The 55,671-nt window shown below is 63.6% G+C and carries 57 protein-coding genes (2 of these 57 running past the window's edge); 32 read left to right on the top strand and 25 right to left on the bottom strand.

Annotation, left to right across the window (positions count from 1 at the left end; genetic code table 11):
• Positions 1-330: the 5' end (the start) of a hypothetical protein gene (locus CTEST_RS09850; protein ID WP_144413266.1), read on the bottom strand. It extends 708 nt beyond the left edge of the window; the window shows 330 of its 1,038 coding nt (coding positions 1-330); its start codon is at positions 328-330; its stop codon lies beyond the left edge, outside the window.
• A 55-nt stretch (positions 331-385) separates the two neighbouring features.
• On the opposite strand from CTEST_RS09850, the gene CTEST_RS09845 reads away from it, so the two are divergent.
• From CTEST_RS09845 to CTEST_RS09835, 3 genes are all read left to right on the top strand, one after another.
• The gene (locus CTEST_RS09845) at positions 386-3,088 is read left to right on the top strand and encodes a valine--tRNA ligase (protein ID WP_047253594.1); all 2,703 of its coding nucleotides are present in this window, start codon (positions 386-388) and stop codon (positions 3,086-3,088) included.
• A 125-nt stretch (positions 3,089-3,213) separates the two neighbouring features.
• The gene (gene folC / locus CTEST_RS09840; RefSeq protein ID WP_236686171.1) at positions 3,214-4,629 is read left to right on the top strand and encodes a bifunctional tetrahydrofolate synthase/dihydrofolate synthase; all 1,416 of its coding nucleotides are present in this window, start codon (positions 3,214-3,216) and stop codon (positions 4,627-4,629) included.
• Positions 4,626-5,048 (top strand): DUF4233 domain-containing protein, encoded by a 423-nt coding sequence (locus CTEST_RS09835; protein WP_047253593.1) that lies wholly within the window; start codon positions 4,626-4,628, stop codon positions 5,046-5,048. The genes folC and CTEST_RS09835 overlap by 4 nt, the downstream gene beginning before the upstream one ends.
• Here the strand turns inward: CTEST_RS09835 and CTEST_RS09830 are convergent.
• Genes CTEST_RS09830 through CTEST_RS09820 form a run of 3 tightly spaced genes read right to left on the bottom strand, consistent with a single transcriptional unit; the run spans position 5,045 to position 6,851 of the window.
• Positions 5,045-5,512, bottom strand: a complete 468-nt coding sequence (locus CTEST_RS09830) for a carboxymuconolactone decarboxylase family protein (protein WP_047253592.1) — start codon at positions 5,510-5,512, stop codon at positions 5,045-5,047. The two genes, CTEST_RS09835 and CTEST_RS09830, sit on opposite strands and share 4 nt — an antisense overlap.
• Positions 5,509-5,829 (bottom strand): GNAT family N-acetyltransferase, encoded by a 321-nt coding sequence (locus CTEST_RS09825; RefSeq protein ID WP_047253591.1) that lies wholly within the window; start codon positions 5,827-5,829, stop codon positions 5,509-5,511. The genes CTEST_RS09830 and CTEST_RS09825 overlap by 4 nt, the downstream gene beginning before the upstream one ends.
• Positions 5,829-6,851, bottom strand: coding sequence for a pirin family protein (locus CTEST_RS09820; protein WP_047253590.1), 1,023 nt, complete (start codon positions 6,849-6,851; stop codon positions 5,829-5,831). Before CTEST_RS09820 ends, CTEST_RS09825 begins: the two co-directional genes overlap by 1 nt.
• 65 nt (positions 6,852-6,916) lie before the next feature.
• Here CTEST_RS09820 and CTEST_RS09815 point away from each other — a divergent pair, with 65 nt between their 5' ends.
• Together CTEST_RS09815 and ndk are read left to right on the top strand one after the other, a co-directional pair.
• Entirely contained in the window at positions 6,917-7,273 is a 357-nt protein-coding gene (locus CTEST_RS09815; RefSeq protein ID WP_047253589.1) for a hypothetical protein, read from the top strand.
• A gap of 46 nt (positions 7,274-7,319) precedes the next feature.
• Complete coding sequence (gene ndk / locus CTEST_RS09810; RefSeq protein WP_047253588.1) at positions 7,320-7,730, top strand: nucleoside-diphosphate kinase; 411 nt, start codon at positions 7,320-7,322, stop codon at positions 7,728-7,730.
• Positions 7,731-8,199: 469 nt separating this feature from the next.
• Here ndk and CTEST_RS09805 read toward each other — a convergent pair whose 3' ends face one another.
• Positions 8,200-8,913, bottom strand: a complete 714-nt coding sequence (locus tag CTEST_RS09805; RefSeq protein ID WP_144413265.1) for a hypothetical protein — start codon at positions 8,911-8,913, stop codon at positions 8,200-8,202.
• A 322-nt stretch (positions 8,914-9,235) separates the two neighbouring features.
• On the opposite strand from CTEST_RS09805, the gene CTEST_RS09800 reads away from it, so the two are divergent.
• The 17 genes from CTEST_RS09800 to CTEST_RS09720 all read left to right on the top strand — a co-directional run bounded on the left by CTEST_RS09800 (position 9,236) and on the right by CTEST_RS09720 (position 26,165).
• Entirely contained in the window at positions 9,236-12,049 is a 2,814-nt protein-coding gene (locus tag CTEST_RS09800; RefSeq protein ID WP_047254384.1) for a translation initiation factor IF-2 N-terminal domain-containing protein, read from the top strand.
• A 196-nt stretch (positions 12,050-12,245) separates the two neighbouring features.
• Entirely contained in the window at positions 12,246-12,551 is a 306-nt protein-coding gene (gene rplU / locus CTEST_RS09795) for a 50S ribosomal protein L21 (protein WP_047253586.1), read from the top strand.
• Positions 12,552-12,593: 42 nt separating this feature from the next.
• Positions 12,594-12,860, top strand: coding sequence for a 50S ribosomal protein L27 (rpmA, locus tag CTEST_RS09790; protein WP_047253585.1), 267 nt, complete (start codon positions 12,594-12,596; stop codon positions 12,858-12,860).
• A gap of 126 nt (positions 12,861-12,986) precedes the next feature.
• On the top strand, positions 12,987-14,495 hold the full coding sequence (gene obgE, locus CTEST_RS09785) for a GTPase ObgE (RefSeq protein ID WP_047253584.1): 1,509 nt from the start codon (positions 12,987-12,989) through the stop codon (positions 14,493-14,495).
• 24 nt (positions 14,496-14,519) lie between these two features.
• The gene (gene proB / locus CTEST_RS09780; protein ID WP_047254383.1) at positions 14,520-15,737 is read left to right on the top strand and encodes a glutamate 5-kinase; all 1,218 of its coding nucleotides are present in this window, start codon (positions 14,520-14,522) and stop codon (positions 15,735-15,737) included.
• A 13-nt stretch (positions 15,738-15,750) separates the two neighbouring features.
• Positions 15,751-16,671: a D-isomer specific 2-hydroxyacid dehydrogenase family protein gene (locus tag CTEST_RS09775; protein WP_047253583.1), complete on the top strand. Its 921-nt coding sequence runs from the start codon at positions 15,751-15,753 to the stop codon at positions 16,669-16,671.
• Positions 16,672-16,690: 19 nt separating this feature from the next.
• Entirely contained in the window at positions 16,691-17,974 is a 1,284-nt protein-coding gene (locus CTEST_RS09770) for a glutamate-5-semialdehyde dehydrogenase (RefSeq protein ID WP_047253582.1), read from the top strand.
• A 138-nt stretch (positions 17,975-18,112) separates the two neighbouring features.
• Positions 18,113-19,048 carry a hypothetical protein gene (locus CTEST_RS09765; RefSeq protein WP_047253581.1) on the top strand — a complete coding sequence of 312 codons (936 nt, stop codon included), beginning with the start codon at positions 18,113-18,115 and terminating at the stop codon, positions 19,046-19,048.
• On the top strand, positions 19,045-19,638 hold the full coding sequence (gene nadD / locus CTEST_RS09760; protein ID WP_144413264.1) for a nicotinate-nucleotide adenylyltransferase: 594 nt from the start codon (positions 19,045-19,047) through the stop codon (positions 19,636-19,638). The genes CTEST_RS09765 and nadD overlap by 4 nt, the downstream gene beginning before the upstream one ends.
• A gap of 99 nt (positions 19,639-19,737) precedes the next feature.
• Positions 19,738-20,211: a ribosome silencing factor gene (gene rsfS, locus CTEST_RS09755; RefSeq protein ID WP_047253579.1), complete on the top strand. Its 474-nt coding sequence runs from the start codon at positions 19,738-19,740 to the stop codon at positions 20,209-20,211.
• 4 nt (positions 20,212-20,215) lie between these two features.
• Positions 20,216-20,935, top strand: coding sequence for a histidine phosphatase family protein (locus CTEST_RS09750; RefSeq protein ID WP_047253578.1), 720 nt, complete (start codon positions 20,216-20,218; stop codon positions 20,933-20,935).
• A complete protein-coding gene (locus CTEST_RS09745) occupies positions 20,936-21,757 on the top strand; it encodes a DegV family protein (protein WP_047253577.1) in 822 nt (273 codons plus the stop codon).
• Between the two features lie 74 nt (positions 21,758-21,831).
• Positions 21,832-22,482, top strand: coding sequence for a ComEA family DNA-binding protein (locus CTEST_RS09740; RefSeq protein ID WP_047253576.1), 651 nt, complete (start codon positions 21,832-21,834; stop codon positions 22,480-22,482).
• Entirely contained in the window at positions 22,479-24,119 is a 1,641-nt protein-coding gene (locus CTEST_RS09735) for a ComEC/Rec2 family competence protein (RefSeq protein ID WP_047253575.1), read from the top strand. Before CTEST_RS09740 ends, CTEST_RS09735 begins: the two co-directional genes overlap by 4 nt.
• A gap of 26 nt (positions 24,120-24,145) precedes the next feature.
• Complete coding sequence (holA, locus tag CTEST_RS09730; protein WP_376701786.1) at positions 24,146-25,099, top strand: DNA polymerase III subunit delta; 954 nt, start codon at positions 24,146-24,148, stop codon at positions 25,097-25,099.
• A gap of 11 nt (positions 25,100-25,110) precedes the next feature.
• The gene (locus CTEST_RS09725; RefSeq protein WP_047253573.1) at positions 25,111-25,500 is read left to right on the top strand and encodes an ankyrin repeat domain-containing protein; all 390 of its coding nucleotides are present in this window, start codon (positions 25,111-25,113) and stop codon (positions 25,498-25,500) included.
• Complete coding sequence (locus CTEST_RS09720) at positions 25,497-26,165, top strand: LysE family translocator (protein ID WP_047253572.1); 669 nt, start codon at positions 25,497-25,499, stop codon at positions 26,163-26,165. Before CTEST_RS09725 ends, CTEST_RS09720 begins: the two co-directional genes overlap by 4 nt.
• A 374-nt stretch (positions 26,166-26,539) precedes the next feature.
• Here the strand turns inward: CTEST_RS09720 and rpsT are convergent, their stop codons facing one another.
• Together rpsT and CTEST_RS09710 are read right to left on the bottom strand one after the other, a co-directional pair.
• Complete coding sequence (rpsT, locus tag CTEST_RS09715) at positions 26,540-26,806, bottom strand: 30S ribosomal protein S20 (RefSeq protein WP_047253571.1); 267 nt, start codon at positions 26,804-26,806, stop codon at positions 26,540-26,542.
• Positions 26,807-27,016: 210 nt separating this feature from the next.
• Positions 27,017-27,523: a type II toxin-antitoxin system PemK/MazF family toxin gene (locus CTEST_RS09710; RefSeq protein WP_047254382.1), complete on the bottom strand. Its 507-nt coding sequence runs from the start codon at positions 27,521-27,523 to the stop codon at positions 27,017-27,019.
• Positions 27,524-27,828: 305 nt separating this feature from the next.
• On the opposite strand from CTEST_RS09710, the gene lepA reads away from it, so the two are divergent.
• Positions 27,829-29,676 carry a translation elongation factor 4 gene (lepA, locus tag CTEST_RS09705; protein ID WP_047253570.1) on the top strand — a complete coding sequence of 616 codons (1,848 nt, stop codon included), beginning with the start codon at positions 27,829-27,831 and terminating at the stop codon, positions 29,674-29,676.
• A 24-nt stretch (positions 29,677-29,700) separates the two neighbouring features.
• Here the strand turns inward: lepA and CTEST_RS09700 are convergent, their stop codons facing one another.
• Positions 29,701-31,308 (bottom strand): 4-hydroxyphenylacetate 3-hydroxylase family protein, encoded by a 1,608-nt coding sequence (locus CTEST_RS09700; RefSeq protein WP_047253569.1) that lies wholly within the window; start codon positions 31,306-31,308, stop codon positions 29,701-29,703.
• A gap of 16 nt (positions 31,309-31,324) precedes the next feature.
• Positions 31,325-31,888, bottom strand: a complete 564-nt coding sequence (locus CTEST_RS09695) for a flavin reductase family protein (protein ID WP_047253568.1) — start codon at positions 31,886-31,888, stop codon at positions 31,325-31,327.
• Between the two features lie 157 nt (positions 31,889-32,045).
• Here CTEST_RS09695 and CTEST_RS09690 point away from each other — a divergent pair, with 157 nt between their 5' ends.
• Positions 32,046-32,987: a helix-turn-helix transcriptional regulator gene (locus CTEST_RS09690; RefSeq protein WP_052844363.1), complete on the top strand. Its 942-nt coding sequence runs from the start codon at positions 32,046-32,048 to the stop codon at positions 32,985-32,987.
• On the opposite strand, the gene CTEST_RS09685 is transcribed toward CTEST_RS09690, so the two are convergent.
• The 3 genes from CTEST_RS09685 to CTEST_RS09675 are packed head-to-tail and all read right to left on the bottom strand — an operon-like array spanning position 32,968 to position 35,830.
• The gene (locus CTEST_RS09685; RefSeq protein WP_047253567.1) at positions 32,968-34,125 is read right to left on the bottom strand and encodes an alpha/beta hydrolase; all 1,158 of its coding nucleotides are present in this window, start codon (positions 34,123-34,125) and stop codon (positions 32,968-32,970) included. The genes CTEST_RS09690 and CTEST_RS09685 overlap by 20 nt on opposite strands.
• 27 nt (positions 34,126-34,152) lie before the next feature.
• The gene (locus CTEST_RS09680) at positions 34,153-34,851 is read right to left on the bottom strand and encodes a YoaK family protein (protein ID WP_047253566.1); all 699 of its coding nucleotides are present in this window, start codon (positions 34,849-34,851) and stop codon (positions 34,153-34,155) included.
• A 46-nt stretch (positions 34,852-34,897) separates the two neighbouring features.
• Entirely contained in the window at positions 34,898-35,830 is a 933-nt protein-coding gene (locus CTEST_RS09675) for a hypothetical protein (RefSeq protein WP_047253565.1), read from the bottom strand.
• Positions 35,831-35,974: 144 nt separating this feature from the next.
• On the opposite strand from CTEST_RS09675, the gene CTEST_RS09670 reads away from it, so the two are divergent.
• Positions 35,975-37,315, top strand: coding sequence for a DUF2252 domain-containing protein (locus CTEST_RS09670; protein ID WP_047253564.1), 1,341 nt, complete (start codon positions 35,975-35,977; stop codon positions 37,313-37,315).
• Positions 37,316-37,319: 4 nt separating this feature from the next.
• On the opposite strand, the gene CTEST_RS09665 is transcribed toward CTEST_RS09670, so the two are convergent.
• Complete coding sequence (locus CTEST_RS09665) at positions 37,320-37,955, bottom strand: GAP family protein (protein ID WP_047253563.1); 636 nt, start codon at positions 37,953-37,955, stop codon at positions 37,320-37,322.
• Between the two features lie 115 nt (positions 37,956-38,070).
• Between CTEST_RS09665 and CTEST_RS13585 the strand changes: the two genes are divergently transcribed.
• The 3 genes from CTEST_RS13585 (at position 38,071) to CTEST_RS09650 (ending at position 40,804) form a co-directional block, all read left to right on the top strand.
• Positions 38,071-38,742 (top strand): DsbA family oxidoreductase, encoded by a 672-nt coding sequence (locus CTEST_RS13585; RefSeq protein WP_236686077.1) that lies wholly within the window; start codon positions 38,071-38,073, stop codon positions 38,740-38,742.
• A gap of 9 nt (positions 38,743-38,751) precedes the next feature.
• Positions 38,752-39,318: a metallophosphoesterase family protein gene (locus CTEST_RS13580; RefSeq protein WP_047253561.1), complete on the top strand. Its 567-nt coding sequence runs from the start codon at positions 38,752-38,754 to the stop codon at positions 39,316-39,318.
• A 103-nt stretch (positions 39,319-39,421) separates the two neighbouring features.
• Positions 39,422-40,804: a YeeE/YedE thiosulfate transporter family protein gene (locus tag CTEST_RS09650; RefSeq protein WP_047253560.1), complete on the top strand. Its 1,383-nt coding sequence runs from the start codon at positions 39,422-39,424 to the stop codon at positions 40,802-40,804.
• Here the strand turns inward: CTEST_RS09650 and CTEST_RS09645 are convergent.
• Positions 40,801-41,574 (bottom strand): aldose epimerase family protein, encoded by a 774-nt coding sequence (locus CTEST_RS09645; protein WP_047253559.1) that lies wholly within the window; start codon positions 41,572-41,574, stop codon positions 40,801-40,803. The genes CTEST_RS09650 and CTEST_RS09645 overlap by 4 nt on opposite strands.
• A 74-nt stretch (positions 41,575-41,648) precedes the next feature.
• Here CTEST_RS09645 and CTEST_RS09640 point away from each other — a divergent pair, with 74 nt between their 5' ends.
• Together CTEST_RS09640 and CTEST_RS13695 are read left to right on the top strand one after the other, a co-directional pair.
• Positions 41,649-42,917 (top strand): alpha/beta fold hydrolase, encoded by a 1,269-nt coding sequence (locus CTEST_RS09640; protein WP_407919239.1) that lies wholly within the window; start codon positions 41,649-41,651, stop codon positions 42,915-42,917.
• Positions 42,918-42,927: 10 nt separating this feature from the next.
• On the top strand, positions 42,928-43,068 hold the full coding sequence (locus CTEST_RS13695) for a hypothetical protein (RefSeq protein WP_158408161.1): 141 nt from the start codon (positions 42,928-42,930) through the stop codon (positions 43,066-43,068).
• 58 nt (positions 43,069-43,126) lie between these two features.
• On the opposite strand, the gene rbsD is transcribed toward CTEST_RS13695, so the two are convergent.
• Genes rbsD through CTEST_RS09610 form a run of 6 tightly spaced genes read right to left on the bottom strand, consistent with a single transcriptional unit; the run spans position 43,127 to position 48,941 of the window.
• Positions 43,127-43,501 carry a D-ribose pyranase gene (gene rbsD / locus CTEST_RS09635; RefSeq protein WP_047253558.1) on the bottom strand — a complete coding sequence of 125 codons (375 nt, stop codon included), beginning with the start codon at positions 43,499-43,501 and terminating at the stop codon, positions 43,127-43,129.
• A gap of 4 nt (positions 43,502-43,505) precedes the next feature.
• Positions 43,506-44,408, bottom strand: a complete 903-nt coding sequence (rbsK2, locus tag CTEST_RS09630; RefSeq protein ID WP_047253557.1) for a ribokinase RbsK2 — start codon at positions 44,406-44,408, stop codon at positions 43,506-43,508.
• Positions 44,405-45,337 (bottom strand): D-ribose ABC transporter substrate-binding protein, encoded by a 933-nt coding sequence (locus CTEST_RS09625; RefSeq protein ID WP_047253556.1) that lies wholly within the window; start codon positions 45,335-45,337, stop codon positions 44,405-44,407. Before CTEST_RS09625 ends, rbsK2 begins: the two co-directional genes overlap by 4 nt.
• 39 nt (positions 45,338-45,376) lie before the next feature.
• Complete coding sequence (locus tag CTEST_RS09620) at positions 45,377-46,345, bottom strand: ABC transporter permease (RefSeq protein ID WP_047253555.1); 969 nt, start codon at positions 46,343-46,345, stop codon at positions 45,377-45,379.
• Positions 46,342-47,901, bottom strand: a complete 1,560-nt coding sequence (locus tag CTEST_RS09615; protein ID WP_047253554.1) for a sugar ABC transporter ATP-binding protein — start codon at positions 47,899-47,901, stop codon at positions 46,342-46,344. Before CTEST_RS09615 ends, CTEST_RS09620 begins: the two co-directional genes overlap by 4 nt.
• Entirely contained in the window at positions 47,898-48,941 is a 1,044-nt protein-coding gene (locus tag CTEST_RS09610; protein WP_047253553.1) for a LacI family DNA-binding transcriptional regulator, read from the bottom strand. The genes CTEST_RS09615 and CTEST_RS09610 overlap by 4 nt, the downstream gene beginning before the upstream one ends.
• Positions 48,942-49,045: 104 nt before the next feature.
• Here CTEST_RS09610 and thpR point away from each other — a divergent pair, with 104 nt between their 5' ends.
• Complete coding sequence (gene thpR / locus CTEST_RS09605; RefSeq protein ID WP_330217649.1) at positions 49,046-49,645, top strand: RNA 2',3'-cyclic phosphodiesterase; 600 nt, start codon at positions 49,046-49,048, stop codon at positions 49,643-49,645.
• 112 nt (positions 49,646-49,757) lie between these two features.
• On the opposite strand, the gene CTEST_RS09600 is transcribed toward thpR, so the two are convergent.
• The 5 genes from CTEST_RS09600 to CTEST_RS09580 are packed head-to-tail and all read right to left on the bottom strand — an operon-like array spanning position 49,758 to position 55,245.
• Positions 49,758-51,191: an ATP-binding cassette domain-containing protein gene (locus CTEST_RS09600; RefSeq protein ID WP_047253552.1), complete on the bottom strand. Its 1,434-nt coding sequence runs from the start codon at positions 51,189-51,191 to the stop codon at positions 49,758-49,760.
• Positions 51,188-52,003 (bottom strand): ABC transporter permease, encoded by an 816-nt coding sequence (locus tag CTEST_RS09595; protein WP_047253551.1) that lies wholly within the window; start codon positions 52,001-52,003, stop codon positions 51,188-51,190. The genes CTEST_RS09600 and CTEST_RS09595 overlap by 4 nt, the downstream gene beginning before the upstream one ends.
• Positions 52,000-52,938 (bottom strand): ABC transporter permease, encoded by a 939-nt coding sequence (locus CTEST_RS09590; RefSeq protein ID WP_047253550.1) that lies wholly within the window; start codon positions 52,936-52,938, stop codon positions 52,000-52,002. Before CTEST_RS09590 ends, CTEST_RS09595 begins: the two co-directional genes overlap by 4 nt.
• Positions 52,935-54,440: an ABC transporter substrate-binding protein gene (locus tag CTEST_RS09585; RefSeq protein WP_047253549.1), complete on the bottom strand. Its 1,506-nt coding sequence runs from the start codon at positions 54,438-54,440 to the stop codon at positions 52,935-52,937. Before CTEST_RS09585 ends, CTEST_RS09590 begins: the two co-directional genes overlap by 4 nt.
• A gap of 37 nt (positions 54,441-54,477) precedes the next feature.
• The gene (locus tag CTEST_RS09580; protein ID WP_047253548.1) at positions 54,478-55,245 is read right to left on the bottom strand and encodes a GntR family transcriptional regulator; all 768 of its coding nucleotides are present in this window, start codon (positions 55,243-55,245) and stop codon (positions 54,478-54,480) included.
• A gap of 326 nt (positions 55,246-55,571) precedes the next feature.
• Between CTEST_RS09580 and CTEST_RS09575 the strand changes: the two genes are divergently transcribed.
• Positions 55,572-55,671, top strand: the 5' portion of a protein-coding gene (locus CTEST_RS09575) for a hypothetical protein (RefSeq protein WP_047253547.1). Its footprint extends 428 nt past the window's final position; the window shows 100 of its 528 coding nt (coding positions 1-100); the start codon lies at positions 55,572-55,574; its stop codon lies beyond the right edge, outside the window.

Raw genomic sequence — 55,671 nt, 5'->3', positions numbered from 1 at the left:
GAGCAGCGCCAGCGCGGTGATGAAGCTCGCCCTCTCGGGCAGGTATCGCAAGACTACCCAGACGATCACCGGTGCAACGGCGACGGCGAGAAAACTGATGAGCAGGGGAAAGAGGAGGTTATCCAACACCGCACCTTGGTCGGCGGCCCCATACAGTGCTTCCCAGTCTTCTTGGTTGAGCGAGTTGGACAACACTGTATCCACGGCCGTCCCTACTGCGAAGAGGCTGGCTCCGGGGGCGCTGCGTTGCGCCAGGTGGTGGGCGCGATCGCGGGCGGGCACGGCGGCAGGCAGTCCTGCATTCCACAGCAGGCGGGATGTCGAATTCACCTGCCCATTCTAAACCGGTTAGGCGTGGGTCGGGCGGTGTGGCCTGGACGCTAAGATGGGGCGGGTGACTGAGCAGATTATGGGCCAAGACCGCAGCGGCGCGCTTCCGAAGTCCTGGGATCCCCAGGCAGTGGAGTCCGATCTTTACCAGGGGTGGGTGGACGCAGGTTATTTCACTGCCGATCCTTCGTCGGAGAAGCCGGCGTATTCGATTGTGTTGCCGCCGCCTAACGTGACTGGTCAGCTGCACATGGGGCACGCGCTGGATCACACGCTCATGGATGGCCTCGTGCGCCGCAAGCGCATGCAGGGCTTTGAGGTGTTGTGGCTGCCGGGGATGGACCACGCGGGCATCGCAACGCAGACGAAGGTCGAGGCGATGCTCAAGGAGACTGAGGGCAAGGACCGCTACGACTACGGTCGCGAGGAGTTCATTGCCAAGGTCTGGGAGTGGAAGGAGCAGTTCGGCGGCACGATCACGGATCAGATGCGGGCGATCGGCGATTCCGTTGACTGGTCTCGCGAGCGTTTCACCCTGGATGAGGGCCTGTCGCGGGCTGTCCAGACCATCTTCAAGGAGCTGTTTGATCGCGGCCTCATTTACCGCGCTAATCGCCTGGTCAACTGGTCGCCGGTGCTGGAGACGGCTGTCTCCGACATCGAGGTCGTCTACCAGGACGTCGAGGGCGAGCTCGTCTCCTTCCGCTATGGCTCCATGAATGATGATGAGCCGCACATCGTCGTCGCCACGACCCGGTTGGAAACAATGCTTGGCGACGTCGCCGTGGCTGTGCACCCGGACGATGCCCGCTACGCGGACCTCGTCGGGCAGACGCTTCCGCACCCCTTCCGCTCCGACCTGTCGCTCATCGTCGTGGCCGATGATTACGTGGATCCGGAGTTCGGCTCCGGTGCCGTGAAGATCACCCCGGCCCATGACCCCAATGACCATGCCCTCGGCCAGCGCCACAACTTGGATATGCCGTCGATCATGGATAAGACGGGTCACATTGTTGGCACCGGCACCCAGTTCGATGGGCTGAGCCGCGAACAGGCGCGCGTCGCCGTGCGCGAAGCCCTCGCCGAACAGGGCCGAATTGTCAAAGAGATCCGCCCCTACGTTCACTCCGTCGGCCACTCCGAGCGTTCCGGCGAACCGATCGAGCCGCGCCTGTCCCTGCAGTGGTTTGTCAAGGTCGACGAGTTGGCCCGCATGGCGGGAGACGCCATCCGCGAGGGTGACACCGTCATCCATCCGCAGAGCATGGAGCCGCGGTATTTCGACTGGGTGGACAACATGCATGACTGGACGATTTCTCGCCAGCTGTGGTGGGGCCACCGCATCCCGATCTGGTACGGCCCCAATGGCGAGGTCGTCTGTGTCGGACCGGATGAGCAGGCCCCGGCGGGGTATGAGCAAGACCCGGATGTCCTTGATACCTGGTTCTCTTCCGCCCTGTGGCCATTTTCCACGATGGGCTGGCCGGAGAAGACTCCGGAGCTGGAGAAGTTCTACCCCACGACTGTCCTCGTCACTGCCTACGACATCCTGTTCTTCTGGGTTGCTCGCATGATGATGTTTGGCACCTTCGCGTCCACCATCACCCCGGACATCTTGGGGGAGGGGAGCGATGGCCGCCCGGAGGTTCCCTTCGACAACCTCTTCCTCCACGGCCTCGTGCGTGATGAGTTCGGCCGGAAGATGTCCAAGTCCCTGGGCAACGGCATTGACCCGATGGACTGGGTCGAGCGTTTCGGCGCCGATGCGCTCCGTTTCACCCTGGCCCGCGGCGCCAACCCCGGCGTGGATCTGCCGGTCGGCGAGGATGCTGCCCAGTCCTCCCGCAATTTCGCCACGAAGCTGTTCAACGCCACGAAGTTCGCCCTCATGAACGGCGCCGAACTCGGTGAGCTGCCCCCGCGCGAGGAACTCACCGACGCCGACCGGTGGATCCTCGATCGCCTGGAGCAGGTCCGTGGCCAGGTAGATACCTACTTTGACAATTACCAGTTCGCTAAGGCGAATGAGGAGTTGTACCACTTCACGTGGGATGAGTTCTGTGACTGGTATCTGGAGATCGCCAAGACCCAGATTCCGCGCGAGGGTTTCAGCCAGGAGGGCCGAAACACCCAACTGGTGCTCGGCCGCGTCCTCGATGTTGTCTTGCGCCTGCTCCACCCGGCGATGCCGTTTGTCACCGAGGTGTTGTGGAAGGCACTGACCGAGCAGGAGTCCATCGTCTTGGCCTCGTGGCCCACGGTTGAGGAAACCAACAACGGCGCCCCCACTGATGAAGTGGCTGCCCGTCGCATCGCGGACGCAGAGAAGCTCATCACCGAGATCCGCCGATTCCGCTCTGACCAGGGAGTAAAGCCGTCGCAGAAGGTTCCGGCTGCCCTTGATTTCGCGGCCGCTGACCTCGAGCCCCTCGAAACAGCCGTGCGAGCGCTGGCCAAGGTGGAGGCCCCCGCCGCCGACTTCGCCGAGTCGGCTTCCCTGGAGCTGCGCCTGTCCCAGGCCACCATCACCGTCGCGTTGGATACTTCCGGCACCGTCGATGTTGTCGCCGAGCGCAAGCGACTGGAGAAGGATCTGGCAGCGGCACACAAGGAGCTGGACGGCACCGCCAAGAAGCTCGGCAACGAGGCCTTTTTGTCCAAGGCGCCGGACGCGGTCGTGGATAAGATCCGCACACGTCAACAAGTCGCCCAGGAAGAAGTTGACCGCATTACCGCCCGATTGGAGGCCCTGAAGTGACCAACGAAGAAGAGCGCGGGGAGTTCGAAGAGATCCTGGCCAATGCTGCCGACGATGAGGACTTGGAAGACTTAGACGTCCTCAACGACGCCGTCGAAGTGACGGACCAGGGGCTCAAGCTCAACATTGAGCTCGGGGACGTCGAAAAGCCTGCGACCGTGGAGGTCACCCCGCAGGACCTCGCGGAGCTGATGCTGGCGGACGCCGAGCTGGATACCCGCTGGCCAGAGACGAAGATTGACCCGTCGCTCGAACGCATTGAGATGCTCATGGACCTGCTCGGGTCCCCGCAGAATTCCTACCCCGCGATCCACATTGCCGGCACCAATGGCAAGACGTCGACGGCGCGAATGATCGAGTCGTTGCTGCGCGCCTTCCATCGGCGCACCGGCCGCACCACCAGCCCCCACCTGCAGCTGGTGACCGAGCGCATTGCCATCGACGGCGCTCCGATCCACCCGCGCGATTTCGTTCGCACGTGGAACGAGATCAAGCCCTTCGTCGAGATGGTCGATGAGCGCCTGGGCCGGATGTCCAAATTCGAGGTCCTTATCGCCCTGGCGTACACCGCTTTCGCCGATACCCCCATCGATGTCGCGGTCGTGGAGGTCGGCATGGGCGGGCGTTGGGATGCCACCAACGTCATCCAATCCGACGTCGCCGTCATCATGCCCGTCGGCCTCGACCACACCGACTACCTCGGCGAGACCATCGAGGAGATCGCCGCGGAGAAGGCCGGCATCATCAAGGCCCGGTGGGACCTCGATGATCTGCTCACCCCGCCCGACAACGTCGCCATCGTCGCCGAGCAGGACCCCGCCGCGATGCAGGTCATCCTCGAACAAGCAGTGCTTGCCGACGCCTCCGTGGCCCGCGCAGGCAGCGAGTTCGGCGTCGTCTCCTCGACGGTTGCCGTCGGTGGCCAGCAACTCACCCTCCGCGGGTTGGCCGGCGAGTACGAGGACATTTTCCTCCCGCTGTCCGGGGAACACCAGGCCCGCAATGCGGCCATCGCGCTCGCCGCAGTCGAGGCTTTCTTCGGCGCCGGGGCAGGCCGCACCCTCGACATCGCCTCCGTGCGCAACGGCTTCGCGCAGGTCACCTCCCCGGGACGCCTGGAGCGAGTGCGCACCTCACCGTCGACGTTTATCGACGCCGCGCACAACCCCCACGGCGCCCGCGCCCTCGGGCAGGCGCTGGAGCGCGACTTCAACTTCAACCGACTCGTCGGCGTCGTCGGCGTACTAGGGGACAAGGACGCCCGCGGCATCCTGGAGGCCCTCGAGCCCTACTTCTCCGAGGTAGTGATCACACAAAACACCAGCCCACGCGCGCTGGATGCCTACGAACTCGCCGAAACCGCCCGCGAGATCTTCGGCGAGGAACGCGTTCACGTCGACGACACCCTCCCCGGTGCCTACGCCCTCGCCGTCGAACTCGCCGAAGACGCCGACATCCAATCCGGGGCGGGCGTGGTTATCACCGGCTCCGTCGTCACGGCTGGCGAGGCTCGCACCTTGTTTGGAAAGGACCCTGCATGAGCACCCCTGACGTCCCAGAGGTGGGCCCCCTCGGGCCCGGCCACGATCCCGCCAAGGACCCGATGAAGGGAATCCGTGGCGTCATGGCGGGCACGCTCGTCCTCGAAGCGATCACTATCTGGCTGGCCCTCACCGTCATCCTGCGTGTCGATGACGGCGCCTACTGGACCACCTTCAACTGGGTCGCCATCACCGCCCTCGGCGCCGCGCACCTCATCATGGCCTTCTTCCAGCGGATGCCGTGGGCCTTGCCGGTGAACTTGGCGCTGCAGGTACTACTGCTGGCCGGGGTGTTCATTCACCCCTCGGTGGGCATCATCGCCATCATCTTCATCATCGTGTGGTGGTACCTCATGCACCTGCGCTCCACGCTTATCGAAAGAATGAAGCGCGGGTTGCTGACCACCCAGCACCTCTAGCGTTTTCGCGGCCTGATGACCGGGTGCCCAGACGCAATGGACACCCGGTTGAAGGCATTGATCATGATGATCGTCCACTCGAGCGCAGCAACCTGCTCCTCGGCGAAGACCTCGCACGCTTCAACGGCGGCCAGGCTGATCTCTCGATCCTGAGGCAGCAGCGTCAGCGTCTCCGCCAACTCCAAGGCCGCGCGCTCCTGCGGAGTGAACTCCTTGACCATCCGCCACGCACTGAGGGTGTCGAGCTTGAACTCCTCCACGCCAGCCCTGCGAGCCGCCGGGACATGGATGGACAAACAGGTCGCGCATCCATTGATCTGGCTGACCCGGGTGTTCACCAGCTCAATGAGGCTGATGGGCAGGTCTACCTCGGGGAACAGCTCGCGAAGTTTCCGGGTGACATCGCCCAACCCGCGATAGATCTCCGGGTAGAACTTGTCCAAATACGGAGCCGAATGGCTCATCGCAGGTTGTCCTGCAACCACGTCAGGTCTGCGGGGGTGGGCTTGCGCCAATCGATATCATTGTCATGGGTCTGCAGCCACTTGAGCACATACGGGCACACCGCGACGATGGAGAATCCCTCGGCGACGGACGTGGCCAGTGCCTCAGACGTGAGAGTTCCGGCCAGGCCACGCCCGCCGAAAGCCTCATCGATCTCGGTGTGGAAGAAGATGCGCTCGGCATCATGGTCCCGGTAGTGCGAGGACCCGGCAGTCTCCCCGTCATCGGTGATGACGAAGCGGCGGCGGTCAGTGTCTTGACTAACGGTCGTGCTCATCAGATTCTCTCCTCTGGTCGGGCAATTGACTCTGGATTGATGCGGGGCTTGATCTCGGAATGCGGCAACTCCGGCGCCGGCAACCACGACAACCCATCAGCGTGGTGGCCGATGTAACCGTAAGTATGCCCAAAACGCTCGTCCTGAGCCTGCCACTGCTCGCGGAACTGCTCGATCTCCTCGTACTCCCGGCCGATGAAGTTCCACCACATGAGGATGTTCTCGGTGAAGGGCTCCCCACCGATGAACACCATCCGCGCCGGGCTATCCCCGGTATTGCGGATACGCAACTGCGTCTCCCCGGTACCGGTGTACGCCAACTCGCCACGGGCGACGGGAACGCCTTCGAGATCGACCTCGCCAGCGTCGACAAGCAAACCATGCTCGAAGCTGGCATCGACGTCGAAGCTGACCGTCGCGCCCGCAGCGAGACGGATTTCGGCGCCGACCAGCGGCGTGAAAGTAGTGACCGGCGAGGCATCGCCGAAGAGCGTGCCCAAGAACACCAGCGCCTGCCCGCCGTCAAACTCGACAGCCTCAGGCGCGTGATGATCAAAGCGACGCGGCCCATGCCGATGAGCATCCGGCAACGCGGTCCACAGCTGCACCCCATGCAACGTCGTCGTCTCCTGCGTCGACACCTCCGAGTGGCAAATGCCCGCCCCCGCAGTCATCAGATTGACCTCCCCGGGGAAAACCACCGCATGATGACCACCCGAATCGTGGTGCGTAATCGTCCCCTCGAACAACCACGACACCGTCTGCAAACCCGTATGCGGGTGCGGAGCGACATCCATACCACCCGACGCAGACACATCATCAGGACCATAATGATCCATAAAGCACCACGCGCCGATCAAACTGCGCTGCTTCTGCGGCAGCGTACGACGCACCGTCATCGCGCGCGGACCACCCAGCGGCACCTCGCGAGCAGTAATGATCTCAACCTTCGCGCCATCAGGACAACGCGGGGGAGAAGGAGCAATACTCAGCTCCTGTGGATTCGGATTCGCATCTGACATGTTGCCATTTTACGTGGAAAATGTTGGCACGTCCGCGACATCACCCCTGAGTTAAGATGAGGCCCATGCGCGCCGTTTACCTCGCCCTTGCCGCCGCCTTCTGCCTCCTAGCCATAGTTCTACAACTCATCGACGGCTCCCCCATGATGGCTGGATCTGGCTTCCTCGCCTACGCCAACGCCATAGCAATCCTGGCCCTCCTCGCCGCCGGAATCTTCCTCGTCCTCGGACTCAAATCAACAGGCTCGGGAAAGCAACCAACCACCGTCGAACTAGACGAAGAGAAAACAGCCACCCTCCAAGCAATGCTCGACCGCGGCGACGAAGGCGCAGCCGTCAGACAAGTCACCATGTGGTTCCGCCACGCCACCCCAGAAACCGCACGCGAAGCCGTACAAGCACTCAAAAGAACCCATAGCTAAGCCAGTACATCGCGGCCCGCACACCCCTCCGGTAGAGTGACCAACCATGACTGAACGCACCCTCATCCTCATCAAGCCGGACGGCGTCAACAACGGCCACGTCGGCGAGATCATCGCCCGCATCGAGCGCAAGGGCCTCAAACTCGCCGCCATGGACCTGCGCGTCGCCGACCGCACCACCGCCGAGCAGCACTACGCCGAGCACGCAGACAAGCCCTTCTTCGGAGAGCTCGTCAACTTCATCACCTCCGCACCGCTGGTCGCCGGCATCGTCGAAGGCGAGCGCGCCATCGAGGCATGGCGTCAGCTGGCCGGCGGCACCGACCCGGTTTCCAAGGCCACCCCGGGCACTATCCGCGGCGACTTCGCCCTGACCGTCGGCGAGAACGTCGTCCACGGCTCCGACTCCCCGGAATCCGCCGAGCGCGAGATCGCTATCTGGTTCCCGAACCTCTGAGCCTGATTAACTCGCTTTCTTGCTTGTAGCCCCTCTTCGGAGGGGTTTTTGCATTTGTGCGCCGAGGGTGGGGCGGGTGATCGCGACGGGCTGGTCGCGACGTGAGCGCTTCGGTGTCTGCGTATCCCCAGGTCGCTTGTGGCCGGGTGGCGGGAATTCGGCTAAATGTCGCGAGGAGGGGTGATCGCGACGGGCTGGTCGCGACGTGAGGGCTTTGGCGGTTGCGTATCCCCTGGTCGCTTGTGGCTGGGTGGCGGAAATTGGGCTAAATGTCGCGAGGAGGGGTGATCGCGACGGGCTGGTCGCGACGTGAGCGCATCGGCGGTTGCGTATCCCCAGGTCGCGCCTGGCCGGGAGGCGAGAATTCGGCTAAAAGTCGCGAGGAGGGCGTCGCGATCACATCGGATCGCCCACAAAACCCGCACCAGAGGCGGAACCGAAACGCCAGCCCCGCGAGCCGCCCATCCAGTTAGACCTTAATCAGTCCAGCCTCTTCGGTCACTCGAACGCCGATCTTGGAGAGGTCAACGAGGTGACGGGTGATGTCGTCGCCGGAATCAAACGTGGATACGCCAACCAGCCCAGCGCGGTAGAGCTCGGTGGTTTCCTCTTTGACCTGCTCGGCGCTCAGACCGGTAATGTCGGCGAGCTTCCATACGCGGACTCGGATTCCATCCACGGCTCCGACGGCGAGCAGTGCTTCGAGGATGGTTCGGTGCTCGGCGGCAACGTCCAGCCGCTCGGCGGTTGCTTCGGTGGGGGAGGTGTCGGCGAGCGCTTGGCTGACAAGTGCTGTTGTTTCTTTGTGTGAGCGGCTATGGGCTGATCGCAAGGCGATGAACAGGGCTCCTGCGACTCCGAAGAAGGTCACAGCGATGGCGAGTGCGGCGGGAAGGGCCTGGTAAATGATTCCGGAGAAGGCGATGAAGGGAAATGGCAGGAGGAAGATGAGGTTGTCTTTCCATGACCCTTGGATGTCGAGCGGCAGTCGGCTGGATTCCAGGCCCGCATTCCAATCCTTGCGGGGGACTGCTAGATAGATCACTACCGCGAGGATCACGACGACTGCCAGTAGCCACCACCACATTCGCAGCTGGATGAGGACACAAATGGCGCCCAGGCCTGCACTCAGTATTAAAGAAGGTATGAGTCCGAACGGGTGAGAGGTATTTAACATCGCCATGGTCCCAGCCTAGGTGGTTCCCCATCTTTTTGACAGGGTGTGCCACAATGGTTTTTAGGCTGTGCGGTATGCGCGCCGGAGTGTTTCAACTGAATAGAACACACCACCACAGATTTTTTCGGTTTGCCCCTGTGCGGCGGCGGCGATGTTATTCGCCAGCGCCCGGGGGACAGATCGGCTGACAATTACAGGAGTATTCGTGGCTGATTCCACTGAACCCACCGTGTCCAACGATCCTGCGGAGCAGGAGCAGGCGCCGAAGAAGCGCCGGGCCCCGCGCAAGGCGGTGAAGAAGACCACTAAGAAGGCTGCCAAAAAGGCAGTGAAGAAGGCCCCCAAGAAGGTTGCTAAGAAGGCTCCCGACGTTGCGTTCCCGGATTTTGATCGGGAGCAGCTCGGGGAGAAGGTTCGTGTTCATGCGTTGGCTAAGCAGCTGGGTGTGACGTCGAAGGAGCTCATTGTTGCGCTGGAAGGCATGGGGTTGACCAAGGTGGCGCAGTCCACCATTTCGCGGGCTGAGGCCCTGTCGCTTCTCGACGTCTTGGTTGCTCCAGTCACCAAGGAGGTCCCGGAGGAGGCTCCGGCAGAGCCGGAGGAAAAGATCCGTCTGCGCGTTCGTAAGAATGTTGAGAATGAGATCCACCAGATCGAGGAGAAGGTGGAGGCGGATCTCGCGGCGGTCGTGGAGGACGATATTGAGCCCGCGATCACGCCCGCTCCGGAGAGCATTGAGGGTTCTGCGGTCGAGCAGTTCACCCCTATTTTCATGCCGCCGGGTGCAGCAACGGAGACCCCTGAGGATGAGGAAGGTTCCACTGCTGCTTCTCGACGTCGTCGTCGCGGCCGCCGCGGCGCCAGCCGCGGTCGGGGGGTTGAAGAGGTAGAGCAGGAGCCCGTGGAGGCAGAGCTGGTTGAGGAGCTTCCCGATGAGCCCACCGCGTTGCGTGGTTCCACTCGCCTGGAGGCGCAGCGTCGCCGCCGTACCGAGCTGCGGGAGGAGGGGCGGAAGAAGCGCCATATTGTTTCGCAGGCGGAGTTCTTGGCTCGTCGTGAGTCGGTGGAGCGCACCATGGTGGTGCGGGAGCGTCAGCGTCACGATAGCCCCGGTCTGGTTACCCAGGTGGGTGTGCTGGAGGATGAGCTGCTCGTTGAGCATTTCGTGACGTCGGAGGCTCAGGCGTCGATGATCGGCAATATCTACCTCGGCCGGGTGCAGAATGTGTTGCCCAGCATGGAGGCTGCCTTCATTGATATCGGGCAGGGGCGCAATGGCGTTCTTTATGCCGGTGAAGTCGATTGGAAGGCCGCTGGTCTGGGGGGCCGGAGCCGCCGAATTGAGCAGGCCTTAAAGTCGGGTGATCAGGTGCTCGTGCAGGTGAGCAAGGATCCGCTTGGCCATAAGGGTGCTCGTTTGACCACTCAGATTTCTTTGGCGGGGCGGTACCTGGTGTACGTGCCGGGTGGCCGCAGCGCTGGTATTTCCCGGAAGCTCCCCGGGCCGGAGCGGGCTCGTCTCAAGGAGATCTTGAGCAAGGTGGTGCCCGGCCAGGGCGGGGCGATCATCCGGACCGCGGCGGAAGGGGTGTCGGAAGAGGCTATCGCTGCCGACGTCAATCGCTTGCACTCGCTGTGGGAAGACATCCATCGTCGTGCGGAGAAGGAATCCCACTCCAAGGGGTCCAAGCCGATCACGATGTATGAAGAGCCGAATATGCTGGTCAAGGTTGTGCGTGACCTGTATAACGAGGATTTCTCGCAGCTCGTTGTCGATGGTGGACGCGCCTGGAACACGGTTCACGCTTATGTGCAGTCGGTGGCTCCGGATCTGCTGGACCGCGTGGTTAAGTACGATCGCGCAGCCCACGGTGGGGTTGATGCTTTCGAGCATTTCCGCATCGATGAGCAGATTCACAAGGCCCTGTCGGAGAAGGTGTGGCTGCCGTCTGGCGGCACGCTGATCATCGAGCGCACTGAGGCGATGACGGTCGTTGACGTCAACACCGGCAAGTTCACTGGTTCGGGCGGCAACCTCGAAGAGACGGTCACGCGAAACAACCTGGAGGCCGCCGAGGAGATCGTGCGGCAGATGCGCCTGCGGGACATGGGCGGCATGATCGTCGTGGACTTCATTGACATGGTCTTGCCCGAAAACCAGGAGTTGGTGCTGCGTCGCCTCAAGGAGGCGCTGGGTCGCGATCGCACTCGCCACCAGGTCTCCGAGGTTACGTCCCTCGGGTTGGTGCAGATGACCCGCAAGCGCCTGGGCACGGGCCTGTTGGAGACCTTCTCCACGGAATGTGAGCATTGCGCTGGCCGGGGAATCATCCTGCATGAGGATCCGGTGGAGGAACCGCACGATCATCATGAGGAGAAGCGGGCGGAGCGTCGGCGTAAGCCGGAGCAGGATCCGGCTCGTCACCCGGCCGCAGTCGCCATGCAGGATGAGGACGAGCATGCGTCCATCGAGGAGCTTGCTGCAGCCGTCGTTGTCGATGAGCCGAGCGAAGAGCTTGAGCAGAAGAAGCCGAAGCGTTCTCGACGGTCGCGCCGCAACGCCCAGAAGCCCGAGAAGACTGAGAAGGCTGGAAAGACAGAGGACAGCTTCGATCAGATCATTTCTGATGCCGTCGAGCGGGCGGACGCGGAAGATCCCGAAGAGCCCTCCGGCGCCTCCTATGTTCCCCTGGAGGAGACAGGCGAGAAGACGTTCCAGCAGGCAGTGGAGGAGTTCGAGACGTCGCCGCGTCGCCGGCGTAAGACTCGCGGAAACTCTCGCTCCGATCGTCGTCCGCAGCCGGAGGACTTCCCCGGCTCCGCGTCCAGCGCACCGGCCGCACAGCTCGAGGAAGAGGCAGCAGAGCTTTCCGACGCCCGCCGTTCCCGACGTCGCACCACCCGCTCCAACCGCACCAACCGGGCGGTAGCTGAGCAGGAGGCCCCCAAGCAGGAGGAGACAGCTGAGGCGACCACGGTCGTGCGCCGGAGCCGGGGACGGCGCCGGGTCGTGCGACGCACGACCAGTGACACCACTGCACAGGTTGCGGAGGTGCCACAGGAGGGCGTCGATAAGCAAGAGGCACCTAAGCGTGCCTCCCGTGGGCGTCGTCGAGTGACCCGGCGGGCTTCGGGTCGGTAGGAGGAACGGACGGCGGTTTGTCATTTGGCTGGCCCACGGGGTAGTCTTTGACAGTCGCTGTTTCGGGGATATTGCGCCGTCAGGATCTTTCCAGGTCCAGGCGTGCCCGCATATCCGAAACGCAAGTGAAATACACGTCCATTCAGGTGGCCCACACGGGAGCCTGAGCCGAGTTTAGATAAGGGGTAACCCTCCTATGTACGCGATCGTCAAGACCGGCGGCAAGCAGTACAAGGTTGCCGAAGGTGACCTCGTCAAGGTCGAGAAGATCGAGGGTGAGCCGGGTTCGTCCGTGGCTCTCACCCCGGTTCTGCTCGTCGACGGTGCCAATGTCACGTCCAAGTCCGATGATCTGGCCAAGGTCAGCATCGACGCAGAGATCGTCGAGCACGCTAAGGGCCCGAAGATCGATATCCTTAAGTACAAGAACAAGACCGGGTACAAGAAGCGCATGGGCCATCGCCAGCAGCTGACCGTGCTCAAGGTCACCGGTATCAAGTAAGCCTGCAGGCTTCCGAGTAAAAACCCCAAGGAGGGAAAACCAATGGCACACAAGAAGGGTGCTTCTAGCTCCAGCAACGGACGCGACTCCGAGTCCAAGCGTCTTGGCGTCAAGCGTTTCGGTGGCCAGCAGGTCAGCGCAGGCGAGATCCTGGTCCGCCAGCGCGGCACCAAGTTCCACCCGGGCGAGAACGTCGGCCGCGGTGGCGACGACACTCTGTTCGCCCTCAAGGCTGGCGCTGTCCAGTTCGGCATCAAGCGCAACCGTCGCATGGTCAACATCGTTGAAAACGAGACCGTCGACGCTTAAGTCTTTCGACGATCCGCCTTCCCAGCCTCGTGCCGGGGAGGCGGATTTTTCGATTCCGGGGTAGGCGCTGGTCAATGGTACGGTGGGAGGCTACTTGTTACACCTACTGGAGGGTTCCCCACAACTATGTCGCGCTTCGTAGATCGCGTGGTCTTGCACCTATCCGCCGGCGACGGCGGTAGCGGTTGCTCCTCGGTCCACCGTGAGAAGTTCAAACCCCTCGGCGGACCCGACGGCGGTAACGGCGGGCACGGCGGCGACGTCGTCTTGGAGGTTTCACCGCAGGTACACACCCTGTTGGACTTCCACTTCCGCCCCCACCTCAAAGCCGGGCGCGGCGCCAATGGTGCCGGCCGCCACCGCAACGGTGCTCGCGGCGAGGACCTCATTCTAGAGGTGCCGGTGGGCACCGTCGTCGTTGATTCGCAGGGCGAGACCCTCGCCGACCTCACCATCCCGGGCACCCGCTTCATCGCCGCGCAGGGCGGCTTCGGTGGCCTGGGCAACGCTGCGCTGGCTTCGGCCAAGCGCAAGGCGCCGGGCTTCGCCCTCAACGGCGAGCCCGGCGAGGAGCACGACATTGTCCTGGAGCTCAAGTCCATGGCCGACGTCGGCCTCGTGGGCTTCCCCTCGGCGGGTAAGTCCTCATTGATCTCCGTGCTGTCCTCGGCCAAGCCGAAGATCGCCGACTACCCCTTCACCACCTTGGCCCCCAACCTGGGTGTGGTCAACGTTGGGCACGAGTCCTTCACCATCGCTGACGTCCCAGGCCTGATCCCGGGAGCATCAGAAGGCAAGGGCCTCGGACTGGACTTCCTGCGCCACATCGAGCGCACGAGCGTGCTCGTCCACGTCGTCGACGCCGCCACCTTGGAGCCCGGCCGCGACCCCGCTAGCGACATCGAAGCGCTCGAAGCAGAACTAGCCGCGTACCAATCAGAATTGGATGAGGACACCGGGCTGGGCGACCTCCGCGATCGTCCCCGCCTCATCGTGCTCAACAAAGCCGACGTGCCCGAGGCACAAGAATTGGCCGAGTTCGTCAAAGAGGACCTGGAAAAGCAATTCGGCTGGCCCGTGTTCATCATCTCTGCGGTAGCCCGGAAGGGCCTTGACCCCCTGATGTACAAGATCCTCGAGATCGTGCAGCAGGCCCGCAAGCAGCGCCCCAAAGCCAAGGCTGACAGCGAGCACACCATCATCCGTCCGCGCGCAGTCGACGCCCCCCGCACCGACTTCGAAGTGCACCCGGACCCCAACATCCCCGGCGGCTTCATCGTCACCGGCCGAAAGATCCTCCGCTGGATCATCCAGACCGACTTCGAAAACGAAGAAGCCATCGGCTATCTGGCGGACCGCCTGGAAAAGGCAGGCGTGGAGAAGGCTCTGTTCAAGGCCGGTGCCCGCGAGGGCTGCACCGTCACCATCGGCGACATTTCCTTCGAATGGGAGCCGCTCACCGGCGCGGGCATGGATCCGACCGTGGCCGGACGAGGCCAAGACGCTCGTCTGCTGCGCAATGACCGCATCTCTGCCGCAGAACGAAAGCGCGCCTCCCAGGCCCGACGTGGGCTCATCGACGAGCTTGACTTTGGTGAGGGCCAGACCGCGGATCGGGAGCGCTGGCAGGGTTAATTTAGGTATGTAGGGTGGATGTACATGACGACACCTCACGGATTGCCCCTGTCCCCGTACCGGAACACCGCTGACGACGTCGCCTTCCCAGGCCCAGCCCCTGCAACGCAAGAGAGTCCGGCGTACGGGCATGAGTCGGAGATGCGCGAACGCATCTCCACCGCCAAGCGGATTGTGGTCAAGATCGGATCATCCTCCTTGACGGGGGAGGACTTCACCGTCGACCCGAACAAGATCAACCACATCGTGGATGCATTGCAGGCTCGCATGAGCCGCTCCGACATCATTGTTGTTTCTTCCGGTGCGGTCGCTGCCGGGATGGGTCCTTTGGGGCTGACGCAGCGCCCCACCGACTTGGCGACGAAGCAGGCGGCGGCGGCCGTCGGGCAGGTTCACTTGGCTCACCAGTGGGGCCAGTCCTTTGCCCGCTACGACCGGACCATTGGTCAGGTGCTGCTCACTGCGGCCGATGCCGGTCGGCGGGATCGCGCCCGCAACGCCCAGCGGACTATTGATCGCCTGCGCCAGATGCGGGCAATTCCGATTGTCAATGAAAACGACACGGTGGCGACGTCGGAAATGCACTTCGGCGACAATGACCGCCTGTCCGCCATCGTCTCTCACCTAACCACCGCCGATGCGTTGGTCTTGCTTTCCGACGTCGATGGGCTTTTTGATCGCAATCCCGCCGAGCCGGACGCCCGTTTCGTCTCTGAGGTGCGCACCGGACGAGACCTCAAGGGTGTCATCGCCGGCGACGGCGGCTTGGTGGGCACCGGGGGCATGGCCTCGAAGGTGTCGGCGGCCCGCCTCGCCTCCCGCGGCGGTGTCCCGGTGCTGCTCACCTCAGCTGCCAACATCGGACCCGCCCTTGAGGATGCCAGCGTGGGCACGGTGTTCCACCCCCGCGAGAATCGCCTGTCGGCGTGGAAGTTCTGGGCGCTCTACGCCGCCGATACCGGCGGAACGCTCCGCCTGGACAAGGGCGCTGTCAATGCCGTCACTTCTGGTGGCACCTCGCTTTTGGCCGTGGGAATCACGGCAGTCGAGGGCGAGTTCCAAGCCGGCGACATTCTCGACATTATTGGTCCCGATGGCCAGATCATCGGCCGCGGTGAGGTGGCGTATGACTCCGACACGTTGGTGGGCATGCTGGGCAAACACACCGAGGATCTGCCTGAGGGGCAGCGCCGCCCGGTCATCCACGCGGATTACCTCTCCAACTACGCGTCGCGGATCTAGGTAGCGTGGTGGCATGAAATTTACCGTCATGCCCCAAGCCTGGCCCGATACCGTCGCCGAATTGGAACGGGCCGGGCATGAATACACTGAGGACCTCGACCAGGCGCAGGCTGTGGTGTTCAATGGCCAGCCTGCGGACGTGCCGGACCCGTGGCCGGAGAGCGTGCAGGTGGTGCAGGCTGCTTTCGCGGGCGTGGAAACGCTCAATGATGCGGGAGTGTTCGCCCGCCAGGGCCCGCGGTGGGCGAATGCCGCGGGCTTGTACGCCGACACGGTCGCTGAGTCGACGATGGCGTTGTTGTTGGCCCAGCTGCACATGTTGAAGACGGCGGTGACCGGGGCATCGTTTAGCGTCATGGACACGATTGACCGGAATAAACAGTGGTTGTTTGAGGATAAGACGGTGGCGATCATTGGGGCGGGCGGCATCGGTAAGCGCCTCGTGGAGCTGCTGGTGCCCTTCCGGCCGCGCATTATCGCTGTGAACCGCAGCGGCGCTCCGATTGAGGGGGCTCATGAAACGCTGGCGATGTCCGATGCCGGCGATGTGTGGGAGCGCGCGGATTATTTTGTGCTGCTGACCCCAGTCACGGATGAGACGCGCGGCCTGGTGGACAAGGAGGTGCTCGCCCGGATGAAGCCCAACGCGGTGGTGGTCAACGTCGGCCGAGGCCCCCTCATCAAGACGGACGATCTCTACGAGGCTCTGCGGGATGGCGGCATCGCGGGCGCCGCGTTGGATGTCACCGACCCTGAGCCGCTGCCCGATGATCACCCCCTGTGGGCGTTGGACAATTGCCTCATCACCCCGCACGTGGCCAACACCCCGGCGATGGTCCGGGCACTGACTGCTTCCCAGGCTGTGCGCAATTTCGCCGCATTCGAGGCAGGGGAGCAGATGCCCACCGAAGTCAATCCTGAGGTCGGCTACTAGCTGCTCTTCGCTACACTCGATGGGCATGACTGATCAGCGAAGCATCGAACGAGAAGAAGTACTGTCCAAGGCCCGCGCGGCCAAGGCGGTTGCCCCCGTCGTGGCCCAGCTGCCTACCTCAACCAAGAATGAGCTGCTCATCGCGGCGGCGGATGCCCTCATCGCCAACACGGACGCCATCATCGCGGCCAATGCTCGAGACATCGAGGAGGGGCGTGCGGCAGGCTTGAGCGATTCCCTCATCGATCGGCTGTCGTTGAACGCCGCCCGCATCGAGGGCATAGCCGATGGTCTGCGTCAGGTCGCGGGCCTCAAGGACCCGGTCGGGGAGGTGCTCACTGGTGGGGTGATGCCCAATGGCATCCAGATGCGCCAGGTACGCGTCCCGCTCGGCGTCATGGGCATGGTCTATGAGGCACGGCCGAACGTCACCGTCGATGCTTTTGGGTTGGCGTTGAAATCGGGCAACGTCGCGCTGCTGCGTGGTTCGAAGACTGCGAAGCATTCGAATTCTCAGCTCGTGGAGATTCTCCAGGGTGTGCTCGCCGATGCAGATCTCCCGCGGGAGGCGGTGCAGCTGCTGCCCTGCGAGTCGCATGATTCGGTCCAGGATTTGATCACTGCCCGTGGGCTCGTCGATGTGGTCATTCCCCGCGGCGGCGCGCGCCTCATCGAGGCGGTGGTCACGGGCGCGACGGTCCCCGCGATCGAGACCGGCACCGGTAATTGCCACTTCTACATCGACGCCGATGCGGATGTTGACCAGGGCATTGAGCTGGCCCTCAACGGCAAAACTCGCCGCTGTTCGGTGTGTAATGCCACCGAAACGGTGCTTATCGACGCCGCCCTGCCGGACGTCGATAAGCTCCGCATTGTTACTGCGTTCCAGGAGGCAGGAGTCACCGTTCACGGTGACGTCGACGAGCTTGGCGCCTTCGGCGCCACGGACGTGGTGGAGGCCAACGAGGCGGACTGGGCCGAGGAGTATCTGTCCATGGACATTGCCGCCACGGTGGTCGACGGAGTGGACGGGGCGATTGCCCACATCGCGCGGTGGACCACCGGCCACACGGAGGCCATCGCCACGTCCAACATCGTGACCGCGCAGAAGTTCGCCGACCAGGTTGATGCCGCGGCCGTCATGATCAATGCCTCCACTGCCTTCACCGACGGCGAGCAGTACGGCATGGGCGCGGAGATCGGGATCTCTACCCAAAAGCTGCACGCCCGGGGACCGATGGCCTTGCCGGAGCTGACTTCGACGAAGTGGATCCTGCAGGGAACGGGGCAGACCCGCCCTTAGTCCTCCTCGCCCGAGACCCCCGAACAGGGGTCTCGGGCCTCGCTATGTCCAGGTGGTTGCGCCAAAAGGACTGCGGCTCCAGCGGAAATAGATTATCCTCCGAATGTTCACAGCTAACACTCACGAGGATGCCAGAATATGTTTGTCCAGCGACTAGTTTCCGCGGCCGTAGTTACTCTCGTCGCTGCGCCCATCGCGCTGCTGGCTCCCTCGGCCTCCGCGGGGCCCAGCACCATCGCCGACTGCCCGGCGGTGGCCATCGTGGCCGCACGCGGCAGCGAACAGTCCGAGTTCCTCGATCCCACGGTCTACGGCCAGGACTCGATCTACATCTCCAATGGCTACGAGTCGGAGAACATCCGCGGATTCCTCCACTACGCCGAGCAGCGCCACGTCGAACGCCATGGCACATCCTTGTTAGCTGGCGTCCCGGTTCTCGCCCTCGACGAGGGGGTCTACCCCGCGGCCCTGCCGATCCCGGCCCTCGCTGACGACGATGAAAAACTCAACGTCCTCGAAACAACCCGCCGCGCCGGGGCCCTCCTGTACGCCACCCCGCCACACGTCTTGGTCACAGATGCGACGAGGGGTCTTCGCCACAGCCTGCGCACCGGAGTGGATTCCGCCCTGCCTTTCCTCGCATCCTACGAAGCCGAGACCTCGTGCCGGCCGGACTACCTCCTCATCGGCTACTCCCAGGGCGCGATCGTCCTCACCGCGCAGGAACAGGCGCTCGCCTCCCAAGGGCGACTCGCTGGTTCCCTCTACCTGGGCAATCCGCTGCTCAAGCCGGGGGATACCCCCGTCGCGGGCAATCCCCGGCGCGGTGGCGGCATGTTGTCGCCGGTACCCACCACGTACCTGCCGGTGCCCGCGGCGGGCACTCCCCGTCTTAACTACTGCGTTGCCGGGGACTTCGCCTGCGACCTCACCATCGGAGCTGCCGTCGATTCCCTCGGTTCCCAAGGGGGCAAGCACGCGGACTATTTCCTCGGTGACCAGCGAAGCGAACACGACGCGTACGTTGCCGACGTCTTCGCAGAATGGATTGCCACGTACAATCGCGGTGCATGAGCGCACGCATTGGTGTCATGGGTGGCACCTTCGACCCCATTCACCACGGTCACCTCGTGGCCGCCAGTGAAGTAGCGGCCAAGTTCGCCCTGGACAAGGTGATCTTCGTTCCCACCGGCCAACCCTGGCAGAAGGCCGACCGGCAGGTGTCACCCGCGGAGGATCGCTACCTCATGACCGTCATCGCGACGGCCTCCAACCCACGATTCCAGGTCAGCCGGGTGGACATCGATCGGGGAGGGGACACCTACACGGTGGACACGCTGCAGGACCTCCGCGCGCTCTACCCCGAGGCGGAGCTGTACTTCATCACCGGCGCAGATGCGCTGCGCTCCATCATGTCCTGGCGCGACTGGGAGGACATGTTTGACCTCGCAGAATTCGTCGGAGTGACCCGGCCGGGCTATGAACTCACCGAGGAGATGCTGCCCGAGGAACACCAAGCGCGAGTGCACTTGGTCGACGTTCCAGCCATGGCGATTTCCTCTACTGACGTGCGCGAGCGAGCCTCCCATGACCGGCCAGTGTGGTACCTGGTACCCGATGGGGTGGTCCAATACATCACCAAGAACGACCTCTACCAGCCCTAGGAATGGTGGATCTGAGATCACTCGACTAGGACATATGGCCCACTTCGTGGGAAACTGGGGGATAATCTATAGCTACTGCATCAAATTTGAGGATACTGAGTGACTGCTTCTGACGAATCCCGCCGCCTGGCGACCATTGCTGCCCTCGCGGCCGATGAGAAAATGGCCCGCAACATCGCGGTCCTGGACGTCTCGGACGTGATGGCGATCAGCGATGTCTTCGTCGTGGCCTCGGCCGACAACGAGCGTCAGGTTGGCTCCATCGTGGAAGAGATCGAGGACAAGCTCACCGAAGCTGGCCGCGAGCCCATCCGCCGCGAAGGCAACCGCGAGAACCGCTGGGTGCTGCTGGACTACGGCCAGCTGATCGTCCACGTCCAGCGCGACGCTGAGCGCGAGTTCTACGGCCTCGACCGTCTCTACCGCGATTGCCCGCTCATCGAGGTCGAGGGGATCGACCCCCCGGAGCGTCCCGGCGAGTGGTCCGATGACGTTGACGTGCGCACCGTTTCCTCCATCGATGAGATCCCCTTGGCCGCTCAGGCCCCGGGCGATGAGGACGAGGAGAACTAACCCCATGACCCGCCGACTCGTCTTGATCCGCCATGGCCAGACCGATTACAACGCGACCCGGCGCATGCAGGGTCAGCTTGATACTGATCTGTCTGAACTCGGGCGAGAACAGGCGCGTCTGGCGGGTGAGCAGCTGGGTGATCTCGGCATTACCCGCATCCTCTCTTCCGATCTTTCTCGTGCGTTCGATACCGCAACGATCATTGGTGAGCAGTTGGGCGTGGACGTCGAAAAGGATTCCCGCCTGCGGGAGACGCACCTCGGCGGCTGGCAGGGAAAGTCGTCGGCGGAGGTCGACCAGGAATTGCCAGGAGCGCGCGCGAAGTGGCGTCATGACGCGACGTGGGCGCCGCCCGGCGGCGAGTCCCGCCTCGACGTGGCCGACCGCGCCCGTCCCGTCATCGATGAGTTGATGGATGACTATGACGAGTGGGACGGGAATGCCGTCCTCGTCGTTGCCCACGGCGGCACCATCTCGGCGCTGACCTCAAACCTGTTGGGCCTTGAGGCTTCCATGTACCCGATGCTGTCGGGCTTGAAGAACACCTTCCGTTCGCAGCTGACGGCCCGTCCGCGCTACACCCCGGGTAGCCGGGACGCGCTCGATGATTTCCAAATCCGTGCCAACAGCATCAACGGTGCGCAGAAGGCGCCCACTCCGGCTTTTACCCCGGACACGGTCGGCGATGCCCAGTGGTACCTTGACGGATGGAATATGGGATAAATGCCGGTACGAGTAGTCACTGATTCTTCCTCCGGATTACCCCCGGAGGTCGTTGACGAGCTCGGAATTACCGTCATTGACCTGCACGTCATGACCGACGAGGAAGGCAATGACGCCTCCACCTCGGGCCTGTCAGCGCTAGAACTCGTGGCCGCCTACGCCCGCCAATTGGAGCGCGGCGGCGACGAAGGCGTGCTCGCCCTGCACATCTCGAAGGAACTCTCCTCCACCTGGTCGGCGGCAGCTCAAGCCGCGGCAGTCTTCCCGGAAGGCGCCGTCCGCGTCATCGATACCGGCTCCGTCGGCATGGCGATCGGCGCGGCAGCCATGGCGGCCGCTAAGGTCGCCAGCGAAGGCGCTGACCTGGAAGAATGCTATGACATCGCGGTGGATACCCTCGAACGCTCTGCCACCTGGGTTTATCTGCGGGGAACGGAAGAAATCCGCAAGTCCGGCCGCATTTCCGCTGGTACCGCTGTGCTCTCCGCCGCGCTCCTGGCGACGAAGCCGATTATGCAGATCAATGGCGGTCGCCTCGAACTCGTCGGTAAAACCCGCACGCAATCCAAGGCGTTTACCAAGCTTGTGGAACTCGTGGTGGAGCATGCGCACGGCACTCCCGTCTTCGTAGCCATCCAGCACAACGACGCTGCCGACGACGCCCTGCACCTGCTCGACATGTTGGAGGCTGTCCTTCCCGAGGGGTCCAGCTTCATGTCGATGGAGATGGTGCCCACGCTCGCCGTGCACGCGGGAGCGGGAGCGATCGGGGTATCCGCGGTGTTCACGACGCGGCCTGAGGATAACTCTGCCGTTAGGTGACACATCAGCGTGGTTATCCACAGTGTCGTGGGCTAACGCTCGCCTGACGGGTGCGCTGGTTCTAGCTTGAGGGCATGAGCTCCACCGTGGACCGCCTCAAAGACCTCACCCGCCCGACCGGCGAAGAAGAGCTTCTCGACGTCGTCTATCCCCGCCCTCGTCTGTCATTGTCACTGCGGCAGGCAGCTATCGCTGCCGCCGTCGTCGTGGTCCTCGTCGGCGGATGGGTGCTGTTCCACACCCTGCGCGAACCCGAACCGGTCTCCGCCATCGACCTGCCGGCGATCGGACCATCAGCATCTACCAGTTCCGCTGACACAGAACTGGTGGTCTCCGTGGTGGGCGAAGTCACCGAACCCGGACTGGTGACGTTGCCACCGGGTGCGCGTATCGACGACGCCCTCCTCGCCGCCGTCCCCGGACCCGACGCCGACACCTTCTCACTCAACCGCGCGCAGCGGCTCACAGACGGCCAACAGATCGTCGTGCCCAAGGTCGGCGAGCCGGCCGCGGCCCTACCTGGTGAGGGTGGCGGTGGGGTATCACTGAACTCCGCCTCTGCCTCCGAACTCACCTCCCTCCCCGGAGTCGGGGCGGCGACTGCGGCGGCAATCATCTCCCACCGCGAATCGCGCGGAGGATTCGGTGCGGTGGAAGAGCTTCTCGAGGTCAAAGGCATCGGCCCCGCCAAGTTCGAAGCCCTCAAAGACCAGGTCACTTTGTGAGCGAACTCCGCCTCGTCCCCGCCGCCGTGGTCGTGTGGGCGGTCGTGCTCGCCTTACTCCTGGGGGTCCACCCTGGGTGGGTGACCGTGGGGCTCGGCGTGGTGGCCTTCGGAGCCGTGGCGCTGCGGCAAGCAGGTCAGGCGATTCTGGCGGGAGCTCTGGGCGTGCTCGCCGGAGGCATCACCTCACTTCGCCGGTGGCAGGCCCACCGCTGGGAACCTGGACAACACCTGGTGGGGACGGTCAGCTCTTCACCCGTAGAGGTGGACGGAGGTAGGTATCTCATTCGCCTCGATGTCCCGGGCTATCCGGCTGAGCTGCCCGTGTTCGTGGACGAACTTCCCCCAGGAGTAGTCACTGGTGCGCTGCTCGCGGGTGAGCTCACCCTCGGAGAGAGCCGACGACCCGGGGTCGGCGCGCATGTAGCCCGCGGAGAAGTTACGGTGATCGGATCCCCGGAAGGCATGTCGGCCATCGCGGGCAGAGTGCGTGAGACCTTCCACGCGGCTGTAATGAACGCAGTGGGGGAGTCCTCCCAGGGACTCATCCCCGGCATGGTGCTCGGCGATACCTCGGGGCAGGACGCGCAGGAGCGACAGCTCTACATCGAGACCGGGCTGAGCCACCTATCGGCGGTTTCGGGAGCCAACGTGGCCATCGTGACCACCGCCGCTGTCCTACTCTGCCGCGCGCTGACGTTGGGGCCCCGCGTTCAGGTAGCTGCGGCATTAGTGGCGCTGGCTGGCTTCGTTGGGCTGGTGGGTACCGAGCCCAGTGTGTTGCGAGCTTCGGTCACCGGGTTAGTGGGGCTCCTAGCCGTGCTTGGATCTTCCCGAATGGAACCGATCCACGGTCTCAGTGTGGCCATCATCGGCTTGCTGATGTGGAACCCCGACCTGGCGGTGACGTACGGCTTTGCGCTCTCCGTCGCGGCGACGGCGGGGATCGTCGCCCTCTTCCCCCTCATCTACCGGCCGCTCGCGCGGACCCGTGCCCCGGACATTCTCGTGCGGGCCGTGGCGGTGGCCGTGGCGGCCGACGTGGTGACCATGCCCATCATTGCCCTGATGGCTGGCGAGGTCTCGCTCGTCTCCGTTCTCGCCAATGTTTTAGTCGCCGCGGTCGTCCCACCCGTGACCATCATCGGGCTCATGGCCGTCGGGCTAGCTCAGCTCCCCGGGGGCCTTGAGTTCCCGGTTCTTCACCTCATCGAACCTTTGACGTGGTGGATTCACACCGTCGCGCAGTGGTGCGCGCAACTACCGAACGCGATTGTTCCGGCCTCCCCAGCGTGGGTGCTGCTTGGCTATGGGTGGGTGCTGGCCGGGGTTATTGCTGGTCATCCCCTCAAGACACTGGCAGCACTAATGGTGGTGTTTGGCTACTTCGCGCAGTCTCCGCAGCTCCCGCCGACAGTAGAGTGGGACCACTTGGAGGTCCACGTGGTGGACACCGTCGAGCAGATCGGCACCGCTCCGGCTGGTACCCAAGCGATCGTCGTGAAGGACGGCGAAGGGAAGCCAGCGACCCGGCCGACGGTTACTCGCGAAGGGATACCCGTGTTGTTCCCGCACCGTGACGGCCCGGTGAGCCTTCATGTGGATGGCTCCCAGCATGCAGCTGACGGCCGATTCTAGGCCGCGGTTGTGGCACCATGGACAGCATGTCCGTGGCTGATGTTTTCCTCATTCTCGGCGAGGATGACTTCCTCGCCGAACGCGCTCGTCGCACCATCATCGAGCAGATTCGTGCCAGCCTGCCGGAGGGGGCGGAGCTGGAGACAACGATGCTGCGCGCTTCAGAAGTGACAGTCCCGGAGATCATCGAGGTCACGAGCCCGTCCCTGTTTGGCGAGGACCGGGCAGTGGTGATCACGAAGACGGAGCTGGCGGGTAAGGAGCCGGCGGAGATTTTGCTCAGCGCGTGCAAGGACGTGGCGCCGGGCATCCACCTCGTCATCGAGCACTCTGGAGGTGGGCGGAATAAGTCGATGGTGGCCTCCTTTAAGAAGCTCGCCGAGGTGCATGAGGTCAATCCGCTGAAGCCTCGGGATCGGCAGGCGTGGGTAACCAACGAGTTCCGCAATCATGGCATCCGCCCCACCCCGGATGTGGTGCACGCGGTGCTGGAGGGCGTGGGCTCGGACCTGCGGGAGCTGGCGTCGGCGGTGTCGCAGCTAGTGTCGGATACCGATGGGGATGTCACCATCGCGGCGGTGCGGGCATACTACGAGGGCGTGGCCGAGGTCTCTGGTTTCGATATCGCTGATCTGGCGGTCAGTGGGCAGGAGGCGCGGGCGGTGGCCAGCACCCGGCGGGCATTGCAGCTGGGGTTGCACCCGGTGGCACTAGCGGCGGCGTTGAGCAGCAAGGTGGGCGCGATTGCTCGCCTGTACTCGACGAGGACGAATGACTATCGCTCATTGGCAGGCTCGTTGGGCATGCACCCGTTCGTCGTGGAGAAGACCGCCAAGGTTGCCAGGCGATGGTCGGGGGAGGCGGTCTCGGAAGCAGTCATCCTCATGGCGGAGCTTGATGCGGAGGTCAAAGGCCAAGGCGGCGACCCCAGTTTCGCTATCGAGAACGCGGTGCGGAGGGTCGCGGAACTAGGGCGATAGTATTGGAAACCATGACCAGCATTCCAGACGATGTCCGCGAGTTCGCCACTCGCCTATTCGATATGGCCCGCAACGGCGATATCACCCTCCTCGACTACGTTGATCAGGGCGTAGACGCGGATCTTTCTAACGAGGATGGCAACAGCCTGCTGATGTTTGCCGCCTACCACGGGCACGCGGACCTGGTAACTGGACTGGTGGGGAAGGGGGCGGACGTCGATAAGCTCAATGGCCGGGGACAGACTCCGCTGTCCGGTGCCGTGTTTAAGAAGTACGACGACGTCGTGGATGCTTTGGTGGCCGCGGGCGCCGACCCGCACGCCGGGCAGCCAACTGCCGTGCAGACGGCACAAATGTTTGAGATGACAGACACGCTCAAGCGCCTCGGCGTGGGGGAGTGACCCCGGCCCAACTGGGGGCGCTCGTAGCACTCAACCTCGTCGGTGCCGCCTCGCCGGGACCGGACATCCTGCTCATCACCCGCCTGGCCACGCGCTCGCGTCGACACGCATTGGCCGCCACCTTCGGCGTCCAAGTGGGTGTCATCTTCTGGTGCACCCTCACGGTGCTCGGAGCAGCTGCTTTGCTCAACGCTTTCCCAGCCATCCTCGGCGCAGTCCAAGTAGTGGGCGGTGCGTGGCTGATGTGGATGGGGCGCGGCATGCTCCTAGGCGGACTCGCGGACCGGAAGAACCCGCCGACAGATCTGCACGAAGCAGCAGCTCGTCTGGGAAGGCTGCGGCAGGCATTCTGGCTGGGTCTGAGCACGAACCTCTCCAACCCCAAGATCGTGCTGTTCCTGTCCGCGATGATCGCCCCGCTGTTGCCACCCTCTCCGACGCTGGGCGTGTCCATCATGGTGGTCGTCGCGCTGTCAGTGTCATCGTTCCTGCTGCAGCTGGCGATGGCGCTGCTGGTATCCACCAACGCTATGCGCCGCAAACTGCTGAGCTCGGGGCCGTGGATCGACATCCTCGCGGGCGTGTTTTTCCTCATTGCCGGCGCGGTGCTCATCATCAACGGTGCGCAGGATCTGTTCTCAGTGGCGGAACCGAGCGGGTTGTAGGCACACAGAAATCCCGGGTTAAGGGAAAACAGGGTTGGAGATCCATCCTTAAGTCTCCACTTGAGCGGAACCAATGGTAGACACCCAGGTGTCGGGCAGGACCTGGGGCAAGATCCAGCCCATCGTGTCCCTTGACCTCATGGGCGCTGTTCGCGCGGGGTGGGCGAGAGGAACCCAAAAACCGCACTTCCTAACAACTCCGGGGTCGATTCCCCTCTCAAGCATGGCAAGTTGTTAGGAAGTGCGGGTTTCGTCAGCTCAGCGGGCAGGAAGGGACACGTGGAACCAGCACCCCTCTGCCCCAGAACGGATAATCCCCCGGCCTCGATGTTAGAAACATCAAGGTCGGGGGTTACGGCCGTGAAGAGGGGAGATTACTCACCCATCTTGTTGAAGGCCAGAGCCATGCTGGACTTCTTGTTGGCGGCGTTGTTGCGGTGGAACACGCCCTTGGTCACAGCCTTGTCCAGGGTGCGGGAAGCAACGCGGAGCTGAGTCTCGGCAGCTGCCTTGTCGCCGGCCTCAACGGTCTCGCGGAACTTGCGGATCTCGGTGCGGACGGCGGAGCGGACAGCCTGGTTGCGGACGCGACGCTTCTCGTTGGTGAGGACGCGCTTCTGCTGGGACTTGATGTTTGCCATGATGTATACCTCTTGGGATCGAAGATTTCGGTGTCAGTAACCCACCAACCGGGGTGGAAGGTGATTGCGCCGATGCTGTGATGTGAACGGACCCAAGGTCCTGCCCGTCCCGACCGGAGCGCCCGGAAGTGAATAACAGAAGAAGACTAGCAGGGTGGGAGGAGCTAGGCCAAAAGATTGGCCAACTAGCCTGAGGCTGTATCTCCCGATCTATCCCCAGTGATAGTGCGTGCGCAGGCGATTGGCTATGCGCTCGAAACGGCGCGGCGGGAACAGCGCACCTTGGCGGCGGATGCCCAACTCGGAGACCTCCAGCACTCGGTCGAGGCGCACCCAACACTGTCGGCCTGAGGAGTCCCACTCACCGGCGCCGATGTCGATCCAGGATTCTTCGCGATCGTGCTCTGGGTTGGGGGAAATGAGCAGCCCGAGGATGACGTGTCGGTCGCGGCTGATCACTAGCATGGCGCGTTCGCGGGGCGGATTGTCCGGGCCGTCGGATGGTGCCCACACCCACACCACTTCGCCCGGCTCGGCCTGCCCGTCCATGTCGGGGGCGTAGTAAATATTGCGGGTGATGCGGTCGGTGGCTTCGACGCGGATGCGGGCCGCGGTGGCGCGCACGGCCTCGGATTGATTGTCGGTTTGCAGGCCGAGGCGATCATTGATGCGCGCGAGGCCTGCTTCGAGGGGGCTGGAGGTGGAACCGGTAAGCATGAGGCGGAGACGGTCACGCAGGCCAGAGAACCTCTTGGGGGTTTCATCCTGCGTGGCGGGGGTGCCGCTGACCGCGTCATTCATGAGGGGGGCCGTCCTGAAAAACTGGTGGATCATTAATGGTTATCCAGTTTAACGCGTCACAGTTGTTCCGGCCAGGGGCCTGGAGGGGCGCCGGGACTGGTAGCCGCGTGGATTCCACACCCGTGAGGCACTAGGCTGGTGAGGTTATGCCAGCCGGGCAGGTATAGTTCGAGGCCAGGGGCGCCCCGCGGACCGCAATGTGATCACGGATAAGGATTCAGTTGACCAGGAAATTTGCAGAGCAGACGTTCACCGATCCGGCACGGATTCGGAACTTCTGCATCATCGCGCACATCGACCACGGCAAGTCGACGCTCGCTGACCGTATCCTGCAGCTTTCTGATGTCGTTGATGCGCGTGACATGCGGGATCAGTATCTGGACAACATGGATATTGAGCGCGAGCGGGGCATCACCATCAAGGCTCAGAATGTGCGTTTGCCGTGGGTTCCGCGGTCTGGTCCGCTGGAGGGCCAGGAAATCGTCATGCAAATGATTGATACGCCTGGCCACGTGGACTTTACCTACGAGGTTTCTCGCGCGCTCGAGGCGTGTGAGGGTGCCATTTTGCTTGTTGACGCCGCGCAGGGCATCGAAGCACAAACCCTCGCCAACTTGTATATGGCGATGGACAAGGACTTGGAAATCATCCCGGTCCTCAACAAGATTGATCTGCCGGCCGCAGATCCGGATAAGTACGCCCTTGAGGTGGCGAACATTATTGGCTGCGAGCCGGAGGATGTTCTGCGTGTGTCGGGCAAGACCGGCCAGGGCGTGCCGGAGCTGTTGGACAAGGTGTGTGAGCTCATCCCTGCTCCCAGCAGTGAGTTCGGGCCGGAGGCTCCGGCCCGCGCGATGATTTTTGATTCTGTCTATGACACGTACCGGGGCGTGGTCACCTACATCCGCATGATGGACGGGACTCTCAAGCCGCGCCAACGCATCAAGATGATGTCGTCGAGCGCGGTGCATGAGCTGCTGGAGATCGGCATCGTCTCTCCCACCCCGAAGAAGTGTGATGGCGTGGGTCCGGGCGAGGTCGGCTACCTCATTACCGGTGTGAAGGATGTTCGTCAGTCCAAGGTCGGTGATACGGTGACCTGGGCGGAGAAGGGTGCGACGGTGGCCCTGCAGGGCTACGCCGAGCCAAAGCCGATGGTGTATTCAGGCCTGTTCCCGATCTCCCAGTCCGATTTCCCGGCTCTGCGCGAGGCTTTGGAAAAGCTCCAGCTCAATGATGCGTCGTTGACGTGGGAGCCGGAGACATCTGTGGCATTGGGCTTCGGTTTCCGTTGTGGCTTCCTCGGGCTGCTGCACATGGAGATCACCCGCGACCGTTTGGAGCGCGAGTTCGACCTCGACCTCATCTCTACTTCGCCGTCCGTGGACTACCGGGTCATCGCCGAGGACGGCACCGAGCACCGCGTGCACAACCCTTCGGATTGGCCGGGCGGCAAGTTGCAGGAGGTCTATGAGCCGACGGTGAATGTCACCATCATCGTGCCCAGCGAGTTCGTGGGCACCACGATGGAGCTGTGCCAGTCCAAGCGCGGCGAGATGAAGAACATGGATTATCTCTCCGAAGACCGGGTTGAGCTGCGCTATCACATGCCGCTGGGTGAGATCATCTTCGATTTCTTCGACATGCTCAAGTCCCGCACCAAGGGCTACGCCTCCCTCAACTATGAGGAGTCCGGTGAGCAGACCGCCGACCTGGTCAAGGTGGATATTCTCCTGCAGGGTGAGCCGGTGGATGCGTTCTCGGCGATCGTGCACCGCGATAATGCGCAGTGGTACGGCAATAAGATGACCGTCAAGCTCAAGGAGCTCATCCCGCGCCAGCAGTTTGAGGTTCCCGTGCAGGCGGCGATCGGTTCCAAGGTCATTGCTCGTGAGAATATCCGCGCGCTGCGCAAGGACGTCCTGGCCAAGTGCTACGGCGGCGATATTTCTCGCAAGCGCAAGCTCCTGGAGAAGCAGAAGGCCGGTAAGAAGCGCATGAAGAACATCGGCTCGGTCTCCGTTCCCCAGGAAGCCTTCGTTGCCGCCCTGTCGACGGACGGCAACTAGGCTGCTTGTTCGCGCCCGCGAGGCTTAGCGTTTGCCCTTTCCGTAGGCATAGACATCGGCCCCGGAAATCATGTCGGGTACGGTCCAGCCGTCGAGGTCGTATTCGGACATGAACTGCTCGGCCAGGCCTCGCATTTTCGCTGAGTCACCGCGCTGGTTCGCGGAGAGCAGCAGCTCGCGCTTCACGTTTTCGTGGTTGCCGGAGTAGTTGCGCTCGTAGAGTTCGTGGCGCCCACCGAACTCGGAGCCAATGGAATCCCACAGGGCCTTCATGACCTTGACTCGCTCTACGGCGCTGATGCCGTTGGAGCCGCGAACGTACTTGTCCAGGTAGGGGCGAATTTCGGGGTTCTGGAAGTCGACCGAGGAGCTGGGCAGGTAGATGAGGCCGGAGGCGACATCCTGCTCGATGATCTCCTTGATGCGGGGGTAGCCCTGCATCATGAACATGCGGTAGGTCAGTCCGTACTCGAGCTTGGGCAAGTACGTGCCGTCGACCCATTCTTCTGGGTCGCGGGCCATGGACTCGGTGAGTGACCAGAAGAGGTTGCGCCAGCCGATGACTTCGCCGACGCGGGCCTCGACTCCGCGGAAGCCGCCGGAGCCGGTGGCATCAAGTGCCTTCATGAGCAGGCCGGCGATGAAGTCGAGCTTGACCGCCAGGCGGGTGCACCCCTGGAAGGTGAAGCGGGGGAGGAAGCCGGACTGGGGGAAGAAGGAGTTGATCTTATCCACGTCGCCGTACATGAAGACGTTCTCCCAGGGCACGAGCACCTTGTCAAAGATGAAGATCGCGTCGTTTTCATCCATACGGGAGGACAGCGGGTAGTCGAAGGGCGTGCCCGTGACTGCCGCGTTTTGGGCGTAGGAGGCTCGGGAGATGAGCTTGATTCCGGGGGCGTCCATCGGAACTGTGCAGATGAGGGCGAATTGCTTCTTCTTGATCGGCAGGCCGTAGTGCGCGATGAAGTTGTAGTTGGTGATGGCGGAGCCGGTGGCCACGACCTTCGCGCCAGAGACGATGAGCCCGGCGTCGGTTTCCTTTTCTACCTTCATGTACACATCGCCGACCTCGTCCGGTGGGAGCTGGCGGTCAACGGGCGGGTTGATGATGGCGTGGTTCCAGTAGAGAACCTTCTCCTGGGACTCGCGGTACCAGCGCTCCGCGTTCGCGCCGAAGGGCTGGTAGAGCTCCTGGTTGGCGTGCAATGTGCCCAGGAAGGAGGCCTTGTAGTCGGGGCTGCGGCCCATCCAGCCGTAGGTCATCCGGGCCCAGGCGGCGATGGCATCGCGTTCTTTGAGCAGGTCTTCTGGTGAGGTGGGTGCCTTGAAGAAGGGCATGGTCACGCCGCCATTGCCGGTGTCGGTGGGGGTGGTGAGAACATCCACGTTGGGGCCGGTGTGCATGGCGTCGTAGAGGCGAGCGACCATGCGGATGGAGTTGCGGAACGCGGGGTGTTCCGTGACATCGTTGACGCGATCGCCGTGCAGCCAGACTTCGCGGCCGTCGCGAAGCGACTCGATGTACTCATCTCCCGTCATGGGACGGGTGGCAAAGTTTTTTTGATGGTTGGCCTCGGCGTCGGCGCCGGGATTGACGGTTCCGCCGTGGGTGCGGTCTTCGGTGGTCATGATCGTGAGTCCTTTGCTAGTAGATGGGGCGGAGGTCGGCGGTCGCGCCGAACCATCCAGTGAAGGGGTCGTCGCCGCTGAAGCTCCAGGTGGCCTCGTGGGAGGTGGGGCCGATGGAGTGGAACGTGGAGCGGAAGAACAGGAGCGGGTCGAGGTGTTCATTGATGTCGGCATCGATGATCTCGCCGATGATGATGACGTGGTCGCCGCCGTCGTACTGCGCCCACGGGGCACACCACAAGGTGGCGAGGTTGCCTTCGAGGGAGGGGGCGATGTTGTCGGCGGCCCAGCGAATGGGTTCGGATTGGGGGCGTCCGGCGAAGTGCATCGCGGTGTCGTTTTGGGTGCTGGCCAGGATGTTGACCGCGAAGCTGTTGTCGTTGAGGATGGTGCAGGCCTTGGAGGTGCGGGTCAAGGTCACTTGGCACAGGCGCGGTTCGAGTGAGATGGAGGTGAAGGCGGTGACGGTGGCGCCGTGTGGGGTGCCGTCGTCGCTGGCGGCGGTGACGACGGTGACGCCGCTGGCGAATTGTCCGAAGATGTTGCGGAGCTGGCGTCCGTCGGGTGCTTGGGCGGTCACGGTGGGGTACTCCTTTCGCTGTGTGATTGATGAGGGAGGGATCACGGGGCTATGATGGGGGTCACATTCAGCAGAATAGGTCTATGCACTACTGGTGGAAAGCCATTAAGCGCACACTTGTCCGCTTTGCGAATCGTCCCAGGATCGGCCCCACATCATGATGAGAATCAACCACTCAGCCGCCACCTTTCGAGAGATTTCCCAGGTCACCGAGCGCAACTATTTTCCGCACACCGTCCGGGCGGAGTCGCGGGTGTTGGCGTGCCGGGCCAATTTGGTCAGCCAGGACCTCGGCGATGCGCGTTTGGTACAGCTCAACTGGGGCGCGGCCGTGCACGTCGAAACCGAACACCCCGGCTCCTTCGCCATCAACGTCCCCCTGCGTGGCCGGATGTCCGTGCGTTCGGCCCACGGCCGCCAGGAGGCTGCCGCTCATACGGCCATCGTTTGCCCGCCGGACGTGCCCGTTGCCTTCCCCGCCTGGGGAGGTGAGGTGACCATGCTGGGGCTACGCCTCAACGGCGACTACCTGCGCCACAACCTGGAGGAAGCGGGGCTGCGCTCGCCGAAGGTGCCGGTGCTGCTCAACCTGCGGGAGGGTTATGGGATGGAGTGGCTGGCGATTGCGACGAGCCTGCTCTCGCAACGCCAAGATGGCGCGGGCCTCATGGATAACCCGCTGGTGGGCAGACATTTAGCTGCGGCCTTGGCCTCCGGGCTCACGCTCATGCTCGCTGACCTGCAGCCCGCGGGCCAGTCGCCGACTCCCGCCCGGGTGCGGCGCGCGGCAGAGGCCCTCGAAACCGATCCCGCCCGGGCGTGGACCGTCGCGGAAATCGCGGCGGTTGCTGGCTGCGGCATCCGCACCCTGCAGGCTGGCTTTCGCACTGAGTTCGGCGTCGGTCCAATGGAGTATCTGCGCGGCATCCGCCTTGACGTCATCCATGATGAGCTCCAGGCCTGCGATCCGAACGGCACGCACACCGTCACCGAGATCGCTACCCGGTGGGGTGTGACCCACCTGGGCCGTTTTTCCGCTGCGTATCGGCGTCGCTTCGGCGAGGCTCCCCGCCACACCCTCAGTACAGCGAGGCCTTAATCGTCTGCCACGCCGGGGTGAGTTGCTCGTTGAAATAGCGCCAGTTGTGCGCGCCGGCCGGGGAGTATTCCACGACCTGATGGGTCATCCCGCGCTCACGCATCGCCTCATCCAGATCGCGCGTGCAATCCAACACGCCGCGCTCCAGGGCGGTGCCGGCGATGATTTCCCGGGCCGGGTCTTCAGCATAAAACTGCAGGTCCTCCTGCCCAATCACACCGTTGGCAGCGGCCAGGTAGATAGCCATATCCCGCAGCCCTTCGGGCTTTTCGACGGTGTCGTGGCTTTCCCACTGCGGGGACCCAAACGGTCCCCACAGGTTGTCGAGGGTGCCACCCCGCGTGCTCACCAACGCGTTGATCGTCTGCCGGCCGAGTTCGCTCGTGGTGGAATAGCAGCCGGAAACACCGACGGCGGCGTCGTAGAGCTCGGGATTGCTGTTGGCGAGGTGGAGGGCGCCGATCGCGCCCATAGATAAGCCGCCAATCGCGCGGTGGCCATTGAAGTGCAGCAGCGGATCACTTTCCAGCGCGCTCGGAAGCTCCTGCGTGAGAAAGGTTTCCCACTGGTTTCGCCCCAGTTCTGGATCGTCGGCGACCCAGTTGGAATACAGCGATGCCCGCGCCTGCGTCGGCATCACCACCGTGACGTTCTCCCGCCCGAGCACGTCAGGGACACCGCCGTTGGCGACCCAACCTGAGTCATACTCCGCGTCGGCCCCGTCCAGCAGGTAGAACATCGGGGCTGGCACGAAGGGGTTCGCCGCGCGTTGAATTTGCACCGACACATTCCGCCCCATGGCGGGGGAGGCGATGGTCCAGCGTTCGATGCGCTGGGCGAGGTCGTCGATCCGCTTGCCGACGATCCGCACCTCCCGGATGTTCTCATCCACCGGCAGGGGGTACTCGGGGCTGATGTCTCGCAGTGGTCCGGGCACGGTGACCTGGGAAGAGCCGACGTCCGCGAGCGTATCGATGGACTGGTGCAGCTTCCTGCCCGACCAGTCCGGATCCTCGCTCGATTGCGTGGCCGCATCCCGTACCGGCTCGTCAGAGCTTTGGGCATAAGCAGCTGGGGGGAAGATGAGAGCAGTGGCGGTGGCTACAGTCAGCAAGGCGCGGGGCAGTCGGCGGGGCACAACCGCCAAATTACACGAAAACGAAAACTAATACGGGTCGACAGCGACCCGGACGAGTGACCCTTGCCGACGCCCCCGGATCCGCAAAACCACAGCTACCGCAGAAATTGCGATGCTCAACACCGTCGCGACGAGCAGCGCATCCATCCCCAGGTAGTGAAACCCTAACGCCCCGCAGAACGCTCCGGCGGACAGTCCCGCCCACATTTTCAAATGCTCGATCCACGCAGAGTGCGTGCCACCGAAAAAGGCGTCGACGAAACGCTGCCCCATCTTCACCAACGTGCCCGTCATATACGTCAACGGAATCGACACCTCCCCGGCCCGCTCAAAGATGCTGTTCATGGAGCCAATGGCGACGGAGGTGACCATGATGGCGAGTGCGTGGGCGTCGATAAGCACAAAAAGTGACGCAATGCTGAATAGGACGCAGGTGTTGGCGAGGACCGCCTCGCGGACACGATCGGTGGGGACGCGCCGCATCGCGATGCGGCGGACCAACGCCCCCTCCATCACACCCAACAAAAACAACACCACCGCGGAACCCGCCAACCAGGCCAAACCGGCATCGCCCTCGACCGCCGACGTCGCGATCCGCGTCGTATTGCCCGACATGAACGAGAGGAACACCCCACCGAGGAAAATGAAGCCGATGGAATCAACAAAACCGGCAATGAAGGCAAACGCGACTGCCAGATTTTTCTCCGCAGCGGTGTACTTGCGCAACTGGGGAACGCTCCTAGGTTTAAAGGGCTAGAGATAGCCCTTAAGTCTAGGCGGTGACCGGGTGGGTATCTCCACGCAGGAGGTCTTCGACCGCCTCAGCCGCGCGGAAAACCTCCTCCCATCGGAAACCCGCAGCCATCGGCTCGCGCGCGGTGTAACTGTGGAACCACTGCGTGCGGCGGCTCCGGGGCGGAACCCACAACCTCTCCAACGCGATGTACGCCGCGGCCTCGGACTCCGGCCCGCGCTGATGACCAGCCTCAACCGGAGTGCCAAAGACCTTGTCCACGTACCCGAGATAGATCTCCGCCACGCACCGAGCAATCTCCACCACCGCGTCGCGCCCAATCTCCGGATTGAGCTGGATGCGATACCACGCGTTCCACTCATTCATCCCCGGATCAGGGCGCTCCCCGGGCAGCGGCCGACGATCGAGATAACACCACGACGTCTCCTCGCCGCGATCTCGCTCCCACGCGACGACAGCGCCGATCTTCCACACATTGCCCAACATCTCGACCCGGCGCAGCGGGATCTTCCGGCCGACACCCTCCTGGGTGAACTCGGCGTAGTCGAGGTTTGCCGTGGTGGCGCTGCCGAGACGCTTACGCCACGTGCTCACCACCTCCGTGTGGGAGGGGAGGTGCTCCACCCCGGTGTGCGCCCGACGGGTGTGAATGGACAGGAAGTGATCCTCGAAGGTGATCTCACTGAGCTCGCTCTCGCGGGGTTGCTCCAGGCGAATCGGGACCGCATCCTCGGTGGGAACATAACCAAACAACTCCCACTCCGACGCCGGACGCAACTGCAGGTGGGCGACCAGGCCCTTCAACGCCTCAAAATCTCCGATGTTCTCCAGCTGGATGTTCTCCGCCAGCTGCAGCGCGGCTGAGGTGACCTGGGGAATAGTCAGGTGCGGCCATGCGCGGGCGAGCTCAACGCTGAATTGGACGGTGCGCGGATGGAGTGTGAGGTCCATGAGGTGGGTCTCCCTTCCGGGATGGGGCTGCTGGCTAACTCCTTGAAAGCGACTCAAATATGTAATGTAGGTCACATCCTAGCGAGGGGATGCGGGGAAGTAAAGGCTCTAGTCAACCTAAGAGCAGTGCGCAATACTTAAACCATGAACGCCCACCGCCCCGACCTCAGCCTCATGCCCACCGATCGCCGAGACCCCCTCGAGATCATCAAGGAGCAGAACCGCACCCGCCTCCAAGACCTCGTTCCCGTCCGCATCGGCCGCATGCTGGAATCCCCCTTCGCCTTCTACCGCGGCACGGCAGCACTGATGGCCTCCGACCTCTCGCGCGTGCCCACCACCGGCCAGCAGGTCCTATCGTGCGGTGACGCCCACATCTCCAACTTCGGGCTCTACGCCTCCCCGGAACGCCGGCTGCTCTTCGACCTCAACGACTTCGACGAGGCCGGCTTCGCCCCCTGGGAATGGGACCTCAAGCGCCTGGTCACCTCGGTGTACCTAGCCACCATCTACAACGACGGCACCGAAGACGAGGCCTTAGAAATCGCGCGGGAAACCTCCACGAGCTACCGCGACACACTGAACAGGCTCGCCGGGATGAGCGCCCTCGACCGCTTCTACGCAGCCGTGGACACCGACTTCATCACCGAGCGCCTGGACTACAAAAAAGCCCGCAAGCGCATGGAAAAGATCGAGAAGAAAGCCCGCAAACGGAACTCGCTCACCGCGCTGAAAAAGCTGACCTTCACCACCGAGAACGGCCAAGTCCGCATCCAAGACCAGCCACCACTCATGCGCCACACCGAGCACGCCACGCCCGAACAGATCGACAGCATCTGGGGCGGCTACCTCCGCAGCAGCGGCAGTGAAATCCGCTACCTGCTCAACAACTTCCGCTACGCCGATCACGCGCTGCGGGTCGTCGGCGTCGGCTCTGTGGGCACCCGATGCTACATCTTCCTGCTCACCGGCCCCACCGGGGAACCGCTCTTCCTCCAGGTCAAGGAGGCCGGTGCGTCCGTGTTGGAAACCTACGGCGGCATCGACCAATCAGCGATCATGGAATGGGCGCCGGAAGGTGCGATCGGGGACGGCTACCGCGTTGTCTCCTGTCAGCGCATCCTCCAATCCCACTCCGACCCCTTCTTAGGCTGGATCCGCGGTTTCGACGGTGTTCAAGGAGAAGAGGTTCCCATCGACTTCTACTGGCGCCAATTCCGCGACATGAAGGGTTCCGTCGATCTCTCCCTCCTCAGCGGCCGAGAATTGCTCATCACGTCTCGCGTGTGCGCCAGCCTCCTCGCCCGCGCGCACTCTCAGTCCAAGGGTGTGTACGAGATCGTTGATGCGTACGGCGATGACAAGAACCTCGATAAGGAACTCGCCGAATTTGCCCGCGGCTACTCGAAGATTGCTATTGCCGATGCCGCCGCTCTCCAGCAGGCTGCCGACGACGGCGACGTCCCCGTGGAGTACGGACTCTAAGCGGTTAAAACACCCCCAGCAGGCCCTTGGACAGGAAGATCGCCCCACCCAGCAGCAAGCCGGCCACCACCAGCGGCTTGCTGTACTTCTCGAACACGTGGGCAATCTTCTCCAGAGCCCGCTGGCCCTCCTTGGAGCGAGACAGCAACAGCGGCCCCCACCCCGGTAGGCAGGCCCCGGCCAGGAGGAATGCCAGCGCGAGGATCATCCACACCACCGAGACCCCGCTGGACGACACGTCTTTTGCCGCCGCGATGACCAGCGGCATGGTGGTGAAGTTCGTCGCCATGGCGAAGACGCCAAAACCGAACGCGTCTTTAGCGCTCAGGCCGTGCTTCTTGTGCTGCTTCGGCTTTGGCTTGTGCCGAAGGAAGTAGACGCCAAGCCCGAGCAACCCCGCTCCCAAGGCGATATCCATGCCCGCGCTAAGCTTCGGCGCCTTCGGTAGCTCCAGCGAAGCGCCGATTGTTTGCACGAGGGCGATGAGAACCACGAGGACTACGGCTGATCCCAGCGCATAGGCCTTCGCGTCTCGACGCCCGTTCTTCCCACTCAACAGCAGCAATTGTTCACTGAGCATCATCGGGCTGACAGCGGCTGCGAGCGTCATCGGGACGAGCACGGCGAAGAGATGAACCATGACTTTGAGCTTACTGTGGCTTCTTTTGGGGTTCGTGGTGACATAAGGGAGGGGATGGGGCAGCCGCGTAGGCCAGCGTCACCACGAACCCCAAAAAGGCCGGGCACTGCTCGGCGTGGGGAACAAGCGGGCGTCGATAAGCGTTGCTCCAGGCATGCGTATTGATATTTGGTCTGACTACATTTGCCCCTTCTGCACCGTCGGGGAGCGCCACCTCAACCTGGCACTGGAGAAGTTCGACGGCGACGTCGACATTGTGTGGCGCAGTTTCCAGCTCGACCCGGATGCCCCGACGGAGCGCCAGGGCAGCGTTGTTGATTATCTCGTGGAGAAGAAGGGCGCCACGCCGGAGCAGATTGAGCAGTTCAACGATGGTCTGGCGCAGCGCGCGGCGGCGGTGGGCCTGGAGTTCAACTGGCGAGAGTCGATGATGGCCAACACGATGACGGCGCACCGGCTGGGCCATTTCGCGCGGAGCCTGGGCAAGGGGGTGGAATGGGATGAGCTGGTGAAGCTGGGCTACTTCACGGAAGGCAAAAACGTAGCGGACCACGATCAGCTGCGAGCCTTCGCCGCCGAGGTGGGTCTGCCGGCCGAGGAGACCGAGCGCATCCTCCATGATCCGAGCGCCTACGCCGACGAGGTTGCCCAGGACATTGACCTGGCTCGCCAGATTGGGGTGCAGGGCGTCCCGTTCTTCGTTTTCGACGGCAAGCTGGCCGTTTCTGGTGCGCAGCCGGTCGAGGTGTTCAGCCAGGCACTCGAGCAAGCTGCTGCAGCCGAATAGGCTGGCTGCATGAATACGTGGTTCACTTCTGACCTTCACCTGGGGCATCGTTTTGTTGCCCGGCTGCGCGGCATGGATGTTATCCAGCATGACCGGCAGATTGTGGCCGGTATTCGGGCGCTGCCGCCCGGTGATCGGCTGTGGGTGTTGGGTGATCTATCGCGCGGCTCCGCCGAGGAAGAGGAGCGGGCGCTTGAGCTGCTGGGGGAGCATGGGGCGCACCTGGACATGCATTTGATTGCGGGAAACCACGATTCTTGCCACCCGATTCATAAATCCGCGTTCAAGATGCAGCGGCATTTCCTCGGGGTGTTTAGTTCGGTGGCGCCGTTTCAGAAGCTGCGCTGGGAGGGCCGGACGGTTTACCTGAGTCATTTTCCGCGGCCGGGCTATGACCATGAGGGGATGGAATCGCGTCACGACGATGTGCGTCTCGACGTCGATCATCTCGTCCACGGTCACTTGCATTCTTCGCAGGCGCTGGTCGCGCCGGGCATGGTGGACGTCGGCGTCGATGCGTGGGGGTTGCGGCCGGTCCGGCAGGAGGACGTGGCGGCGTTACTGTTCCGGCCGTGAATTTAATAAACCGATCCGTTCGTAAAAACTAGACAGATTAGTTTAGTGGGCTTTAAGGTCGGGACCTACCTTGGAATAAACCACGAGAAAGGTCCCCCTCCCCATGATCCTGACAGGTTTGGCCGTCGGCGCAGTCCTCGGCATTGTGATGCAACGCGGACGATTCTGCGTGACCGGAATGCTGCGCGACATCTTCCTCCAACGGACGTGGCGCACCTTCGTCGCCCTCCTCATCGTCATCTCCGTCCACGCCGTCGGCATCGCCGCGCTGAACTCGCTCGGCGTGATTAGCCCCTCGTACAACACCTTCGCCCCCGTGGCCGTGATCGTCGGTGGTTTCCTCTTCGGCCTGGGCATCATCCTCGCCGGGGGATGCGCCTCCGGAACGTGGTACCGCTCCGCCGAAGGGCTCGTGGGATCCTGGATTGCGCTGCTGTTTTACGCGATCAGCGCTGCAGCGATGAACACGGGGGCATTGTCGGGGTTTAACACTTTCATGAACTCCTTCGACACCTCCCTGACCACGCTGCCTGCTACGTTCGGCGTCTCCGTGTGGTTCTTTGCCATCCCGCTGGCACTGCTCACCATCGTTCTCGCCCGGCACTTCCTTGCCCGCGAGTCCACCATTCCCACGTTGGGTGACACGCCCTGGAAGCGGCCCCTGCACGTGTACACCGCGGGCCTGCTCATCGGAATCATCGGGGTCATCGCTTGGCCGCTGTCCGCCGCGGCGGGCCGTAACTCCGGCCTCGGAATCACCACCCCCAGCGCCAACTTGGCCAATTTCACCATCACCGGGGATACGGGCCGGATCGATTGGGGCGTCATGCTTGTCCTCGGCATCTTCGTGGGAGCATTCCTCGCGGCGAAGGCGACGGGAGAGTTCCGCGTCCGCGTGCCCGATGCGACGACTGCTACCCGCGCGATTTCTGGCGGCACGCTCATGGGCGTCGGCGCTGTCCTCGCCGGGGGCTGCACGGTTGGCAACGGTATGGTCCAGACCTCGTTGTTTAGCTACCAAGGCTGGATCGCGCTGTTGTTCATTGCGGTTGGCGTGGGAGTGGGGGCGAAGCTCTGGCTCAAGCCGGCCCGAGCACATGCGCCCGAGTCGACCTACTCCACGGAGGAATCGCTGTCCCAGACCGTCACTTCCGCCGAAGATTCTGTATTGAAAAGCGGCCTTGGTTTCGCCGTTGCGCCGAGCTCCGTGGCGTTGAAGTCCAAGCCCCGCCCGGTGGACAAGGCCCGCCCGCTCGGCGATGGCCGCTACGCTCTGGACACGCTCGGAGCCGTCTGCCCCTTCCCGCTCATCGAGGCCAAGGATATCTTCGAATCCCTGGAGGTGGGCGAGGAGTTGGTCATCGATTTTGACTGCACCCAGGGAACTGAGACCATCCCGCGGTGGGCGGCCGATAATGGCTACGAGGTCACCGACTTCCACCAGGCCGGGGATGCTGGCTGGCAGATCAGCATCCGGAAGACTTAAGCCAGGGGAGCGGCGACGACGTCCATGGCCAGGCGCACCTCAGCGCCGGGGGCGAGGGGGTACCCCTTGAGGTCCTCGCCGAGGAGGGCTGGTTCGACGCAGAGGAAATCGGACCATTCGCCGGGGCCGACATCGGGGATGGTGGCGCCGTCTTCGGGGCCAGGGTTCCAGACGACGGTGGAATCGGCGCCCTCGGAGGTAATGGTGATGGCGCGGCCAAGGCCGGGATCGACGATCGTGGCGGGAGCGGAGTGGGAGAAGATCCAGTCGTATTGGCCGTCGATGTGCACGTCGCCGTGCTGTTTGGCCGTCGCGTCAGTGACGCGATTGAGGCCCGTCGCGCCGGACAGCCCCTCGACGGTAACCTCGGCCACGTGGCTCACCCGGAAGTAGGGGTGGAACCCCAGCTGCACGGGAACGGTGTCGGAGCCGAGGTTCTTCGCGGTCAGCTCGAGGCGCACGCCTTCCGGCAGTTCGGCCACGTGGACGTCGAGTTCTAGGTCATCGAGTTCGAGGGTGGCGTTGATGCCAACGACGTCGGCGGTGACTCGCCAGTCACTGGTGCGCGCCCAGCCGTGGTTGGGGCGCTTGCCCCACAGGTTGCCAAACCAGGGAGCGATGAGGGGAACGCCGCCGCGGATGGCGTGTCCGTTGCCGTGGGAGGTTGTTGAGGACACGTAGAACAGTTCGCCGAGGGAGGTATCGGCGCTGGTCAGGTGCGCACCGGAGGGGCAGAGGGAGAGTCGGTTGGTGGTAAGCAGGTCGTCCATACCTTCCCAGAATAGACCCAGAATAGACCCAGATGGGGCCTCGGTGAGCCGGTAAGATCGTCTGCGTGACTGAGCTGAGGACAACCCACCGTGACACCAATGGACTCACTATCCGCGAGCACACCCTCACTGTGGAGTGGGATCGTGCCCGCCCCGGGGAGCAGCTGGAGGTGTTTTGCCGGGAGTTCAGCGCTGATGATTCGTTGCCGCCGCTGCTGTATTTGCAGGGTGGCCCGGGCTACGGTTCGCCGCGCCCGCTGGAGATCAGCGGTTGGATCGGCGAAGCACTCAAGCATTACCGGGTGTTCCTTCTCGATCAGCGGGGGACGGGGCGTTCCACCCGCCTGGACCGCCATAGCGATGAGGAGCTTCTCGACGCCGAGCATCTCGCCCTCCTGCGCGCCGATCACATCGTCGACGATGCGGAGGATCTCCGCGAGGCGCTTCGGTTTGAGCAGTGGGATATTCTCGGGCAGTCGTTCGGCGGTTTTTGCATCACCACCTATCTTTCGCGGCACCCCAATTCGGTGCGTCGCGCGTTGTTCACGGGCGGGCTGCCAGGCATCGAGGCTCATGCGGACGAGGTGTACCGGGCGACGTACGGGAAGCTTGCCCACCGCCACGACGCCTTTTACCAGGCCATTCCCTTCGCCGAGGAGCGGATTCGGGAGATCTGTCACCACCTCGATAACTCGGCGGAAATCCTCCCGACGGGTGAGCGCCTGAGCTCGCGGCGTTTCCGCACCATCGGAATCGAGCTGGGTCGCGGGACCGGCTTTGACAACCTCGGGTACCTCCTGGAGGCGCCCTTCCACACCGTTCGCGGTGTAAAGCGCCTGCGCGGCGATACCCTCGCGGACCTCAGCGCCCGCCTGTCCTTCGAGGCGGCGCCGCTCTACGCCGTCGTCCACGAGTCGATCTACGGTGGCAACGCGCCCGGCCCGACCGCCTGGTCGGCGCATCGAGTGCGCGAGGAGGTGGAGGGCTTCGAGGAGAACCTCGACCCGCGGTCCGCGGGCCGCTTCTACCTCACCGGGGAACACATCTACCCCTGGTTGTTCGAGGAAGATCCAGCGTTGCATGCTTTTCGACGCCCCGCGGACACCCTCGCCATGCGAGAGTGGTCGAGCCTCTACGACGGGGAGAAGATTGGCTCGAGCGACGTCGTGGCGGCCGCGGCGATCTACCAGGATGACATCTTCGTGCCGCTGGAGCTGTCACTGTCGACGGCGCAGCGCTTCCGGGACATGCGGCCGTGGGTGATGGATACCCACCAGCACGATGGGTTGCGCGCCGATGGGGCGCATATTTTCAACACCCTGCTGGATCGGGCCCAGGTGTAGAGTGAGGGACATGCAGCTGCCCGATCATCGCGAGCATGTGGACCTCTCAGGGGAAGAAACCTCTGAATTTGAACGGTTGACCAGTGTTGTTGAGGTCACCGACGAGCATCTTTTGGATACCGGCATCTTGACCGTGTTTTACGCCGGTTAGCCCCGGGCACACGAAGGCTCCCGCACAACCATGTGGTGTGCGGGAGCCTTCGTCTGTGTCAGAAGGGCACGCCGCTGCGGAAAATCACATTCGCGTAGGGCGTGGTCTCGCCGGTGCGGATGACAAAAGAACACCCAGATAGAAGTGCCTTGAGCTCATCGTGGGGGGTCTCGACGAGGGGGACGTCGATAAGCATCTCCCGGACCACGGCCGGCGTGGAGTCGGCGATGGTGCCGGACTCGACGACGACCTCTGCCAGGACGGCGTCGACGACCTCGGCGAAGCGGGGGACGCCGAAGACCACCGCCAAGTCGACGACGGGGACGCTCGCGGGGATGGGCAGCCCGCAATCGGCGACGGCCCAGGTGTCGGTGTGGCCGAGGCGATTGATCAGTCGGGCGAGCTCGGAGTTGAGGATGCCGTGGCGCCGCATGGGGCTAGCTCACCTCCGGCAAGGTCTGCGTGACCTCCGGGTAGGAGGCCTGCGCACCCTCACCGGTGACCGCGAAGGCACCGACGCGAGCGGCATGCTCAGCCGCCTGCACCAGCGAATCACCGGCAGTCAGGCGGGCGACGAACGCCCCCGCGAAAGCATCGCCAGCACCCGTGGTGTCGACCGCCGAGACCTTCGGCGTGGCGATCGGCGTCGAGCCGTCCGCATCAGCAACCATGGCGCCCGCCCCACCGAGGGTGAGGACGACGGAGGGGAAGCCAGCGCCGAGCAGCGCCTGCGCCAAGTCAGCCGGCTCCTGCGAAGAGATGCCCGCGCCGAGCTGTTCCAGGATGAGCCCGGCCTCATGCTCGTTGGCCATGAGGGGATCGGCCTGCAGCAGGGCATCACGATCGACCTCGATGACGGGGGCGAGGTTGACCACGACGCGCCCCGTCGCGTGCCGGACGGCAGCGGCGAAACCATCGGCCGGGATCTCGCCCTGCAGCAGGACGATCTCCGCCGCGGCGATGACATCCGCGCAGGAATCCACATAGGCCGCATCCACGGTGGCGTTCGCTCCGGGCACGACGACGATGCTGTTCTCGCCGTCATCCGCGACAGTAATCACGGCCAACCCGGTCGGACCATCGACCTCGGCGACAGAGTGCATGTCCACGCCCGCGGCGCGCAAATGCTCCGTGGCCGGTGCCGCATAAGGATCCTTGCCGACGGCCGAGACCATCGCCACCGAAGCCCCCTGCAGCGCCGCGGCGACAGCCTGGTTGGCACCTTTACCGCCAGCCGTCACACCGCCACCGTTGCCCATGAGGGTCTCGCCGGGGGAGGGGTGGCGTGCCACCCGAACGGTGAGGTCGGCGTTAATCGAACCGACGACAACAATACTCACAAGTACTCCTCCACGTTCTCCTTGGTGACGGTCACGACCTCAACCGGAACCTCAGCCTCAGGGGTCTCACCGTCGAGGATCTTCTTCGCCTCTTCGACCGCGCGGGCACCGAGCTCGCCCGGCTGCTGAGCGATGGTAGCCACCATACGGCCCTCGTTGACAGCCCGCAGGCCATCGGAGGTGCCGTCGAAACCGACGACCATGACGTCGTTCCCAGCGCGGGCACCCAATGCCTCGAGGGCGCCGAGCGCCATCTCATCGTTTTCGGCGAAGATCGCCTTGACATTCGGGTGGGCCTGAAGAAGATTCGTTGCGACGTCCAAGCCTTCCGTACGGTCGAAGTTCGCCGTCTGCGTCGCAGCCACCGTGATGTTCGGGTAAGCGGCGATTCCCTCAGCGAAACCCTGGCCACGGTCACGGGAAGCAGAAGAACCGGCGATGCCCTGCAGGACGAGGACCTCGCCCTCCTCCCCGATGGCGGCGGCGAGGGCGTCGGCGGCCTGCTTGCCACCGGCGACGTTATCGGAAGCGATGAAGGAAGCGATGTCGCCGCCATTGGCAGAACGGTCCACGGCGATCACGGGGATATCGGCGTTGTTGAGGGCCTGGACGGCGGGGACGACGGCATCGGAATCCGTTGGGTTCACAATGACGACCTCCGCGCCGGAGCTGGCCGCGTTGTTGAGCTGGTTGGTCTGGGTCGACGGGTCATCCGAGGCATCCTGGATGTTGAGGTTAATGCCCAGTTCATCGGCCTTGGCCTGGGCACCATCGCGGACCTGGACGAAGAAGGGGTTGGTCTGGGTGGACAGAGCGAGGGTGACGCTGCCGCTTCCGCCTTCACCAGCGGAATCACGGTTACAGGCGGCCAGGCTGAAAGCCAGGGACAAGGAAGCGACAACAGCGACAGACTTGCGGAGCAAAGACATGGGATTTCTGCTTTCTTCGAGAGGGGAGGGTGGGGAGGGTTAGGTGGTGGTCTTCTTGCGCAGCACATCGAAACCAACGGCGAGCGCGATAACGAGGCCGATGACGATCTGCTGCCAGAAGGAGGAGACATTGAGGAGGTTGAGGCCATTGCGGATCACCGCGAGCAGGATCGCACCGACGAGGGTGCCGGTCGCCTTGCCGCTACCGCCAGCCAGCGAGGCACCGCCGATGACGACGGCGGCGATGGCATCGAGCTCGTAGCCCACGCCAGCCTGCGGCTGCGCGGAGGACAACCGGCCGGCCATGACCAGACCCGCGAGGCCAGCGAACAAGCCCGACAAGGCATAGACGGTGACCAGGATCTTCTTTACCGGCAAACCCGACAGGCGGGCAGCCTCAGTGTTGCCACCGATGGCGTACATGGAACGGCCGATAACCGTGCGGGAAAGGATGAACCAGCACAGCAAACCGGCGATAACCATCATGACGATGGGGATGGGGATGCCCGCCACGGTCGAACCCAGCCAGTTCACGCTCGGGGCGGTGGGGATGGGGGAGCCCTGGGAGATGACGAGCGTGGCGCCGCGGGCAATGGACATCATCGCGAGCGTGGCGATGAACGCCGGTAGCTTGCCATAAGCCGTGGCCAGGCCGCTGATCGCGCCAGCCACGAGGCCAGTGAGCAGGCCCAGGATGAGGGTAATCCAGCCCGGGAGGCCGGCCTCGACGAAGAACCACGCCGATACCATCGCGCCCAGGGCGGCGACCGCACCCACCGACAGGTCAATGCCCGCGGTGACGATGACAAAGGTCATACCGAAGGCCAAGATAGCGACGGTCGCGGCCTGGATGCCGATGTTGACGAAGTTGTTGACGGTGAGGAAGTGGGGCGTCGCGATGAACAGGGCGATGCACAAAACGACGAGGCCGACGAGGGCACCATTGTTCATCACCCAGTTCAGGACGGCGCGCCCCCTGGTGGAGCGGGCCGGGGTTGCGGTGGTCATCGTCGTGTCTCCTGTTCGTGTTCTTCTGTTTCTAATTGGGCGAGGGCATCATCGGTGAGCCCGTCATCAATCTGCGACACCGCCAGGGCCATGACCTCGTCCTGGGTGGCGGTATTGGGCAGCTCCCCGGCCAGGCGCCCGCCCGACATGACGAGGACCCGGTCCGACATTCCTAAGACCTCGGGCAGTTCGCTGGAGACCATGAGGACGGCACCGCCGGCCTCGGTGAGTTCGTTGATGATGTTGTAGATCTCGACCTTGGCGCCGACGTCGACGCCGCGCGTGGGTTCGTCGAGAAGCAACACCGTGGAACCGGCGAGTACCCAGCGGCCGAAGACGGCCTTTTGCTGGTTGCCGCCGGATAGATCCCGGATGGGCTGATCGAGGCTGGCCATGCGGATGCGCAGCTTCTCCGCGACCTCAGCGGCGCGGGACTTTTGGCCGCGCAGATCAGCGAGCCCGAACCGGGCGGTGGAGCGCAGCGTGGCCAAGCCAAGGTTCTCGCCGACGGTGGCGTCGAGAACGAGGCCCTGCGATTTACGGCTTTCGGGCACGTGGCCGACGCCGCGGCGGATGGCTTCGGCGATGTCATGGTGAGGGACCGGCTCATTGTCGATCTTGACCTCGCCGGAATCGATCGGATCAGCACCAGCCAACGCCCGGATGACCTCGGTGCGGCCTGCGCCAACGAGCCCCGCCAACCCGACGACCTCGCCGGCATGGACATTAAAACTGATGTCGTTGAACTTGCCCTCCGAGCTCAAGCCGCTGACCTCGAGGACAGGAGGGCCAATCTCGGGCTTCACGCGCGGAAATTGATCCTCGATATCGCGGCCGACCATGAGGCGGACGAGGATGTCCTCGGCAGTGGTGGCGGGCACTTCGGCGACAAACTCGCCGTCGCGAAGCACAGAGACCGTATCGGCGATGCGGGCGATCTCATCGAGGTGATGAGAGATGAAGACCATGCCCACGCCCTTGGCCTTGAGATCATCGACCACGGTGAACAGCTGGTCAATCTCATGGCCGGTGAGGGCGGCGGTCGGCTCGTCGAGGATGAGGATGCGCGCGTTGAGCGACAAGGCCTTGGCAATCTCCACGAGCTGCTGCCGGGCGATGCCGAGCTCGCCGACGGGAGTGTCAAGATCGACATCGACGCCGATGATGTCGAGGGCGGCCTGGGCCTGGGCCCGCATCTCCCGGAAGTTGACCATGCCCAGTCGGGTGGGCATGCGGCCAAGCATGACGTTCTCGGCCACCGACATCGTGGGGACGAGGTTGAGCTCCTGGTGGATGGTGCCGATCCCGAGCTCTTCGGCGGCCTTGGTGTTGGGGAGGTGGGTTTCTTTGCCGTCGATAATGATGCGGCCGGAGTCCGGCTGGTACACACCCGACATCATTTTGATGAGAGTCGACTTGCCGGCGCCGTTTTCGCCCAATAGGGCCTGGACTTGGCCGGGATGCACCGAAACGCTGACGTCGCGGATGACGTTGACGGGCCCGAAGGACTTGGAGACAGTGTCCAGCTGGAGCAACGGTTGAGACTCGGTTGTCATGGTCGTACCTCCTTATCTGTGGTTGATGAGCGATCGAAGTCTGAGGACGCCCGGATGATGAGCGTGGTGGGCGTTCGGAGGGAGGCCGGTGGGGAAGAACCGCCGTGGCCGTTGTCGGTGATGAGGCCGTGGAGCAGGGAGAAAGCCAGGCGCGCCATGGAGGAAACCTGCTGGTCAATGACCGTGATGGGGCAGGCTTGCAGTCGCATGATCGGCTGGTCATCAAAGCCGATCAGTGCCAGATCGCGGCCGATGGCGACGCCGTTGTGGTGGCAGGCTTCCAATGCTCCGACCGTCATCATGGAATCACCGGCGATGATGGCATCGACGTCGTGGGAGAGCAGCCATTCGGTGCCCCGATAGCCATCCTCGCGGTGGTATCCGCCCTGGTAGACCAGTTGATCCTCCAGGTGGAGGCTGGCGCAGGCGGCGTTGAATTCCGCCAGGCGGGTGACTCCGGTGGAGGTGGTCATCGGGCCGGAGAGGTAGCCGATGCGACGGTTGCCCTTCTCCAACAGGTGGGCCACGGCGGCGTGGAGTCCCGAACTGGAATCCGACACGACGGACAGGTGCTCGTTGCCGGGCAAATCGCGGTCGACGAGGACCAGCGGCATGCCCGTGGCATCGAGGGCGGCCAGCGATTCTTCGGTGCCGTTGTAAGGGACGACGATGATGCCGTCGACGCGCTGATCGCCGAGGACGTGGAGAGAATCGATGAGCCTTTCGGCGTCCTCGGAGGTAGAGGAGATGATCGTGGACATCCCGGCGCGGTTGGCTTCCTCCTGAATGACCGAGGCCATCTCGGCGAAATAGGGGTTGACCAGGCTGGGGATGGTGACGCCAATGATGTTGGAGCGAGAGCTGCGCAGGGCCCGGGCCTGGGCATTGGGGCGGTAGTTAAGCTGCTCGGCGCAGTGCTGGACCCGGTCGCGGGTCTCCTGGGAGACGACGGGATTGCCGGCGAGCGCCCGGGACGCCGTGGAGACTGCCACTCCTGCGGCCTGGGCGACGTCTTTCAACGTCGCGGCTGTGGACGCCATATTCGGCTCCTTCCCGACTAGTCGGAGGTGTGCAATCGATTGCATACGCTGTTGAGTGTTACGCTATCCACCGAATGCTGCCCCCGTCAAGTGTTGGGGGCCACATGTTTCCAAAACGAGTGCTTCGTGGCACATTCGCCCCTCACCTCACTGCAACCATCACCATGAAAAGACTGTTTTCCGCCCTGCTGCCCTCTGAAGCAGCCAGGGAACATCTGGTGTCCGCCCTCAGACCCCTCCGAGCCGAGTTTCCCCACAACCTGCGCTGGGTAGACCCCGACAACTGGCACATCACCGTGAGCTTCTATGGTGAGCACCCCAACGACACCTCCCAGCTCACCAGGCATCTGGCACAGGCGGCCGCGGCATGTGCTCCCTTGAATCTCAGGCTCAAAGGCGCCGGATCGTTTGGGCATCGCACCATGTGGATGGGCATCGGCGGAGACGGGCGGGCTCTGAAAAATCTTATGGCTGACAGTGACGTGGAGCCGAGCAGTCAGGCAGAGATGAAACCGCACCTGACCATCGCGCGCACGAAAGAGCGGTGGGCGGTGGCCGAATTGGTGCACATCCTCAGCGTCTACGAAGGCCCCGCGTTTACGTGCGACGAGCTGGTGCTCATAGAGTCGCAGCTGGGTCGCGGGCGAGGTGGGGGACCGCGCTACGAGGTGGTGGAGCGGATCACGCTGGGGTGGGGTACATAGATTCTCTAGAATGAATCGTATGACCTAAAGTTTCCGCAGGTCGCGCGACAGTGGGTATCGCATTCTAGAGAATTCTTGTACGAGCCCCGACGCCACACACCCCAACGACCCGCTAGCCATCGATGTCTAGCGTCGCCGCGAGCAGCGAGCGGGTGTAATCGTGCTGCGGGTTCTCCCATACCTCGGTGGTCGGGCCCATTTCCACGATCCGGCCCTGGTGCATGACAGCGACGGTGGTGCACACTTCCCGGACGACGGACAGATCGTGCGAGATGAAGACCAGCGTCAGCCCATATTCTTCGACGAGGCGGTCGAGGAGGGCTAGGACCTGGGCGCGGACGGAGACGTCGAGGGCAGAGACGGGCTCGTCGGCAAGCAAGACCTCGGGTTTGCCGGCGACGGCGCGGGCAATGGAGATGCGTTGGCGTTGTCCGCCGGAAAATTCGTGGGGATAGCGGGTGGCGGAGTCACTGGCCAGGCCGACCTCTTCGAGGACGGCGGACACGCGGCCAGCCTCAGGCTTCCGCATGCCTTCTGCCACCGAGGAGCCGATGCGCAGACGCGGGTTGAGGGAGCTGTGGGGGTCTTGGAAGACGACTTGGACGTCGGCATCGATGGTGACGGTGCCGCTATCGGGGGAGTCCAGTCCAGCGAAGTGGCGTAGGAGCGTGGTTTTTCCGGACCCGGATCCACCGACGATGCCCAAGCGTTCGCCGCGGTGGACGACGAGGGAGACATCGTCAAGCGCGAGGGTGTCGCCGTAGGACCGGGTGACCCCGTCGAGCGATAACACCGGTGCCCCGACGGAGCGGGGAACTGCCGCCGGTCCGGGCAGTGACGCGGAGACGAGTTTCTGCGTGTAGGGGTGGGTGGGGTGTCGGAGGATGTCGTCGGTGGTGCCGGATTCGACGATTGCTCCCTTCGACATGACGAGGACGCGGCGGCACATGCGGTTGATCACGCCGAGGTCGTGGGTGATGAAGAGCAGGGCGACGCCTTTCTTCTCCACGAGCTCATCGAGCAGGTCGAGGATTTGGTCCTGGACGGTCACGTCGAGGGCGGTGGTGGGTTCATCGCAGATGAGCAGCTCGGGGTCGTTGGCCAGGGCCATGGCGATGAGGACGCGTTGTCGCTGCCCGCCGGAAAGCTCGTGCGGGTAGGCGTTCATGCGGGAGGGGTCGAGGGCGACGTCGTCGAATAGCTGGGCCACGTCTGCCCGCCCGGCTGCCTCCGCGACCTGGCGGCCCACCGTCATGAGTGGATCGAGGGCTGTCATGGGTTCCTGGAACACCATGGACACCGTGGAGCCGCGCAGGCGCCGCATCCGGCGGTCGTCGAGGCCAATGACCTCGGTGCCGGTCACGCGGACGGAGCCGGTGACAGTCAGCGAAGAGGGCAGCAGGCCCATGATGGAGAGCGCGGTCATTGATTTACCGGAGCCGGATTCGCCGATGATGCCCAGCCGCTCACCCGGTGAGATGTGGAAGCTGATGTCGGTGAGGATGCCGTCGCCGACGGTTAATTCTTTTACTGCCAGGACGTTCATCGTCGGCTCCTCCGTGGGTTGAGGGCATCGCTGAGGCCGTCGCCCAGCAGGTTAAATCCCAGCACCGTGATGGCGATGGCCAGGCCGGGCCACAAGGCCAGTTGGGGTGCGGTGCCCAGGGAGGCCTGGGCGGATTGGAGCATGCGCCCCCAGGAGGGGTCCGGCGGTGCGGTGCCCAGGCCAAGGAACGACAGGGCCGCTTCGGCGAGGACGGCGAGGGCGAAGGCGACGGAGGCTTGCACGACGATGAGCCCGGCGATGTTGGGCAGCACGTGCCTGATGGCAATGAGCAGCGTGGGCACCCGGGAGACGCGGGCGGAGGCGACGTAATCCTGGGTCATCACCTGCAGGGTTCCCGCGCGGGCGACCCGGGCGAAACCGGGGATGCCCGCGATGCCGATGGCCACCATGGCGGTGGTCGTTGAGGATCCGAACACCGCGCCAGTGATGATCGCCAGCAGGAGGGCCGGGAAGGCCAGCATGATGTCCATGCCGCGCATGATGGTTGCTTCGGTCCAGCCGCGTTTCATTCCGGCCCACATGCCCCACGGCACACCCACCAGCGCGGAAATGCCGACGGCGACGAGCCCGACGAAGAGGGTGATTTGGGCCCCGGCCATGATGCGGGAGAACACGTCGCGGCCGTAGCGGTCGGTGCCCATGAGATGCTCGGACGAGGAGGCAAGGAGACGGTCGGCGGGTACGGCATGGACCGGGTTGTACGGGGTCCACACCAGCGACACCAGGGCCAAGAGCACGACGGATGCCACGATGATGAGGCCGATCCAGCCGGACAGGGGCAGCCTTTTCATGAGGTCCTCCTGATCCGCGGATCAATAATCCGGTAGGCCACATCGACCACGAGGTTGACGCTGAGCGTGAACACAACGAGCAGCATGACGATCGTTTGCACCACCGGCAGATCTCGCCTGGCCACCGAATCCAGCAGCATCGAGCCCAGCCCCGGCACGAGGAACACGCGCTCGATGACGACGGCGCCAACGATGAGCGACGTCAGCTGCAGCCCCGTCACAGTGAGCACCGGGAGGGCTGCATTGCGCAGTCCGTGGCGCCACAGCGCCTCGCTTATCGACGCCCCCGTCGCCCGCGCCGTCCGCATAAAGTCACGGTCCATCACCTCGAGGATGGCGGAGCGGACGTAGCGCGTGAGGATCGCCGCCTGCACCGCCGTCAGCGCAATGACCGGCAGGATGAGGCGCTCCACGAAGCCGCGGGCATCGACGTTTGGTGGAATCCACCCATTGGCGGGCACCCATCCCAGGTTGACCGCGAACACGGTGACCAGGAGGATGCCGGCGAGGAACGAGGGGACGGCGATGCCAACCTGTGAGGCGCCGGTGACGATGACCCCGTCGAGGTGATGGGCGCGCCGGGCTGCCCACATGCCCAGCGGGATGGCGATGACAAGGGAGGCCACCATCGCCGTGCCGCAGAGGATGAGGGAGACCTGAGCGCGGTCAATGATGAGCGCCGTGACGTCCTGGCGGGAGGACAGGGATACCCCGAAGTCGCCGGTGAGCAGTCCGCCGATCCAGGAGACATACTGCCGCCACAGGGGTTGGTCGGTGCCCAGTTGGGCGGCCAGGGCGGCGACGGCGTCGTCGGTGGCCGTCACCCCCAGGGCGACGCGCGCGGGGTCGCCGGGCACGGCCCGCAGGAGCAGGAAGATGATGATGGACGCCGCGGCTAGCGATACGACGAAGCGGAGGAGTACTCGCAGGATCATCGTTTCTCCACCCCAGCCAAGGCCAATGCGTCGGTGACGATGGTGGGGGACACGCCGCTCACCTGCGGGGAGGCGACCACGATGTTGGGTTGGTTGAACACGGTGATCGCCCCGGCGTCCGCCATGATGAGGTCGACGGCCTCGCGCATCGCGGGCGTGGGGTCCGCGGCGGTATCGGCGTCGAGGAGCAGCTCGCGCACGGCGGCGTTGTCATAGCCCAGGTAGTACTGCGGGTTGCCGAAGAGCGCGGGGATGTCGCGGGCCTCCACGTGGCCCATGATGGACATGTCATAGTCGTGGGCGGTCATAACCTCTGAGATCCACACGGCGGGAAATTCCACACTTGTCAGATGAACGCGGAACCCGACCTCGGCAAGCTGTGAATACAGCAACTCGGAAATGTTCTCTGCGTAGGGGAGCGAGGGGACGGCGATGGTGATGTCGGGGTGGGGGACGCCGGCGTCGATAAGCAATTGTGTGGACTGCTCGGGGTCGAAGGTGGCGTAGTCCTCCCCGGTGAACCACGGGTCGGTTGGGGGGACGGGCGCGCCGCCGGTGTCGGTGGCCAGGCCTTCCCAGACGACCTCGTTGATGGCGCGGCGATCGATCGCGTGGGCCACCGCGCGGCGGACCCGCGGGTCGGTGAAGGGCGCGCGTTGGTTGTTCATGGACACGATGACCTCGCCGTTCGTGGTTCCGACGTCGACTGAGAACTCGGTGGGCAGGGTGTCTAAGAGCTCGGGGGATTGCATCGACCACACGAGGTCAATGTCGCCGGACCGCAGGGCATTGACCGCCGAGGTGGCGTCGGAAAAATAGCGAATGGCGGCGTCCTGGTGGGCGGGTGTGCCCCAGTAGTCGTCCCGCGCGCGCAGTGACACTGACTCGCCCACGGCGAAACGGTCGAGGACAAAGGGGCCGGTCCCTACGGGATTAGCGGCCAGCGCCTCCACGCCCGTGGGGCTCATCATCGCACCCGTCAACGTGCCCATTGACCACAGCCAGCGCTGCGAGGGGCGAGTGAGCGTGACCTTGAGAGTGTGCTCGTCGACTGCCTCGGCTCGCTCGACGACATCCATCTGGGATTTTAAGCCGTTGGTCCAGGAGCCCTGGACGTAGGCGATGCTGAACGCGGCAGTGTCGGCGTTGAAGGGGGAGCCGTCGGAAAAGTGCACGCCTTCGCGCAGGTGAAAGGTGTAGGTGGTGCGGTCATCGGAGACCTCCCAGCTCGTCGCGAGGAGGGGAACCACCTGACCGGCATCGTCGATGCGGACGAGACCCTCGTAAACGTTGGCCATGAGGGCCTGGGGAATGGCAGCGCCGCCGGTGGTGGTGAAGTCGAGGGAGGCAGGGGTACCGGTCGTGCCGACGACGAGGCTGTCGGTGCCCGCGATTCGCCCCACCTGGGTGGCGGTGTGGCCAGCTGAGCAGGCGGTGAGGAAGCAGGCGATGACTGCGACCAGTGCCACCACGGCGCGGGGTGATCTCCGACGTGAGAACATGTGCCCAAGGCTAGTGGGCGCAGGTCACATGTAACAATCAGGCCTCGCGGGAGAACCACGCGGGGGTCGGCGTGCCCCGGACGTTATTGACGTGGAGGACAAATCCCTCGCCGATGACGCGGTACTCGGCGTACTCCAAGGTGCGGCCCTGTTTGCTGGCGGCGAGCAGTTCGACCTTCATGATCGGGGCGCCTTCGGGGATGTCCAGCAGCTCTGCGTCCTCGGCGGTGGCGAGAGTAGCGGACATGGAACGGTTGGCGCTTTCAAAGCCCACGCCGAGGCGGGCGAGCTCCCGGTGGACGGAGGAGTTGTCGGTATCAAAGTCGAGGAGGGGGCGACCGATATCGAGGGGGAAGTTGAGGTGCTCGATGGCGAGGGGCTCATTGTTGAGCAGGCGCAGGCGCTTGATGCCGACGACCTGGGAGCCCACGTCGACCTGCAGCTGGCGGGCGATGCGCTCGTTGGCGGAGGAACGGCCGACCCACAGTGTGCGCTGGGAGATTTCCGGTTCCATGTCCTCGGCCCATACGGTTAATGAGAGCAGGGACTCGAAGGAATTAGCTGGCGCAGAGGTGAGCACGGTGCTGCGTCGGCCGCGGCCGGTGGAGATGAGGCCCTCGGCGCGCAGCAGTGCCATGGCCTGCCGGACGGGGCCGCGTGAGGAGTCGAATTGCTGGCATAGCTCGGCCTCTGAAGGAAGCTCGTCGCCGGGGCTGAGGGTCCCGTCCTCGATGGATTGTCGCAGATGGCTAGTGATGAGTTCGTAGCGCTGGGTCGATTGTTGAGCTTTCTTCGATGGGCCCATGCGTTACCTCCTTTGAGCGGGTGCCGAGCAGGTTTCCCTGAATTTACTTATTTTATTAGGTTATGACACCTGTAACATTTTGGTGTTACCTACGTGTCTGTAAGGTTTTTCTTAGATGCAGTGTAGGGCATGTAGACATGAAAAGACACCCTGCGACACGCAAGTGTGAGGACATGTTTACCAAGAGGTTATGACCGGGACCTAAGTGGTACTGCCAAACTGGCAGTAGACTACATCCTCCGGGCTACAAAACCATTGATCTCACACGTGTTCCTTAGCGCGTGTCTGGATGACTCGGGCCGCAACTGAGGCGTGTACTAGGATCAGTGCGTATAAAAACGATCGCCCTGCGCCCCTCCGCCACGTCCCTCATCACCAGCAAACTCTTCATCGTGTTTGCCGTCTTCGTGCTGGTCATGGCGCCAA

Source organism: Corynebacterium testudinoris (assembly GCF_001021045.1).
Lineage (GTDB): Bacteria > Actinomycetota > Actinomycetes > Mycobacteriales > Mycobacteriaceae > Corynebacterium > Corynebacterium testudinoris.
Note: the sequence above shows the minus strand (reverse complement) of the source record. Positions and strands in the feature narration are given on the sequence as shown.

What these genes read in the sequence shown, in the direction of transcription:
- thpR (WP_330217649.1), top strand. Translation starts at nt 49,046, where the DNA reads ATGTTTCCAAAACGAGTGCTTCGTGGCACATTCGCCCCTCACCTCACT.
- CTEST_RS13695 (WP_158408161.1), top strand. Translation starts at nt 42,928, where the DNA reads ATGCAGCTGCCCGATCATCGCGAGCATGTGGACCTCTCAGGGGAAGAA.
- rpsT (WP_047253571.1), bottom strand. Translation starts at nt 26,806, where the DNA reads ATGGCAAACATCAAGTCCCAGCAGAAGCGCGTCCTCACCAACGAGAAG.
- obgE (WP_047253584.1), top strand. Translation starts at nt 12,987, where the DNA reads ATGTCGCGCTTCGTAGATCGCGTGGTCTTGCACCTATCCGCCGGCGAC.
- CTEST_RS09745 (WP_047253577.1), top strand. Translation starts at nt 20,936, where the DNA reads ATGCCGGTACGAGTAGTCACTGATTCTTCCTCCGGATTACCCCCGGAG.
- CTEST_RS09645 (WP_047253559.1), bottom strand. Translation starts at nt 41,574, where the DNA reads ATGGACGACCTGCTTACCACCAACCGACTCTCCCTCTGCCCCTCCGGT.
- CTEST_RS09725 (WP_047253573.1), top strand. Translation starts at nt 25,111, where the DNA reads ATGACCAGCATTCCAGACGATGTCCGCGAGTTCGCCACTCGCCTATTC.
- CTEST_RS09675 (WP_047253565.1), bottom strand. Translation starts at nt 35,830, where the DNA reads ATGGACCTCACACTCCATCCGCGCACCGTCCAATTCAGCGTTGAGCTC.
- rpmA (WP_047253585.1), top strand. Translation starts at nt 12,594, where the DNA reads ATGGCACACAAGAAGGGTGCTTCTAGCTCCAGCAACGGACGCGACTCC.
- CTEST_RS09805 (WP_144413265.1), bottom strand. Translation starts at nt 8,913, where the DNA reads ATGGCGATGTTAAATACCTCTCACCCGTTCGGACTCATACCTTCTTTA.
- CTEST_RS09770 (WP_047253582.1), top strand. Translation starts at nt 16,691, where the DNA reads ATGGGCATGACTGATCAGCGAAGCATCGAACGAGAAGAAGTACTGTCC.
- CTEST_RS09765 (WP_047253581.1), top strand. Translation starts at nt 18,113, where the DNA reads ATGTTTGTCCAGCGACTAGTTTCCGCGGCCGTAGTTACTCTCGTCGCT.
- proB (WP_047254383.1), top strand. Translation starts at nt 14,520, where the DNA reads ATGACGACACCTCACGGATTGCCCCTGTCCCCGTACCGGAACACCGCT.
- CTEST_RS09690 (WP_052844363.1), top strand. Translation starts at nt 32,046, where the DNA reads ATGATGAGAATCAACCACTCAGCCGCCACCTTTCGAGAGATTTCCCAG.
- CTEST_RS09830 (WP_047253592.1), bottom strand. Translation starts at nt 5,512, where the DNA reads ATGAGCCATTCGGCTCCGTATTTGGACAAGTTCTACCCGGAGATCTAT.
- CTEST_RS09585 (WP_047253549.1), bottom strand. Translation starts at nt 54,440, where the DNA reads ATGTTCTCACGTCGGAGATCACCCCGCGCCGTGGTGGCACTGGTCGCA.
- CTEST_RS09825 (WP_047253591.1), bottom strand. Translation starts at nt 5,829, where the DNA reads ATGAGCACGACCGTTAGTCAAGACACTGACCGCCGCCGCTTCGTCATC.
- CTEST_RS09590 (WP_047253550.1), bottom strand. Translation starts at nt 52,938, where the DNA reads ATGATCCTGCGAGTACTCCTCCGCTTCGTCGTATCGCTAGCCGCGGCG.
- CTEST_RS09600 (WP_047253552.1), bottom strand. Translation starts at nt 51,191, where the DNA reads ATGAACGTCCTGGCAGTAAAAGAATTAACCGTCGGCGACGGCATCCTC.
- CTEST_RS09620 (WP_047253555.1), bottom strand. Translation starts at nt 46,345, where the DNA reads ATGACCACCGCAACCCCGGCCCGCTCCACCAGGGGGCGCGCCGTCCTG.
- CTEST_RS09750 (WP_047253578.1), top strand. Translation starts at nt 20,216, where the DNA reads ATGACCCGCCGACTCGTCTTGATCCGCCATGGCCAGACCGATTACAAC.
- CTEST_RS09665 (WP_047253563.1), bottom strand. Translation starts at nt 37,955, where the DNA reads ATGGTTCATCTCTTCGCCGTGCTCGTCCCGATGACGCTCGCAGCCGCT.
- CTEST_RS09580 (WP_047253548.1), bottom strand. Translation starts at nt 55,245, where the DNA reads ATGGGCCCATCGAAGAAAGCTCAACAATCGACCCAGCGCTACGAACTC.
- CTEST_RS09615 (WP_047253554.1), bottom strand. Translation starts at nt 47,901, where the DNA reads ATGACAACCGAGTCTCAACCGTTGCTCCAGCTGGACACTGTCTCCAAG.
- CTEST_RS09710 (WP_047254382.1), bottom strand. Translation starts at nt 27,523, where the DNA reads ATGCTTACCGGTTCCACCTCCAGCCCCCTCGAAGCAGGCCTCGCGCGC.
- holA (WP_376701786.1), top strand. Translation starts at nt 24,146, where the DNA reads ATGTCCGTGGCTGATGTTTTCCTCATTCTCGGCGAGGATGACTTCCTC.
- CTEST_RS13580 (WP_047253561.1), top strand. Translation starts at nt 38,752, where the DNA reads ATGAATACGTGGTTCACTTCTGACCTTCACCTGGGGCATCGTTTTGTT.
- CTEST_RS09625 (WP_047253556.1), bottom strand. Translation starts at nt 45,337, where the DNA reads ATGTCTTTGCTCCGCAAGTCTGTCGCTGTTGTCGCTTCCTTGTCCCTG.
- CTEST_RS09610 (WP_047253553.1), bottom strand. Translation starts at nt 48,941, where the DNA reads ATGGCGTCCACAGCCGCGACGTTGAAAGACGTCGCCCAGGCCGCAGGA.
- CTEST_RS09845 (WP_047253594.1), top strand. Translation starts at nt 386, where the DNA reads ATGGGGCGGGTGACTGAGCAGATTATGGGCCAAGACCGCAGCGGCGCG.
- CTEST_RS09815 (WP_047253589.1), top strand. Translation starts at nt 6,917, where the DNA reads ATGCGCGCCGTTTACCTCGCCCTTGCCGCCGCCTTCTGCCTCCTAGCC.
- CTEST_RS09820 (WP_047253590.1), bottom strand. Translation starts at nt 6,851, where the DNA reads ATGTCAGATGCGAATCCGAATCCACAGGAGCTGAGTATTGCTCCTTCT.
- rbsD (WP_047253558.1), bottom strand. Translation starts at nt 43,501, where the DNA reads ATGCGGCGCCACGGCATCCTCAACTCCGAGCTCGCCCGACTGATCAAT.
- rplU (WP_047253586.1), top strand. Translation starts at nt 12,246, where the DNA reads ATGTACGCGATCGTCAAGACCGGCGGCAAGCAGTACAAGGTTGCCGAA.
- nadD (WP_144413264.1), top strand. Translation starts at nt 19,045, where the DNA reads ATGAGCGCACGCATTGGTGTCATGGGTGGCACCTTCGACCCCATTCAC.
- CTEST_RS09595 (WP_047253551.1), bottom strand. Translation starts at nt 52,003, where the DNA reads ATGAAAAGGCTGCCCCTGTCCGGCTGGATCGGCCTCATCATCGTGGCA.
- CTEST_RS09775 (WP_047253583.1), top strand. Translation starts at nt 15,751, where the DNA reads ATGAAATTTACCGTCATGCCCCAAGCCTGGCCCGATACCGTCGCCGAA.
- CTEST_RS09670 (WP_047253564.1), top strand. Translation starts at nt 35,975, where the DNA reads ATGAACGCCCACCGCCCCGACCTCAGCCTCATGCCCACCGATCGCCGA.
- CTEST_RS09740 (WP_047253576.1), top strand. Translation starts at nt 21,832, where the DNA reads ATGAGCTCCACCGTGGACCGCCTCAAAGACCTCACCCGCCCGACCGGC.
- CTEST_RS09700 (WP_047253569.1), bottom strand. Translation starts at nt 31,308, where the DNA reads ATGACCACCGAAGACCGCACCCACGGCGGAACCGTCAATCCCGGCGCC.
- CTEST_RS09835 (WP_047253593.1), top strand. Translation starts at nt 4,626, where the DNA reads ATGAGCACCCCTGACGTCCCAGAGGTGGGCCCCCTCGGGCCCGGCCAC.
- ndk (WP_047253588.1), top strand. Translation starts at nt 7,320, where the DNA reads ATGACTGAACGCACCCTCATCCTCATCAAGCCGGACGGCGTCAACAAC.
- CTEST_RS09650 (WP_047253560.1), top strand. Translation starts at nt 39,422, where the DNA reads ATGATCCTGACAGGTTTGGCCGTCGGCGCAGTCCTCGGCATTGTGATG.